The organism is Corallococcus sp. CA054B (assembly GCF_003611625.1).
GTDB classification, from domain to species: domain Bacteria; phylum Myxococcota; class Myxococcia; order Myxococcales; family Myxococcaceae; genus Corallococcus; species Corallococcus coralloides.
Window position 1 is genome coordinate 1 of record NZ_RAVY01000008.1, and the last position, 57,671, is coordinate 57,671.

The 57,671-nt window shown below is 71.2% G+C and carries 41 protein-coding genes (1 of these 41 running past the window's edge); 24 read left to right on the forward strand and 17 right to left on the reverse strand.

The features are described from left to right. Positions 1 to 846 (reverse strand): polysaccharide lyase (locus D7V80_RS03520; protein ID WP_233585113.1); only part of this gene is annotated, 846 nt, incomplete at its 3' end. Between the two features lie 513 nt (positions 847 to 1,359). Between D7V80_RS03520 and D7V80_RS03525 the strand changes: the two genes are divergently transcribed. Further along, positions 1,360 to 4,110: a CHAT domain-containing protein gene (locus D7V80_RS03525; protein ID WP_120586802.1), complete on the forward strand. Its 2,751-nt coding sequence runs from the start codon at positions 1,360 to 1,362 to the stop codon at positions 4,108 to 4,110. 13 nt (positions 4,111 to 4,123) lie between these two features. Here the strand turns inward: D7V80_RS03525 and D7V80_RS03530 are convergent, their stop codons facing one another. Further along, positions 4,124 to 5,131 carry a cupin-like domain-containing protein gene (locus tag D7V80_RS03530; RefSeq protein ID WP_120586803.1) on the reverse strand — a complete coding sequence of 336 codons (1,008 nt, stop codon included), beginning with the start codon at positions 5,129 to 5,131 and terminating at the stop codon, positions 4,124 to 4,126. Between the two features lie 427 nt (positions 5,132 to 5,558). Between D7V80_RS03530 and D7V80_RS03535 the strand changes: the two genes are divergently transcribed. The 3 genes from D7V80_RS03535 (at position 5,559) to D7V80_RS03545 (ending at position 8,699) form a co-directional block, all read left to right on the forward strand. Next, positions 5,559 to 6,116, forward strand: coding sequence for an RNA polymerase sigma factor (locus D7V80_RS03535; protein ID WP_120586804.1), 558 nt, complete (start codon positions 5,559 to 5,561; stop codon positions 6,114 to 6,116). Next, positions 6,113 to 6,943: a zf-HC2 domain-containing protein gene (locus D7V80_RS03540; protein WP_120586805.1), complete on the forward strand. Its 831-nt coding sequence runs from the start codon at positions 6,113 to 6,115 to the stop codon at positions 6,941 to 6,943. Before D7V80_RS03535 ends, D7V80_RS03540 begins: the two co-directional genes overlap by 4 nt. A 127-nt stretch (positions 6,944 to 7,070) precedes the next feature. Continuing rightward, entirely contained in the window at positions 7,071 to 8,699 is a 1,629-nt protein-coding gene (locus tag D7V80_RS03545) for an acyl-CoA synthetase (protein ID WP_120586806.1), read from the forward strand. Between the two features lie 21 nt (positions 8,700 to 8,720). Here the strand turns inward: D7V80_RS03545 and gndA are convergent, their stop codons facing one another. Genes gndA through zwf form a run of 3 tightly spaced genes read right to left on the reverse strand, consistent with a single transcriptional unit; the run spans position 8,721 to position 12,373 of the window. After that, the gene (gene gndA / locus D7V80_RS03550) at positions 8,721 to 10,148 is read right to left on the reverse strand and encodes an NADP-dependent phosphogluconate dehydrogenase (protein ID WP_120586807.1); all 1,428 of its coding nucleotides are present in this window, start codon (positions 10,146 to 10,148) and stop codon (positions 8,721 to 8,723) included. Between the two features lie 21 nt (positions 10,149 to 10,169). Then, complete coding sequence (pgl, locus tag D7V80_RS03555) at positions 10,170 to 10,835, reverse strand: 6-phosphogluconolactonase (protein ID WP_120586808.1); 666 nt, start codon at positions 10,833 to 10,835, stop codon at positions 10,170 to 10,172. Continuing rightward, positions 10,832 to 12,373 carry a glucose-6-phosphate dehydrogenase gene (gene zwf, locus D7V80_RS03560; protein WP_120586809.1) on the reverse strand — a complete coding sequence of 514 codons (1,542 nt, stop codon included), beginning with the start codon at positions 12,371 to 12,373 and terminating at the stop codon, positions 10,832 to 10,834. Before zwf ends, pgl begins: the two co-directional genes overlap by 4 nt. Before the next feature lie 251 nt (positions 12,374 to 12,624). On the opposite strand from zwf, the gene D7V80_RS03565 reads away from it, so the two are divergent. Then, entirely contained in the window at positions 12,625 to 13,347 is a 723-nt protein-coding gene (locus D7V80_RS03565; RefSeq protein ID WP_120586810.1) for a 1-acyl-sn-glycerol-3-phosphate acyltransferase, read from the forward strand. Positions 13,348 to 13,493: 146 nt separating this feature from the next. Then, complete coding sequence (locus D7V80_RS03570) at positions 13,494 to 14,519, forward strand: putative Ig domain-containing protein (RefSeq protein WP_370452449.1); 1,026 nt, start codon at positions 13,494 to 13,496, stop codon at positions 14,517 to 14,519. 24 nt (positions 14,520 to 14,543) lie between these two features. Here D7V80_RS03570 and D7V80_RS03575 read toward each other — a convergent pair whose 3' ends face one another. Then, positions 14,544 to 15,227 (reverse strand): hypothetical protein, encoded by a 684-nt coding sequence (locus tag D7V80_RS03575; RefSeq protein ID WP_120586812.1) that lies wholly within the window; start codon positions 15,225 to 15,227, stop codon positions 14,544 to 14,546. A gap of 452 nt (positions 15,228 to 15,679) precedes the next feature. Here D7V80_RS03575 and D7V80_RS03580 point away from each other — a divergent pair, with 452 nt between their 5' ends. After that, positions 15,680 to 16,924 (forward strand): exonuclease SbcCD subunit D, encoded by a 1,245-nt coding sequence (locus D7V80_RS03580; RefSeq protein ID WP_120586813.1) that lies wholly within the window; start codon positions 15,680 to 15,682, stop codon positions 16,922 to 16,924. Next, positions 16,921 to 20,775 carry an AAA family ATPase gene (locus D7V80_RS03585; RefSeq protein WP_120586814.1) on the forward strand — a complete coding sequence of 1,285 codons (3,855 nt, stop codon included), beginning with the start codon at positions 16,921 to 16,923 and terminating at the stop codon, positions 20,773 to 20,775. The genes D7V80_RS03580 and D7V80_RS03585 overlap by 4 nt, the downstream gene beginning before the upstream one ends. A 1-nt stretch (position 20,776) precedes the next feature. On the opposite strand, the gene D7V80_RS03590 is transcribed toward D7V80_RS03585, so the two are convergent. Both D7V80_RS03590 and D7V80_RS03595 read right to left on the reverse strand, forming a co-directional pair. After that, positions 20,777 to 21,724: a serine/threonine-protein kinase gene (locus D7V80_RS03590; protein WP_199738356.1), complete on the reverse strand. Its 948-nt coding sequence runs from the start codon at positions 21,722 to 21,724 to the stop codon at positions 20,777 to 20,779. Then, the gene (locus D7V80_RS03595) at positions 21,721 to 22,527 is read right to left on the reverse strand and encodes a TIGR02266 family protein (protein ID WP_233585114.1); all 807 of its coding nucleotides are present in this window, start codon (positions 22,525 to 22,527) and stop codon (positions 21,721 to 21,723) included. Before D7V80_RS03595 ends, D7V80_RS03590 begins: the two co-directional genes overlap by 4 nt. A gap of 260 nt (positions 22,528 to 22,787) precedes the next feature. Here D7V80_RS03595 and cglD point away from each other — a divergent pair, with 260 nt between their 5' ends. Further along, complete coding sequence (gene cglD, locus D7V80_RS03600) at positions 22,788 to 26,192, forward strand: adventurous gliding motility lipoprotein CglD (protein WP_120586816.1); 3,405 nt, start codon at positions 22,788 to 22,790, stop codon at positions 26,190 to 26,192. Positions 26,193 to 26,313: 121 nt separating this feature from the next. Here the strand turns inward: cglD and D7V80_RS03605 are convergent, their stop codons facing one another. Both D7V80_RS03605 and D7V80_RS03610 read right to left on the reverse strand, forming a co-directional pair. Further along, a complete protein-coding gene (locus D7V80_RS03605) occupies positions 26,314 to 28,080 on the reverse strand; it encodes a M14 family zinc carboxypeptidase (protein ID WP_120586817.1) in 1,767 nt (588 codons plus the stop codon). A 31-nt stretch (positions 28,081 to 28,111) separates the two neighbouring features. Beyond that, a complete protein-coding gene (locus D7V80_RS03610; protein WP_120586818.1) occupies positions 28,112 to 29,047 on the reverse strand; it encodes an MBL fold metallo-hydrolase in 936 nt (311 codons plus the stop codon). A gap of 172 nt (positions 29,048 to 29,219) precedes the next feature. Between D7V80_RS03610 and D7V80_RS03615 the strand changes: the two genes are divergently transcribed. Both D7V80_RS03615 and D7V80_RS03620 read left to right on the forward strand, forming a co-directional pair. After that, entirely contained in the window at positions 29,220 to 30,533 is a 1,314-nt protein-coding gene (locus tag D7V80_RS03615; RefSeq protein ID WP_120586819.1) for a sensor histidine kinase, read from the forward strand. Further along, positions 30,530 to 31,942, forward strand: coding sequence for a sigma-54 dependent transcriptional regulator (locus D7V80_RS03620; RefSeq protein WP_120586820.1), 1,413 nt, complete (start codon positions 30,530 to 30,532; stop codon positions 31,940 to 31,942). Before D7V80_RS03615 ends, D7V80_RS03620 begins: the two co-directional genes overlap by 4 nt. Before the next feature lie 6 nt (positions 31,943 to 31,948). Here the strand turns inward: D7V80_RS03620 and D7V80_RS03625 are convergent, their stop codons facing one another. Further along, positions 31,949 to 32,413, reverse strand: coding sequence for a tetratricopeptide repeat protein (locus tag D7V80_RS03625; protein ID WP_120586821.1), 465 nt, complete (start codon positions 32,411 to 32,413; stop codon positions 31,949 to 31,951). 120 nt (positions 32,414 to 32,533) lie between these two features. Here D7V80_RS03625 and D7V80_RS03630 point away from each other — a divergent pair, with 120 nt between their 5' ends. Next, entirely contained in the window at positions 32,534 to 33,112 is a 579-nt protein-coding gene (locus tag D7V80_RS03630; protein ID WP_120586822.1) for a hypothetical protein, read from the forward strand. Positions 33,113 to 33,127: 15 nt separating this feature from the next. Further along, positions 33,128 to 33,703, forward strand: a complete 576-nt coding sequence (locus tag D7V80_RS03635) for an RNA polymerase sigma factor (RefSeq protein ID WP_120586823.1) — start codon at positions 33,128 to 33,130, stop codon at positions 33,701 to 33,703. Between the two features lie 22 nt (positions 33,704 to 33,725). Here D7V80_RS03635 and D7V80_RS03640 read toward each other — a convergent pair whose 3' ends face one another. After that, positions 33,726 to 35,774: a hypothetical protein gene (locus D7V80_RS03640; protein WP_147446977.1), complete on the reverse strand. Its 2,049-nt coding sequence runs from the start codon at positions 35,772 to 35,774 to the stop codon at positions 33,726 to 33,728. A gap of 299 nt (positions 35,775 to 36,073) precedes the next feature. Here D7V80_RS03640 and D7V80_RS03645 point away from each other — a divergent pair, with 299 nt between their 5' ends. The 3 genes from D7V80_RS03645 to D7V80_RS03655 all read left to right on the forward strand — a co-directional run bounded on the left by D7V80_RS03645 (position 36,074) and on the right by D7V80_RS03655 (position 40,174). Beyond that, on the forward strand, positions 36,074 to 38,539 hold the full coding sequence (locus D7V80_RS03645) for a heavy metal translocating P-type ATPase (protein WP_120586825.1): 2,466 nt from the start codon (positions 36,074 to 36,076) through the stop codon (positions 38,537 to 38,539). An 88-nt stretch (positions 38,540 to 38,627) separates the two neighbouring features. Continuing rightward, positions 38,628 to 39,041: a four-helix bundle copper-binding protein gene (locus tag D7V80_RS03650; protein WP_120586867.1), complete on the forward strand. Its 414-nt coding sequence runs from the start codon at positions 38,628 to 38,630 to the stop codon at positions 39,039 to 39,041. A 41-nt stretch (positions 39,042 to 39,082) separates the two neighbouring features. Then, complete coding sequence (locus D7V80_RS03655; RefSeq protein WP_120586826.1) at positions 39,083 to 40,174, forward strand: aromatic ring-hydroxylating dioxygenase subunit alpha; 1,092 nt, start codon at positions 39,083 to 39,085, stop codon at positions 40,172 to 40,174. A 7-nt stretch (positions 40,175 to 40,181) separates the two neighbouring features. Here the strand turns inward: D7V80_RS03655 and D7V80_RS03660 are convergent, their stop codons facing one another. Further along, complete coding sequence (locus D7V80_RS03660) at positions 40,182 to 41,141, reverse strand: PLP-dependent cysteine synthase family protein (protein WP_120586827.1); 960 nt, start codon at positions 41,139 to 41,141, stop codon at positions 40,182 to 40,184. 174 nt (positions 41,142 to 41,315) lie between these two features. Here D7V80_RS03660 and D7V80_RS03665 point away from each other — a divergent pair, with 174 nt between their 5' ends. Both D7V80_RS03665 and D7V80_RS03670 read left to right on the forward strand, forming a co-directional pair. After that, positions 41,316 to 42,776, forward strand: a complete 1,461-nt coding sequence (locus D7V80_RS03665; RefSeq protein WP_120586828.1) for an ATP-binding protein — start codon at positions 41,316 to 41,318, stop codon at positions 42,774 to 42,776. A gap of 83 nt (positions 42,777 to 42,859) precedes the next feature. Beyond that, the gene (locus tag D7V80_RS03670) at positions 42,860 to 43,468 is read left to right on the forward strand and encodes a DUF2378 family protein (RefSeq protein WP_120586829.1); all 609 of its coding nucleotides are present in this window, start codon (positions 42,860 to 42,862) and stop codon (positions 43,466 to 43,468) included. On the opposite strand, the gene D7V80_RS03675 is transcribed toward D7V80_RS03670, so the two are convergent. Then, positions 43,459 to 44,394: a pirin family protein gene (locus tag D7V80_RS03675; RefSeq protein ID WP_120586830.1), complete on the reverse strand. Its 936-nt coding sequence runs from the start codon at positions 44,392 to 44,394 to the stop codon at positions 43,459 to 43,461. The genes D7V80_RS03670 and D7V80_RS03675 overlap by 10 nt on opposite strands. Positions 44,395 to 44,470: 76 nt before the next feature. Here D7V80_RS03675 and D7V80_RS03680 point away from each other — a divergent pair, with 76 nt between their 5' ends. After that, positions 44,471 to 45,415 carry a YncE family protein gene (locus D7V80_RS03680; protein ID WP_120586831.1) on the forward strand — a complete coding sequence of 315 codons (945 nt, stop codon included), beginning with the start codon at positions 44,471 to 44,473 and terminating at the stop codon, positions 45,413 to 45,415. Positions 45,416 to 45,426: 11 nt separating this feature from the next. On the opposite strand, the gene D7V80_RS03685 is transcribed toward D7V80_RS03680, so the two are convergent. Both D7V80_RS03685 and D7V80_RS03690 read right to left on the reverse strand, forming a co-directional pair. Further along, complete coding sequence (locus tag D7V80_RS03685) at positions 45,427 to 45,981, reverse strand: GNAT family N-acetyltransferase (RefSeq protein WP_120586832.1); 555 nt, start codon at positions 45,979 to 45,981, stop codon at positions 45,427 to 45,429. Between the two features lie 30 nt (positions 45,982 to 46,011). Next, a complete protein-coding gene (locus tag D7V80_RS03690; RefSeq protein ID WP_158616545.1) occupies positions 46,012 to 46,371 on the reverse strand; it encodes a DUF1778 domain-containing protein in 360 nt (119 codons plus the stop codon). Between the two features lie 356 nt (positions 46,372 to 46,727). On the opposite strand from D7V80_RS03690, the gene D7V80_RS03695 reads away from it, so the two are divergent. The 5 genes from D7V80_RS03695 to D7V80_RS03720 all read left to right on the forward strand — a co-directional run bounded on the left by D7V80_RS03695 (position 46,728) and on the right by D7V80_RS03720 (position 56,363). Continuing rightward, positions 46,728 to 51,071, forward strand: a complete 4,344-nt coding sequence (locus D7V80_RS03695; RefSeq protein WP_199738358.1) for a DEAD/DEAH box helicase — start codon at positions 46,728 to 46,730, stop codon at positions 51,069 to 51,071. Between the two features lie 65 nt (positions 51,072 to 51,136). Further along, a complete protein-coding gene (locus D7V80_RS03700; RefSeq protein WP_120586835.1) occupies positions 51,137 to 51,652 on the forward strand; it encodes a hypothetical protein in 516 nt (171 codons plus the stop codon). Positions 51,653 to 51,668: 16 nt separating this feature from the next. Continuing rightward, entirely contained in the window at positions 51,669 to 52,052 is a 384-nt protein-coding gene (locus D7V80_RS03705) for a hypothetical protein (RefSeq protein WP_120586836.1), read from the forward strand. Positions 52,053 to 52,447: 395 nt separating this feature from the next. Next, complete coding sequence (locus D7V80_RS03715; RefSeq protein ID WP_120586838.1) at positions 52,448 to 53,827, forward strand: ammonium transporter; 1,380 nt, start codon at positions 52,448 to 52,450, stop codon at positions 53,825 to 53,827. Positions 53,828 to 54,173: 346 nt separating this feature from the next. After that, positions 54,174 to 56,363, forward strand: coding sequence for a hypothetical protein (locus tag D7V80_RS03720; protein ID WP_120586839.1), 2,190 nt, complete (start codon positions 54,174 to 54,176; stop codon positions 56,361 to 56,363). 57 nt (positions 56,364 to 56,420) lie between these two features. On the opposite strand, the gene D7V80_RS03725 is transcribed toward D7V80_RS03720, so the two are convergent. After that, a protein-coding gene (locus D7V80_RS03725) for a glutamate synthase subunit beta (RefSeq protein ID WP_120586840.1) crosses the window boundary here: on the reverse strand, positions 56,421 to 57,671 show its 3' portion. 210 nt of this gene lie beyond the right edge of the window; the window shows 1,251 of its 1,461 coding nt (coding positions 211-1,461); the start codon falls outside the window, past its right edge; it ends in the stop codon at positions 56,421 to 56,423.

Here is a 57,671-nt window from a genome sequence, read left to right on the forward strand (position 1 = left end):
GCCCACGGTGGGCAGCGGGGTGGTGGGCAGCTGCGGCGTCTCCGCCACCGGGGCCTCCACCGTCGGGTCCTCCGCGGGGATGTTCGTGTCATCCGGCACGGGCGTGGGCGCGGGCGCGGGCTCCACCGGCGCGGGCGCGGGAGGCATCACGTCCTCGAGCGTCGTCCCCATGGTGAAGCCGTCGTGGTAGATGGCGCCTTCGGGCTTGATGGCGGCGTCGCGGTACAGACCCATCTTCAGGTAGTTCAGCTCCTTGCCGAACTGGTTGGCGCCGTAGGTCTTCGGCAGCACGTGCTCGCCGTTGTGCCACAGCTCCACGAAGCCGACCTTCTTGTCCGAGGACCACTTCACGTGCAGCACGAAGTCGTGCCAGTTGCCCTTGTTGATGGAGGTCTGCCACAGCACGGGCGTGGTGTTGCCGCCCACGCGCAGGTTGATCTTGTCCCCGCGCACGAAGAACTCCAGCGGCGGTGAGCCACAGCAGCTCTCCTGGTGCCACTGGGTGATGACCTGCCACGAGTCATGCACCGGGTAGTTCGAGGGGAAGAGCGTGCTCCACTTGTAGTAGTACTCCTTCCCCTGCGTCTCGTGGGTCAGGTAGAGCAGCTCGTTGCGGTTGCCACTGGCGTTGATGGGATTGTCGCCCTGCTTCACCGTGGCCTTGAGGGCGTACCTGCCGTCACGCACCACATCTGTCACGACCTGCAAGCGGCTGTTGGCAACGGCCTGTTGGCGCGTCCACTGGGACGTGTTGCCGGTCTCGAAGTCGCCCTTCCAGATGACGCCAGCGAAAGACAGGGCGGGCATCAGGGAGGCCGCGGCAACGAGCTGAAGGAGTCGCTTCAAACAGGGGTCCTTTCGGTCCGGGTTGGGCCAAGGGGACACGCGGCGGGAAAAAAGCCTTCCCGCCCCATCCCGCCTGCCAACCCCCTGCCAGACGCGCGCCCGGCGGGTCGCCTGGTGGGGCATGAGGGGGACAAGGCCCTGCCGCCCGTCACTTCCCCAGGCATGCCGAAGTGCGTGATTCCGGGCGGATGCGGGCGCTCAAACCATCCGTCGAGAGCAGCCGTGCAGCCGAGCCCCCGGGCGTCATCCCCTCAACAACCTGACGGCCCGGCGCCCTGTCTCCCTGTCGCATCGGACGTGGGAAGTGGGCCTTTTTTCAAGATCGGCGGAGCAGCCCGTCTATTGGTGCGTGTGTCACCCCAAACATCCGATGCGCCTGTTCTCCCACCGCCTTGCTGCCCACCGCGTCATGGAACGCCTGGAGGCAGGGGACGGAGCCAGGTCGGCGTTCGTCGGAGGTTGGTGTAGAACGGCCCGGAGGGGCGGCAGGGGGGAGACGCCCGAGGGGACCGCATGGTGAAGCCGGCGAAGATGAGTCTCTGGGCGCTGGCACTGGCCATCCCCCTCCTGGCTGCTGGCGTCGCGGCCCTGAAGCCCCGGGCGCAGCCGCAGGCCCTTCCTGACACCTTCTGGACGGATCGCCGGGCGGCGGCCCGTATCGAGGCCCGCCTCACGCACCCGGAAGCGGACCGCTACCGCTCACGCGCCCCCGCGGGCGGCTGCCCGGTGCCCGCCGAGCCCATGCCCCTGGGCCCGCTCGCCCGAATGGAGGCCCAGCAGGACTGGGGCGGCATCGCGGCGGCGTATGCCCTGGAGGGCGAGTGGAACCAGGCGGCCTCCTTCCTGGAGCGCACGCCGGGCTCGCCGGAGCGCGACAGCGACCTGGCGGCGGTGGCGCTCGCGAGGGGGGACCATGAGCGCGCGCTGCGCCTCCTGGACGGCGCGCTCGCCGCGAAGCCGAACCTCACGCAGGCGCAGTGGAACCGCGCGCTGGTGTTCCGGGAGATGGGGCTGACGCTGCGCGCGTCGGCGCTCTTCGAAGAGGTGGCGAAGCGCAATGAGCAGGGCTGGGGGCGCGAGGCCCACGCCCAGGCGCTGGCCCTGCGCGAGGCGACGCTGGAGCGCCAGCGCCAGTGGAAGGCCGCGCGCGACGCGACCCTGGCCCTGATGGAGGACCCCAAGGCGCCCCTGCCCATGGACGCGGCCCGGCAGATGCCCGGCACCGTGCGCGGCATCTTCTATGACGTGGTGCGCGCCGCGGAGTCGAAGGAGCGCGCGCAGGCGCTGCTGCCGCTGGCGAAGGAGCTGGACCGGCTGCATGGCGGCAGCGTGCTCACGGACTACGTGCAGCGCGTGGCGAAGCGCGACTTCTCCCGCCGGAGCACGCTGGCGCGGCAGTACGCGCAGTCCCTGCGGGCGGGCCACGGGGTCCCGGATGCGCTCCTGGACCGGGCGCGGCTGTCCGGCGACGACGACATCTACCTGGGCGCCCTGCTGCGCGGCCGCAGCAACGCCACGCGGGACCTCCAGGACACGCTCGCGCGCATCCAGAAGACGAACGACCCCTGGTTCGCGGACATCGCGGAGCGGGACCAGGCGCGCAAGGAGATACTGGAGGGCGCGTGGTGGAAGGCCGAGCAGCGCTACTTCGGCGCGCTCCAGCGCTGCCGTGAGACGACGGTGTCGGTGCGCTGCCTGGATCTGGAGCGGCGGCTGGCCATGTTCTACGGCGACATGCAGCGCGTCTCCGAGGCCGAGCAGCACGCGAAGCAGCTGTGGGCGGGCGCCCGGCAGCTGCGCGAGTGGGACCTGGAGCTCAACGCCCTGGAGATCCTCAGCCACGTGGCGCGCTCCCGCAACGACCTGGGCAGCGCCCGCGCGTACCTGGAGGAGTGGATGGCCCGCGGGGCCTCGGTCAGCTGCTACTGGCCCCACGTGCAGCTGGCGCACCTGCACTACCAGGACCTGCGGCCAGAGGCCGCCCGGCGCGAGCTGGACCTGGCCGCCGCCTGCTCCGACAACCCGATGGAGCCGATGTTCGGCGCGACGCTCGCGGAGCTGGCGCGCACGAACTCCGGCTCCGGGGACGCCGCGTGGATGCGGGCCATCTCCACGAAGATGCTGGCGGGCCCGGTCGTCACGAAGAGCGACCAGGTCTACGAACGCTACCTGGAGGGCCGCTTCCTCCTGGATCAGGACCGGAGCCGGGGCGAGGCGTTCCTGCGCGACACCATCACCCGGGCGGACGCGCTGCCGCGCGGGGACGCCCTGGCGCGCGAGTCGTGGGCGCTCGCCTATTCGTCGCTGGCGACGGACGCGGGCCGCGCCGGTGAGTTCCCCAAGGTGGTGACGCTGATGGCCGCCCAGCTGGGCACGCCCGTGCCCACCCGGTGCGCGCTGGCCGCCAGCGTCCACGCGGAGCGCACCGTGCTGGTCGCGCTGGGGCCCAAGGGCGAGGTGAAGGGCCACTACGATGCCTCGCGCAAGGTGGCGTTCGCCCACGCGGACTCGTCCCGGCTGGTGCCGGACGCCCTGCGCCAGACGCTCGCCAGCTGCGAGCGCGTGGACGTGCTCGCGTGGGCCCCCATCTTCGGGCGCACGGACCTGCTGCCGGCGGAGCTGGCGTGGAGCTTCCGCTTGGGCCGCGTCAGCGGTCCCCGCCCGGCCCCCGCGGCCACCCGCCGCCTGGTGGTGGCCGGCGTGGAGACGCCGTCGCTGCTGCAGCTGCCCCGGCTGCCCACGTGGACGCCGGACGCGGAGCCCGGCAGCGCTCCGCCGGACGTGCTGTCCGGTTCGGACGCCACGCCCTCGCGCGTGCTGGCGCGCATGGCGGACGCCACGGAGATTGAAATCCACGCCCACGGCATCACCGACCGCACGCTCTCCGGCGCGTCGCTGGTGGTGCTGTCCCCAGAGGTCAACGGCCGCTACGCGCTCACCGCGGACGTGGTGCGGGAGCACCGGCTCACCGGCGCGCCCACCGTCTTCCTGGCCGCGTGCAGCGCGGGCCGCACCACGGCCCTGCAGAGCACGGAGCCCTTCAGCCTGCCGGCGGCCTTCATTGATTCGGGCGCGAGAGCGGTGCTGGCCTCCACCGTGGACATCCCGGACGCGGCGGGCCGCTTCTTCGACGGTGTGCGCCGGCGCATCCACTCGGGCGTCCCCGCCGCCATCGCGCTGCGCGACGAGCGCCAGGCGTGGCTGTCCCGCGACGCCCGGGCCGGGTGGACGCGTGCCGTGCTGCTGGTCGAAAACGCCGAGTGACCCGGCGCGAAGGTCAGAGAGGGGGCTCCAGATGCGTGTTGCCGCCGGGAACACGGAAGTGGTGGAAGGTGACGCTGGCGCTCACGTCCAGCGCCTTCACCCAGTGCCACCAGCCCACGGGCAGGAACACCATGTCCCCCGGCTCCAGCACCGCCTCCAGCACGGTGGCCTCCGCGTAGAGCGGATGCAGGGTCAGGTCCGGCGCGTCCGCGTTCACGTGGCTGAAGGTGCCCCGGTGCGGGTACACCCGGTGGCGCTCGAAGGACGGCACCAGCCGCACGTGCTTGCGGCCCAGCACCTGGCCCAACAGGATGTTCATGTTGTCGTGGTGCAGCGGGGTGATGGTGCCCGCCGGCCCCAGCAGCAGCGTCAGCATGTCCTCGCGCAGGTCCGGTTCGATGATGCCCGCCGGGGCCCGCAGGTCCTCGCGCAGCGGCGACAGCCCGCCCTCGCGCCAGTTCTCGTTGCGCGGCACCATGTAGTAGTCGTTCGTCCGCGTCCCCGTCTCCAGCAGGGTGAGGAAGTCGGAGAACGGCATCCGCGAGCGGTGCCGGTCCTGGAAGGCCGCGTGCTCCGGATCCGCGTCGCGGCCCACCATCACCTCCACCTCCACGCTCCCCAGCCGCTCGCGGAAGTACGTGAGCGACCAGCGCTGGAGCGCCGGCCAGTCCGCCATCATCCCGCGCAGCACCACCGGCCGGTGACCGAAGTAGTAGCGCTGGAAGAACTCCTCGGGGCTCACCCCGTGGCGCACCTCCAGCTCGCGGCCCCCGTCCTGCGCCCGCAGCGCGCTGTAGACGTCCATCAGCGACTCCATCCAGCCGAAGTGCCGGGCCACCTGCCGGCAGGCCCGGAAGTACGGATGGGCGCCCACCGCCGCCACCTCCGCCCGGGCCACCGCGGGGTCCACACCGGACGACACCAGCACCTTCTGTACGTCTTCCTCCGTGACCCCCAGCGCCAGGTTCTCCGCCAGCCACTGTCGCCACTCGGGGCGCAGCTGGGACGTGTCTTCGTTCATTCGGAACTCCTTGAAATCCTTGGAGGCAGGGGCCGGGGGGCCCCTGCTGCCGGGAGGGCCGTCCATGTTATGGACGGCCCAAAGTCCCAATCCACCCAGCCTCGGTTTACGCAGGACTCCCCTCGTAGCAGGAGAAAAGATCCATGACCTCCGGAGACGTGTCGTCCGTTTCCCCCGGTGCCTTCGAACCGGACACCAGCGCCCCGCATGTGAAGAACTCGTACCCCACCTGCAGCGAGCGCGGCCCGCGCCGCCGCCGCCCGCTGCCGCCGCCGTCGGTGCCCCCCCTGATGGAGGGGGGGACGGGGCTCGCTGAGCCTCCTGCCGGGCAGGCCTGTCTGCCCTTCCGGGCATTTTTCTCTCAAGAAACGAACCGCTCGGCGTCTTTAGTCAGGAAAGCCCACCAGTCACTTCGGGGCCTTGGGTCATGGCCAATCTCTTCAACCGGGAAAAGCGCCACTTCGAGGCGTTCATCCAGCGACACCGACCCAGCCTGCTGGCGGTGGCGCGGCGGTTGTGCGCTCGCGGCGCCCTGGACCCGGAAGACCTGGTCCAGGAGGCCTTCGAGCGGGCGTTGCCGGAGTTTGGCCATCTGAAGGACCGGACGGAAGCGGCGTGCGCGGCGTGGCTGTGCACGACCATGACCAACCGGTTCCTGGACCACTGCCGCCGGCAGCGCACGGAGAGCCGGGGGCTGCCGCACCTGGCGCTGGTGCAGGACCTGCCGGTGACGGGGGATGGCGACCAGGAGAACTGGGAGCTGGTGGGCAACGAAGCGTTCCAGGCGGCCATCGAGCAGCTCAAGCCGCACCTGCGGGACGCGTACAGGCTTCACGCGGAAGGCCGCCGCTATCAGGCCATCGCTGAACATTTCAACGTTCCCGTGGGAACCGTGGGCAGCTGGCTGACGCTGGCGCGCCGGGACCTGAGGGAACTGCTCCTCCCGAGCGTGGCAGTGGCCCGGGAGCGGGGGGTCCAGTCATGAACGCGCATTGCACCCGGTTGCATCTCTTCATGGACGGCGAACTGTCCGAGTCCGACGCCGAAGGCTTCCGGAACCACCTGCCGCGCTGTGCCGCCTGCGAGGGCGGCCTCAGGGATCTGCTCCAGCTGGAGCTGCTGGCGGCGCGGGCCCTGGGTACGGGCGTGGCGGAAGCGCCGGCCGCGAAGCCGGAGGGCAACGTGGTGTCGCTGGGCGCGTGGGTGCGCAAGAACGCGCGCGTGGTGGCGCCGCTGGCCATGGCCGCCAGCCTCTGCGCCGTCTTCGTGCCGCGCATGATGCCCGCCACGGACGTGCCGGCGATCGTCTTCCTGGAGAACCAGACCACCCGCGAGCTGGAGGCCCGCCTGTCTGATCCGCGCGCGGACCAGTGGCGCCGCTACAGCCCCATGCGCGGTGGCGCGGACGGCGTGGAGGCCGGAAAGGGCACCCTGCCGCTGCGTCCGCTGGCGGAGATGGAGGAGCGCAAGGACTTCCGCGGCATCGTCGCGGCCTACGTGCTGCACGGCCAGTGGCAGCAGGCGCAGGCGGTGCTGGCGCGCGAGCCCGCGTCGCTGGCGCGCGACAGCGACCTGGCGGTGGTGGCGCTGCAGGACGGCCGCTACCAGGACGCGCTGGCGCTGTTGGACCCCGTGGTGCGCGCGGATCCGCGCAACCCTCAGGCGCTGTGGAACCGCGGCCTCGCGCTGCGCGCCCTGCACCAGGAAGCCCGCGCCGCGCGCGACTTCGACCAGGTGGCCGCGCTGGGCGAGCCGGGCTGGAGCGACGAAGCGCGCAAGCTGGCGGAAGAGCTGCGCGCCGCCGCTCGCTGAAGCACCCTGGATTCCCCCGCGCGTCACGAGCGTCCACCACCGGGCGCTTTCGCGCGGGGTGCGTGACTCGTTCCTCGGGATGACGTGACAGGCTGCTGGGGTTGTCGGAACACTCCAGGAGCCGTCCATGCCCGAGTCTTCATCCGCCGACTACGCGTCCACCTACCGTGACTTCCGGTGGGAGCGGCCGGCGCACTTCAACTTCGCCACGGACGTCATCGACCGGCACGCGGCCGAGCGGCCCCAGGCCCCCGCGCTCCAGTGGTCCGACGAGTCCGGGCGCTCCCAGCGCTTCACCTTCCAGGACCTGAAGGAGCGCTCGCTGCACGCGGCGCGCTTCCTCACCGGGCTGGGCCTGAAGCGCGGCGACCGGGTCTTCATCCTGATGCCGCGCGTGCCGGAGTGGTGGTTCCTGGTGCTGGGCTGCATCCGCGCGGGCATCGTCTTCATGCCCGGCACGCCCATGCTCACGGCCAAGGACATCCGCTACCGGCTGGAGGTCTCCGGCGCGAAGGCCGTCCTCACCGACGGCAGCTGCCTGGACCGCTTCGAGGGCGTGCAGGGCCAGGCCCCCGGCGTGACGACGTGGGTGTCCACCGGCGACGCGCCTTCTCCGTGGACGCGATACACATCGGAAGCGCTGTCAGAATCCCAGGCGACGGCGTTCCCGCCCACGAAGGCGGATGATCCGCTGCTCATCTACTTCACGTCCGGCACCACCGGCATGCCGAAGATGGTGCTGCACACCCAGTCCAGCTACGGCCAGGGACACCTCATCACCGGCCGCTACTGGTTGGACTTGAAGCCGGAGGACCGGCACCTCACGCTCAGCGACACCGGCTGGGCGAAGTGCGCGTGGGGCAAGCTCTTCGGTCCGTGGAGCGTGGGCGCGTGCAACGTCGTCTACGACTTCCGCGGCCGGTTCGACCCCGTGGGCTTCCTGAAGGTGCTGGAGCGGGAGAAGGTCACCACCTTCTGCGCGCCGCCCACCGCGTGGCGCGCGCTGGTGCTCCAGGACCTGAAGGCGGTGGACCTGTCCTCGCTGCGCCACTCGCTGAGCGCGGGTGAGCCGCTCAACCCGGAGGTCATCCAGACGTGGAAGGAGGCCACCGGGCTGCACATCCGCGAGGGCTACGGCCAGACGGAGACGGTGGTCATCGTGGGCATCTTCCCTGGGATGGAACCGCGCGTGGGCTCCATGGGCAGGCCGTCCCCGGGCTTCACCGTGGCCGTCATCGACGAGCACGGCAATGAAGTGGCGGACGGGCAGGAGGGCGACATCGCCGTGCGCGTGAAGCCGGAGCGGCCGGTGGGCCTGTTCGCGGGCTACCTCAACGACGACGCGGCCAACGCCGCCAGCAGCCGGGGGGACTGGTACGTCACCGGCGACCGCGCGGTGCGCGACGCGGACGGCTACCTGTGGTTCGTGGGGCGCTCGGACGACGTCATCAAGACGTCCGGCTACCGCGTGGGCCCCTTCGAGGTGGAGTCCGCGCTGATTGAGCACCCGGCGGTGGCCGAGTCCGCCGTCATCGGCGTGCCGGACGACAAGCTGGGCCACCGCATCAAGGCGTACGTGCTGCTCACGCCGGGCCACACGCCGTCACCCCAGCTCGCGCAGGAGCTGCAGGACTTCGTGAAGAAGACCACGGCGCCCTACAAGTACCCGCGCGAGATTGAGTTCGTCACGGAGCTGCCCAAGACGGTGAGCGGGAAGATCCGCCGCGCCGAGCTGCGCGCCACCCAGAAGAAGTAGGGCGGCGCGCAGGGCAGGGGACTACTTCAGCCAGTCCGTGTGCACGAAGCCGGCGTCGGGCTTGTCCCGGCGCTGGTAGGTGTGCGCGCCGAACGCGTCGCGCTGGGCCTGGGTGAGGTTCTGCGGCAGCTCCGGGCTGCGGTAGCTGTCCAGGTACGCGAGGCTGCTGCTGAACACCGGCACGGGGATGCCCGCCTTCGTCGCGACGCCCACGAACTTGCGCCACGCCGGGGCCAGCTTGTCCAGCACGGGCGAGAAGGCTTCGGACACCATCAGGTTGGGCAGCGTGGGCTGCTGCTGGAAGGACTCGCGCAGCGGGGTGAGCAGCTTCGCGCGGATGATGCAGCCGCCCCGCCAGATGCGCGCCATCTCCGCCAGCGACACGCCCCACTTGTACTCGTCCGACGCCGCCTGGATGAGCCGCATGCCCTGCGCGTACGTCACCACGCGCGCCGCGTAGAGCGCGTCATGCGCCCACTGCGCCAGCTCCTTCTTCTCCTCCGAGGACAGGGAGATGTCAGGGCCGTGGAGCTTCTTGCTCGCGGCCACGCGCTCGTCCTTGCGCGAGGACAGGTTGCGCGCGTCCAGCGCGGACGCGATGGAGGGCACCGGCACGCCCAAATCGAGCGCCACCTGCACCGTCCACTTGCCCGTGCCCTTCTGGCCGGCCTTGTCCAGCACCAGGTCCACCAGCGGCTTGCCCGTCTCCGGGTCGCGCTTGCGCAGCACCTTGATGGTGGTCTCCAGGAGGAACGACTCGGCGATGCCCTCGTTCCACTTGGAGAACAGGTCGGCCAGCGTCGCGGCGTCCAGGCCCAGGCCGCGGCGGAGCACGTCGTACGTCTCCGCGAGCAGCTGCATGTCCGCGTACTCGATGCCGTTGTGCACCATCTTCACGAAGTGGCCCGCGCCCTCCGGGCCCACGTGGGTGACGCACAGGCCTTCCTCGCTGCGCGCGGCGATGGCCTCCAGCACGGGCTGCACCAGCGCGTACGCGTCCTTGGGACCGCCGGGCATGATGGACGGGCCGTTGCGCGCGCCCTCCTCACCGCCGGACACGCCGATGCCCAGGAAGTGGAAGCCCTTCTCCTTGCACAGGGCCTCGCGGCGGCGCGTGTCCAGGTACCAGGAGTTGCCCGCGTCCATGATGACGTCACCGGGCGACAAGAGCGGGAACAGCCGGCCCATCATCTCGTCCACGGGGGCGCCCGCGGTGATCATCAGGAGGATGCGGCGCGGGCGCTCCAGGCCGGCGACGAACTTCTCCAGCTCCGCGAAGCCCTGCAGGGCCTGCTTCGGGTTCTCCTGCTGGACCTGCTGGAGCTTCTCCGGGTGGCGGTCCCACACGGCGACGCGGAAGCCGTGGTCCGCGATGTTGAGGGCCAGGCTCGCGCCCATCACGCCCATGCCCGCCACGCCGAACTGCGCCGGCTTCGTCTGTTCGCTCATCGTTCCCTCCAGAGGGCCGCCTCACCCGTGGGCGGCGGGATCCAACATCCACTGCGTGTTCGTCACGTGCGACGCGGGCAGGGACATATCGCCCGCGAGGATGCGCCGCATGGCGTCCCGCTTGCCCTCGCCGGCCACCAGCCCCAGCACCGCGCCCGCGCCCTGGAGCACGGGGAAGGTCAGCGTCATCCGCCACGGCGGCGGCTTCGCGCTCTGCTCCACCGCCAGCACCCGCCGCGTGCGCTCCTGCAGGGCGGGGTGGCCGGGCATGAGGCTCGCGGTGTGGCCGTCCTCGCCCACGCCGATGAGCACCACGTCCAGCTTCGCGGGCAGCGTCTTCTCGTAGTCGCGCGCGGCGGCGTCGCGGTCCGTGCGCTCGCCCTGCATGCGGAACACCTGCGTGTCCGGCAGCTTCAGCGGCTCAATCAGCGACTGCTTCACCAGCAGGTAGTTGCTGTCCTTGTGGTCCGGCGGCACGAAGCGCTCGTCCACGAAGTACACGTCCACGCGCTCCCAGGGGAGCTTGTGGTCCGCGAGCATCCGGTACGCGGGCTTGGGCGTGTTGCCGCCGGACAGGGCCAGGCTCACGCGCGGCTTCGTCGCGAGCGCCTTCTCCAGCTCGCGCGCCATCCAGTCCGCGGCCTCGCGGGTCAGCTGCTCGGAGGGAACGATGAGGGGCTGGCTCATAGCGTGGACCACCGCCGGCCGTTCTTCGCGGGCAGCGCGTCCGCGGCGTCAGGGCCCTTGCTGCCCTTGGCGTAGGTGTGGACCGTGCCGCCCGCGTCCGTCTCCAGCGCCTGGAGGATGGGCGTGATGTAGCCCCACGCCTGCTCCACGCTGTCCTGGCGCGCGAAGAGGGTGGCGTTGCCGCGCATGCAGTCCAGGAGCAGCCGCTCGTACGCCTCCGGCACGGGCTTCTTGAAGCTCTCCGCGTAGTCCATGTCCATGGTGACGCCGCCGATGTTGACGTCCTCGCCGGGAATCTTGGACTCGAAGGACAGCGCGATGCCTTCGTGCGGCTGGATGCGCAGCGTGAGCACGTTGGGCTGCAGCCGCTGGCACGTGGCGCCGCCGCCGCTGAACAGGCCGAGGGGCACCGTCTTGAAGTGGATGGACACCTCCGTCAGGCGCTTCTTCAAGTTCTTGCCCGCGCGCAGGTAGAAGGGCACGCCCTGCCAGCGCCACGAGTCGATGTTCATCTTCATCGCCACGTACGTGGGCGTGCGCGAGCCCTTCTTCACGCCCTTCTCGTCCTGGTAGCCCTCGTACTGGCCCACCACCACGTGCTGGGGCACGTCGCCGCCTTCAACGGGGCGCAGCGCGCGGAAGACCTTGTTCTTCTCGTCGCGGATGTCCTCCGCGGCGAAGGACACCGGGGGCTCCATGGCACACAGGGCCAGCACCTGGAGCAGGTGGTTCTGCACCATGTCCCGGATGACGCCCGTCTCGTCGTAGAAGCCGCCGCGGCCCTCCACGCCAATGGCCTCGGCCGCCGTGATTTCCACGTGGTCGATGTGCTGGCGGTTCCAGAGCGGCTCGAAGATGGCGTTGGCGAAGCGGAACACCAGGATGTTCTGCACCGTCTCCTTGCCCAGGTAGTGGTCGATGCGGAAGATCTGCTGCTCATCCAGCGCCGAGCCCAGCGTCCTGTTGAGGGCCTTCGCGCTCTCCAGGTCGTGGCCGAAGGGCTTCTCGATGATGAGCCGGTGCCAGGGCTTCTGGCCGGGCTGCTCCTCTCGCTTGATCAGGCCCGCGCCGGAGAGGCTCTGGATGATCTGCGGGAACGTGGAGGCCGGCGTGGCCATGTAATAGAGCTGGTTGCCGTCCGTCTTGCGGCGCTTCGCGAGGTCCTGGAGCTTCTGTCCCAGGCGCTTGAAGGCCTCCGGATCGTCGTAGCCGCCGGAGGCGGTCTCGATGCTCTCCGTGAAGCGCTTCACCGCGGCTTCATCCAGGGGCTGCGTGCGGGCGAACTTCTTCAGGCCCTCCTCCACGTGCTCGCGGAAGGGGCCGTCCTCCAGCTTGGAGCGGCTGTAGGCGACGATGGCGAAGTTCTCGGGGAGCAGGCCAGCGCGGGCGAGCTCGAAGAGGGCGGGGAATAGTTTGCGCTCGGCCAGGTCGCCCGTGGCACCGAAGAGGACCAGGGTGCAGGGGTCCGGGCGCCCCGCGCTGAACACCGGCTCGCCCTCACGGGGATGGGTTTCGATGTGCACTCCCTGCGCGTCCATGCGGTTCTCCCTCCGGGTTCGCCGGGCACCTTAAGGCGCTAATCTGGCGGCCCTGCAAGCGCATTGCAGGAGAATGACGCGGGCCTGACGTCTTGCCTGCCCCGGCGCTCGGGCGCTCCGTCGGCTTCCCTCGGGCTCTGTCGGAGGGCGCGCGGGCGGCCGGGCCGGCGTGAGCTGGCTGCCTGGAACGTGGTACTCCTGGCGGACCGGACGCCTCCGGCGTCGCGCTGAACGGAAGCTCCTTCTCTCGCATGCGCTACGTCGTCTCGCTGTGGTTCTTCGCGCTGTTCCTGGTCACCGCGCCCATCCTCTTCACGTTGGGCGCGGTGTTGTTCGTGGTGGCGTACCCGTTGGACCCGAACCGCCAGTGGCTGCACGTGCTGGTGTGCCGCTGGTGCTATGGGCTGTGGCTGCACGCGTCCCCCGGCTGGCGCGTGCGGGTGGAGGGACGGGAGCTGTTGCCCCAGGGGCCGTGCGTCTACGTCGTCAATCACCAGTCGTTCGCGGACATCCTGGCGGTGATGGGGCTGTTCACGCCGTACAAGTTCGTGGCGAAGGCGTCGCTGTTCCGCACGCCGCTGGTGGGCTGGATGATGACGCTGCTGGGCTACGTGCCCATCGTGCGCGGCAGCTCCACGTCCATGGAGCAGCTGCTGGGCCCGTGCCGCCGGTGGCTCCGCAAGGGCATCCCGGTGCTCATCTTCCCGGAGGGCACGTACTCGCCCGGGGAGCTGCTGCCCTTCAAGCGCGGCGCGTTCCAGCTGGCGCTGGAGGAGCACGTGCCGGTGGTGCCGGTGCTGGTGCGCGGCACGCGGGAGCTGGTGGATGGGGACGGGCCGTGGATGAGCCCTCGCGCCACCGTCACGGTGCAGGTGATGCCGGCCTTGCCGCCGGAGACGTTCGGGCCGGACTCGGCGGCGCTGGCCACGCGCGTGCGTGAGCAGTTCGTGGAGGCGCTCGCGCGGGTGGGCTGAAGGCTCACGGACGGGATAGCGTCAGGGGCATGCGCCACCTGCTCCTGTGCTGGCTCGGGGTCTGTCTGTCTTCCACTGCATGGGCAAGGACTCCGGCCCGTCCCATCCCCTTGCCGGAGGCGGGAATCCCCGACCCCTTGCGCCTGGTGCTGTCCGAGCCGTCGCCGCGAGTGGTGGAGGGGGGCACGGCGTCCGTCTACGTGTCGTTGTCCGGCCACCTGTGGCCTGGCGGCCCGGAGGATGTGCTCACCGTCACGGTGGGGCGGACGGACGGCGACGCGGATCTCACGGTGCGGGAAGGCGCGGTGCTCACGTTCGGTCCGGGCAACTGGGATCCCCAGGAGGTGGTGCTGGCGGCCGCGAAGGACGCGGACAACGAGGACGGCACGGCCACCTTCACGGTGTCCGCACCGGACCTGGAGCCGCTCACCTTCGTCGTGACGGAAGCGGATCAGGACCCCCTGGCTCCGGTCTTCACCACCGTGCCTGTCACCCGGGCCGTGGTGGGCGCTCCCTATCGGCTCGCCGTGCACGCGCGGGGACGGCCTGCTCCGACGTATTCCCTGCGCACCGCGCCTCCGGGGATGAGCGTGGATGCGCTGGGCAACCTCACGTGGACGCCTGCTCAACCGGGGGAGGTGGACGTGGCGGTGGTGGCGAGCAATGGGCAGCCACCCGATGCGGAGCTGTCCTTCCGGCTCGTCGTGGGGACGGATCAGCCCCCCACGGCGCGCATCCTCGCTCCGCTCCAGGACGAACGGCTGTCAGGGCCCCTTGCCGACTTCTCCTGCGAGTGCACCGACGACGTGGGGTGCGTGAGCGCGCTGTTCCGGGTGAATGGTGAGCCTCTGGTGGAGCAGAAGGGCCCGGGCCCCGTCTACTCCGTGAGCGACTGGGACCTCACGAGGCTCGCGCCTGGAGGCCATGTCCTCCAGGTCATCGTGACGGACTCGGCGGGACACCAGGTCGAGACGGAGGCCGTCACGGTGTACGTCGACGGTCCCGGTCCGGACGCGGGAACGGCGGTGGATGGTGGGCCCATCGAGATTGGAGACGAGGGCGACGACATCATCGACCCCTGGAGCTGCGGCTGCGGCACCAACGCGCTGGCTCCGGCGGTGTGGATGGGGCTGGGCCTGCTGGGGCTGCGCGCCCGGCGTCGCCGGGCCTGACGCCGTACCCGGTGCCGCGAAGGCTCAGGCGTGCTCGGAGCCGGGCAGCTCTTCGTCCATCCGTGCCGCCTCCGCATGCGGCGAAGCCTCCACGGCGTTCGTCGCGGGCAGCGCGGGCGCGGCCTCGGAGACGGCGCGGGCCAGGTCGTTAGGGGCGCGGATCAACGCCTCCAGCGCGGCGGCGCTCGCGGGGACACCGCGCTGCTCCACCTGGAGCCAGCCGCCCTTGATGCTCACGCGGCGGTGGCCCTTCAGGCCCAAGAGGCGCTGACGCACGCCCGGCTCCAGGATGATGGGGCGCGCTTCCGGGGCCAGCCCCTCCACCTGGAAGGCCGCGTCCAGCTCCGCGTCGCCAATCGTCTCCTCGCGCGGGGTGGCTGCGCCGGGGAGCTTGTCCTCGGGGCGCTCGTGCTCCAGCAGCAGGTCCGCGGGCAGCGCGCCCTCCAGGTCCAGCCGCAGCACCGTCACGGTGTGGCGCTTCTTGTTGCTCGCGCCGCGCTTGCCCGTGGCCAGCAGCAGCGGACGCCCTTGATAGCGCCCCTGCACCTCCATCCGCCGCTCCGCGATGGAGAGGCCGTGCGCCTTCGCGAACGCCTCCCACGCGGCGCGCTGGCGGCGCTTGAGCTGGAACAGCGTGGCGAGGACCAGGGCGCCCAGGACGAGCAGGGACGCGAGGATGCCGAGCGGGGAGAAGACACCGGAAAGCATGGCGGCGCATTGTGCACTGGCCTCGCGGCGCGTGAACCATCAATCCGATCGCGGATGCACCTCCGCGCGGCGGGCAGGCTTGCGGCATGGGTGCGTGGACCTGCGGAAGGAACGCCGCGCGAGCGCAAACGTGTGGAATCCCGTGTGCCTCGCGCGGACCGTGGCGCACGCGTGTGTGGAGTGCACGCATGGCGCAGGGCCCCCACGCCACGGGTGTGCCCTGGCGGGTGGGCCCCGGCCGCATGCGAAAGGCTCCGTGGCGCGTGGGGTGGGGAGGAGGGGACGCGTCGGGCAGGCCACGGACGCAAGCGCGCGGAATGACGCCCTTTTTCGACAATGTCAGAGGGGGCGGGTAAGGGAGCGAGGGCTCGCCGCTTGGAGTCGGGGATGGGACCGGGGGAGGCTGCCCGGCCCGCACCCGCCACCGGGCCACGAGGGAGGGTGAACGCCGGATGCGCCTGCTGCACACGTCGGACTGGCACCTGGGCCACACGCTGTATGACGTCTCACGCGAAGTGGAGCACGCCGCGTTCCTGACGTGGCTGTTGGACACGCTGGAGTCTCAGGAGGTGGATGCGCTCCTGGTGGCCGGGGACATCTTCGACACGGCCAACCCCAGCGCGGAGGCGCAGGCGGCCTGGTACCACTTCATCGCGCGTGCCCGGCGCACGCTGCCGAAGCTGGACGTGGTGGTGGTGGGCGGCAACCACGACTCCGCCGCGCGCCTGGACGCGCCGGATCCGCTGTTCCACGCCCTGGGCGTGCGCGTGGTGGGCGGCCTGCCGCGCCACCGGGGCGGGCTGGAGATGGAGCGGCTGGTGGTGCCGGTGCACGACGCGCGCGGGAAGGTGGGCGCGTGGGTGGCGGCGGTGCCGTACCTGCGGCCCTCGGACCTGCCGTCCGTGCCGGACAGTGAAGGGGACCGGCTGGTGGAGGGGGTGCGCTCCGTTTACGCGGAGGTGCTGGACGCGGCGCGCAGGCGGCGCCGGTCCGGGCAGGCGCTGGTGGCCATGGGCCATTGCTACATGACGGGCTCGGAGCTATCGGAGCTGAGCGAGCGGAAGATTCTTGGCGGCAACCAGCACGCGCTGCCGGTGGAGCTGTTCCCGGAGGACGTCGCGTACGCGGCGCTGGGGCACCTGCACAAGGCGCAGCGCGTGGGCGGTCGCGAGGGCGTGCGCTACAGCGGCTCTCCGCTGCCGCTGTCACTGTCGGAGGCGCACTACCGGCACCAGGTGCTGGTGCTGGACGTGGAGGACGGGGCGCTGACGCAGGTGCGCCCGCTGTCGGTGCCTCGCACCACGGACATGATGCGGGTGCCCGCGAGGGACGCGGCGCCGCTGTCGGAGGTGCTGGAGCTGCTGGCGGCGCTGCCCGCGTACGAGGCGGGGGCGCCGGAGTCGATGCGGCCGTACCTGGAGGTCTGTGTGTCGCTGCCCCGGCCAGAGCCGGCGCTGCGCCACAAGGTGGAGAAGGCGCTGGAGGGGCGGGCGGCGCGGCTGGTGAAGCTGACGCCCTTCTACACGGGCACGGGCGGGGCGCTGGCGGACGTGCGGCCGGGGCTGTCGCTGCGGGAGCGCACGCCGGAGGACGTGTTCCTCGCCCGGTATGCGCGGGACTTCAAGGAGGCGCCCTCGCCGGGGTTGCTGGAGTCGTTCCATGCACTGCTCACGCAGGTGCAGGAGGATGCGTCGTGAAGATTCTGGCGATTCGCGGCAGCAACCTCACGAGCTTCGCGGGGGACTTCGCGCTGGAGCTGGACCGGGCGCCGCTGGACCGGCTGGGGCTGTTCGCCATCTCCGGCGCGACGGGGGCGGGGAAGAGCACGCTGCTGGATGCGCTGTGCCTGGCGCTGTTCGACCGCACGCCCCGGCTGGGCGGGCCCAGCAAGGTGCTGGTGGGCCGGGCGGACGAGGACGAGGAGGCGCGGCTGTCCGCCTACGACGTGCGCGGCATGCTGCGGCGCGGGGCGGGCAAGGGCCACGCGGAGGTGGACTTCCTGGGCAAGGACGGGCGGCGCTACCGGGCGCGGTGGAACGTGTGGCGTGCTCGCGAGCGCGCGGAGGGGAGATTCCGGCCGCAGGAGCTGAGCCTGACGGACGTGGCCTCGGGGCAGCTGTTCGGCCGCACCAAGGGCGAGGTGCTCCACGCGATCCAGGAGCGGCTGGGGCTGTCGTTCGATCAGTTCCGGCGCTCGGCGCTGCTGGCGCAGGGGGAGTTCGCGGCGTTCCTGCGCGCGGACGCGAACGAGCGCGCGGAGCTGCTGGAGCGGATGACGGGCACGGAGGTGTACAGCCGGCTGTCCATCGCCGCGCACGAGAAGAACGCGAAGGAGCAGGAGGAGCTGAAGCGGCTGTCGCTGGGGCTCGCGGCCATCGCGCTGATGTCGGACGCGGATCGCGAGAGCGTGCGCGTCCAGCTGGGCGAGGAGGAGGCGGCGCGGGTCCGTGAGGAGACGCGGTCGCGCGAGGCGGAAGCGGCCCGGTCCTGGTACGCGCAGCGCGCGGAGTTCGTGGGGCAGGAGCAGCAGGCCGAAAGCGCGGTGGCCCGGGCGGAGTCGGAGCGGGAGGCGGCGGCGCCTCGTGAGGCGCTGCTGGAGTCGGTGCGCGCGGCGGAGGGCTTCCGCGCGGTGGTGTCGGCGGTGGAGGCCGCGGAGCAGGGCTGCGTGAGGGCGGAGGCCGAGCAGCTGGAGCGGGCCTCACAGGCGGAAGCGGCGCTCGCGGCGGCGGCGGCGCAGCGGCAGGTGCGGATGCAGGCGGAGGCCGCGCGGGCGGCGGCGCTGGAGGCGGAGGCGTCGGTGCGTCCGGCGCTGGAGGAGGCCGCGACCCTGGACACGCGCCGCGCGGAGGCGGAGCGCGAGGCCCGTGAGGCCGCGGAGCTGGCGAAGCAGGCGAGGGCCGCGGAAGCGTCGGCTCGCGATGCGCTGGGGCTGGTGCAGGCGGCGGAAGCGAAAGCCCAGGTGCTGGTGGACGCGGCCGAAGCGTGGCGCACGTCGCATGCGAGCTGGGAGTCCCTGGCCACGGAGTGGCCCCGCTGGCAGCGCGAGCTGGAGCGCTTCGCGGGGGCGCTGAAGGAGGAACAGGCGGCGGGCGCGGACGTGGACCGGTTGGGGACGGACGCGGACCGCCTGGGCAACGAGGCCCAGGCGCGCCGCGAGGAGCACCAGGGCGCGGTCGAGTCGGAAGCGCAGGCGCAGGCCCTGGCGACGCACGCGGAAGCCGCGCTTGGGGAGGATGGCGGCGCGGCACGGCGGGCGCTCCGGGAAGCGCTGCTGGCGCGACAGGAGGTCCTGGGGGCGCTGACGCTCGCGGGTGAAGGCGCTCGGGCGGAGGGCTCGGCGGAAGGTGACGCGGCGGCGGAGGTGAAGACGCACCGCGAGGTTTCCCAGCGCGCGGCGGCGGAGGCGAAGGACGCGGCGGCGGCGCGGGCGACGCAGGAGGCGATGCTCCACGAGGCGCGCCGTGCGCAGTCGCGCGCGGAGGCGACGCAGGGGCTGGCCTCGCACCGGGCCGCGCTGCACGAAGGAGAGCCGTGTCCGCTGTGCGGCGCGCTCGAACATCCGTATGCGCGGGAGGCCTCCGCGCTGGAAGGGCTGGTCGCGGAGGCCGCGGCCCGGGTGCTGGAGCTGGAGTCGGCGCGCGATGCCGCGGCGAAGCAGGAGAGCGCGGCGAGCGTGCGGCAGGCGACCGCGGACACCGCCGCGACCCAGGCCGAAGCCCGGCGTGACACGGCGGCCCGCAAGCGCACGGCGCACCGTGATGCCTGGCGCGCGGCGCGCGAACGGTGGACCCGCGCGGTGCTTCCAGGGGAGGACACGGCAACACTGGCGGCTGCTCGCGGGCAGATGGAGCACGCCGCGCAGGATGCCAGTGCCGCTGCATCGCCTCCGGAGGATGCGGAGGCCACCACCGCCCAGGCGTGGATCCGCGCCGCGCAGGAAGACGTGCGCTCGCGGCTCGCGACCCTCCGTGACGAAGAGGCCTCCGCGGAAGCCCGCGCCAGCGCCGCTCGCGAGGCCCGGGCCCTGTTGGAGACCCGGCGCACCCGGCGCGAAGGCGCGGCCGAGGCCCTTCGCAAGGCCGAGGACGCCTGGTCCCGCGCGTCCCAGTCCCACCGGGATGCACTGCTTCGCCGGGACACCGCCCGCGATGCCCGCGAGCGCGCCCTCACGGAAGTGTCCCCTCCGTTCGCCAGCGAAGAGGCCACCTGGAAGGACAAGCTCGCCGCGGACCCTGCTCGCTTCCAGAGCCGGTGCCTGGAGCGCGTGGCGAAGTGGCGCGAGAAGCTCGCGGAGCTGGAGACCTCTCGCAAGCGCCTGGAGGAGCAACAGGGCCTGCGTGCCCGTGAAGAGGTCCGCCTCCAGTCCCGGCACGAGGACGCGGAGACCGCCGCCCACCGCGCGAGCCTCAAGGACGCGGCCTTCCAGGATGCGTCCAGGGCCCGCGCCCGGCTGCTCCAGGGCCGCCCCACGCAGGAGGTGCGCGCGGAGATCCAGGCGCGCATCGACGCCGCCCAGGTCACCTACGAGCGCGCCCGCGAGGACTCCGAAGCCCTCCAGCAGGCGGAGAAGGTGGCCACCGCCCGCGCCGAGGACGCCGTGCGCCTGCGCACCGACGCGGCCCTCGCGCTCGATCGCGCCCAGGCCGTCCTCTCGGAACGCCTCGCCGGCCATGGCTCCACCCTGGAGCAACTCAAGGCCCTGCTGTCGCGCGGCGCCGCCTGGTGCGACGCGGAGGCCCGCGCGCTCAACGCCCTGCGCGAGTCCGTGGCCCAGGCCCGCGCCGTCCTCGTGGAGCGCCGCGAGCGCCGCGTCCGCCATGAGGCCTCCGGGCTTCCCTCGCTCGCGGAAGGGGACGTCGCGGAGCTCTGCGAACGCCTGCGCACCGACGTGGAGGTGCGCCGCCGCGCCGAGGCCCTGCTGCGCGCGAAGCTGGACACCGACGACGCCGCCCGCGCCCGCCATGGCGCGGAGGCCCGGGCCCTGGAGCAGCGCCGCGCGGACGCGGAGGTGTGGAAGACGCTGGGCGACCTCATCGGCTCGCACGACGGAAAGAAGTTCAAGGTCTTCGCCCAGAGCCTCACCCTGGACGCGCTGCTCTTGCACGCCAACGCGCACCTGCGCGAGCTGGCCCGCCGCTACCGTTTGGAGCGCGTGCCCGGCCACGACCTGGACCTCCAGGTGGTGGACGGCGACATGGGCGACGAGGTCCGCAGCGTGGCCAGCCTCTCCGGCGGCGAGAGCTTCCTCGTGTCGCTCGCGCTCGCGCTGGGCCTGGCCTCGCTGTCGTCGGAGACGACGCAGGTGGAGACCCTCTTCATCGACGAGGGCTTCGGCACGCTGGATCCGGAGACGCTGGAGGTCGCGCTCGCCACGCTCGACGCGCTCCAGGCCACCGGCCGTCAGGTGGGCATCATCTCCCACGTGAGCGGGCTCGCCGAGCGCATCGGCGTGCAGGTGCGCGTGGTGAAGCAGGGCGGCGGCCGCAGCAGGCTCGTCGTTGAAGGCGACGCGGGGATCGTCGTGCCCTCGGATCAACAGGTGGCGTGACTCAGCCCGTCACCGGCTCCGCGCCCATCAGGCCGCGCACCACCGCGGCCACGGCCAGCGGCGTCGCCACGCGGTCGTCGCTCAGCGCCGCCAGCGCCCGCGCGAACTGCTCCGCGGAGGAGAAGCGCTGCGACGGGTGCGGCGCGAGCGCCCGGTCCAACACCAGCGCCAGCGGATCCGACACCTCCGGCGCCACCATGCGCACGGGCGTCACCCGCAGGCCCCGGATGGAGGCCTCCACCTCCTCGGCCGTCCCCTCCGCATAGGGCGACTCCAGGGAGAGCAGCTCGTACAGCAGCACCGCCGCCGCCCACAGGTCCACCGCCACGGAGACCTCACCGGCCAGCAGCTCCGGCGAGCGGTAGTTCTGCTTGCCCACCCGCCGCAGGTCCACCTCCAGGCCCGCGCGCGAGCGGGCCACGCCGAAGTCCGCCAGCTTCACCTCTCCGCCGCGCGACAGGAGCACGTTGTGTGGAGACACATCGCAGTGCACCACCGCCAGCGGCAGGCCCTTGGAGTTGGTGGCCTTGTGCGCGTACGCCAGCGCCTCCAGCACGTGGCGCACCATCATCACGGAGATGTCGATGGGCAGCTCGATGCGCCGGCGCCGGCACTGCGCCAGCACGCGCCCCAGGTCCGTGCCGTCCACCAGCTCCAGCGCCAGGTAGGGCCCGTCCGCCAGCTCGCCGTACTCCCGGAAGCCCACGATGTGCGGATGGTCCAGGCACCGCGCCAGCTCCGCCTCATGCAGGAGCTGATCGCGCGCCTCCGCGTCCCGCAGGCGCTCCGGCCGCACGCGCTTGAGGGCCACTTCCTCCCCCGCATGCGGCCCCTGGAGGATCCGCGCGCGGAAGACCTCCGCGTTTCCTCCGCGCCCCAGCCGCGACAGCAGCTGGAAGCGGCCCAGGTCGCGCGGCCACTCGGGTGTCTTGCCTTCCTCCAACGTCACGCCTTCTCTCCGGCCAGGCTCGCCAGGTACCCGTCCAGCGTCGCCGAGAAGGTGGCGTCGTCGCTCAGGAAGGCCAGCCCCACGCCCCCGGTGTACTGATCATCCACCACGTGCACCACCAGCGCCTCGCCCTGCAGCCGCTGGCCGTTGGGCAGCTTCACGTCCACGGTGACCACGCTGTCCTGCGGCGGGCGGTGCGCCGTGCGCACGAAGAGTCCTCCGTTGCTGATGTTCAGCGCGTGCTCGCGCACGAAGTCCAGCTCCGTGCGGAACTCCATCTCCAGCTTCACCGCGAAACGCCGGGCGCGCCGCTGGGATTCATCACCAGGGGGTGCGGGAGAGGGCGTGGGGGAGGGCGTGAGCGGATCCGGCGGCGATGACTCTCCGGCCGCTCCGGTCCCCGGTGCGCCCCCGCTCTCGCTGGGAGCGGCCTGGGGCGCGGGCGGTGCCTCGGATGGCGGCGCACTCTTCGGCGCGGACGGGGCGGGCAGGGGACCTCGCGCGGCCAGGGCCTCCAGGTGCTGCCGCAGCTCCTGCGCGGCCTGCGTGCGCTCGTTGCCGCCGAAGGGCGTGCCGCCCGCCAGCGTGCGCGAGCGCAGCGCGTCCCGCTCCGCCTTGGGCAGCCGCCACAGCTCCACGAACGTGCCGCCGCTCTTGCGAACCTCCTCGCCCAGCCGCTCCACCGCCGCGCGCGGATAGCCGGGCACCTCCACCTTCACCTCCAGCGCGCCGGCCTCGTCGCGAAACGCCACCACGAGCTGGATCGACTGCGCGGACGGCAGAAGCGCGCCCAGGCCCTCCACGACGGCTGCCGCCTTCTCAGGCGAAGCCGCTTCCCCCCATACCGCCGCAAGACCGAACACAGGCACGGGGCGGACGATAACCGAGCCCTCCTGCCCTCCGTAAAGACAGTGCAGTCGGAAACAGGCGACAGAGGTGAACGTGGAGTTTACGAATCGTGATGCCGCCTCCGTCCCAGGGCGTACCTACATCGGCATCGGGCGCGCATCCCTCTATGCTGCCGGAATTCTCCGTTCCCCCCTTCCCGGAGTGCTGACCCGTTATGCGCAATTGGATCCGACTCTTCTCCGGCACGCTGCTTGCGGCCACGCTCATGGCGGGCTGCGGCGGCAGTGACCCGGACCCCGGCCCTGATGATCCCAACCCCACCAACGACGCCGGCACCGACGCCGGCTCCGACGCGGGCTTCGACGCCGGCTATGTCGAGGACGCGGGCGTCATCGTCGACCCGGACCCCGACCCCGGTGAGGTCCCCGTCAACCCGTATGATCAGGAAAATGCCACGAAGGACTCGGACTGCGACGGCCTGACGGACCAGGAGGAGTTCTCCACGGTCTACGCCGGCGGCCTGAAGACGCACCCCGGCCGGCGCGACACGGACGGCGACGGCATCCGTGACGGCGTGGAGGTGGGCCGCACGAGCAGCGTGGACCCCAATTGCTCGTTCTACCCGGACCAGGACCCCACCACGCGCACCTCGCCGGTGAAGGCGGACACGGACGACGACGGGCTGCCGGACGGCCTGGAGGACGCCAACCGCAACGGCAAGCGCGACCTCACGGAGACGGACCCGAACACGGCGGACTCCGACGGTGACGGCATCCCGGACGGCGTGGAGGACGCGAACAAGAACGGCTCGGTGAGCCCCGGCGAGACGGACCCCCGCCTGCGCGACACCGACGGCGACGGCCTGCCGGACGGCCTGGAGAAGCAGACGGGCACGGATCCGCTCAAGCCCGACACGGACGGCGACACCTGCTCGGACGGCGCCGAGGACGTGAACAAGAACGGCAAGGTGGATCCGGGCGAGACGGATCCGCGCAAGGCGGACTGCGCGGCGTCCATCCCCGACGCGGACTTCGACGGCATCCCGGACTCCGTCGAGGTCGCCACCGGCACCAACCCGAACAACGCCGACACGGACGGCGACGGCGTGGCGGACGGCGTGGAGGACTCGAACAAGAACGGCCGCGTGGACTCCGGTGAGACCGACCCGCGCCTGACGGACACCGACTGCGACGGGCTCCAGGACGGCCCCGGCCGCAACGGCTTCCTCGGTGAGGACCCCAACTCCAACGGCCAGGTGGACCCCGGCGAGACGGACCCCACCAACCCGGACACCGACGGTGACGGCCTGCTCGACGGCGTGGAGCGTGGCGTGACCACGGCCGCGGCCCCCCCGAGCGCCGGCTGCACCTACGTGGGCGACGCGGACCCCACGACGAAGACGGACCCCAACAAGGCGGACACCGACGGCGACGGCATCCCCGACGGCGCGGAGGACTCCAACCAGAACGGCCGCGTGGACGCGAACGAGCTCAACCCGCTGGACCCCAAGGACGGCGCGTCCAGCACGCCCGCGGGCAAGGCGTGCAGCGTGCAGAACCTGCGCACGGTGACCTTCAAGGAGGACAGCGGCGCGGACATCCGGCTCGCGCTGCCCAACACCTTCAAGACCGCCAACCTCCTCAACCTGAAGGCCAACGGCCAGACCGTGGGCGTGATGGGCTATGACGACACGAAGCAGGTGACGTTCATCGCCTACAAGCGCGGCCAGGTGGGCAACTCCACCACGCCCTCGACCGACGAGTCGGGCATCCGCACCGGCACGGCGCTCCTGTCGCCGGCGGACGTGGAGTTCACGCAGACGTTCACCACCTGGGACGGCTTCCCCGCGGCGGTCTCCCGCTACGGGCTCGCCGGCACGACGGAGCTGAAGGCGTTCACCAACTCGCTGGCGCGGCAGCTGGTGCCCAACAGCACGGAGACGCTGGGCGGCTCGTCGTCGGGCGTCAACGGTCCGTTCAAGATCCAGGCGCAGTACGTGCACCGCTCCAACCAGAGCGTCGTGGTGGTGCTCGCCATCACGCCGGCGGCCCGCTACAACGAGGCGGGCGGCCTGTTCACCATGGCGGACACGGCGGGCGGCTCCGCGCTGGCGCAGTTCGGAGACGCGGACGCGGTGCAGTGCGAGGTCTTCACCGGCAACACGGCCGTGGTGGACTTCCTCTTCGTGGTGGACGACTCCGGCTCCATGGCGTCGTCGCAGACGTCGCTGGCGAACGCGGGCACGGCGGTGGCCAACAAGCTGGGCAACGCGACGCTGGACTGGCGCGTGTCCATGGTGACCACCAGCTACACGGTGGGCAACAGCGCCAACCGCAACGTCATCCGCCCCTTCACCACCAACATCGACCAGTTCAAGGCGTGGCTGACCCAGAACGCGGTGTGCAACAACAACGTGTGCGCCGTGAAGGGCGGCACCACCCAGAACCCCACGTACACGCCGCTGCCCAACACCACCTGTACGGCCAACACCAACTGCTGGGTGGCCCTGGGCGGTGACGGCAGCGAGCGTCCGCTGGAGGCCGCGCGCAAGGCCATCAACGACATGGCCGCGTCCACGGGCGGCCCTGAGACGAAGATCCGTCCGGGCGCCAAGGTGGTGGTGGTCATCCTCACGGACGTGAAGGACCAGTCCACGGACACGGTGGCCAACTACTCCGCGTACTTCCTCAACAGCGGCACCACGGCTGGCACCACGAGCAACCCCACGGGCCAGCGCATCCAGGTGCACGGCATCATCTGCCCGCCGGACGGCGCCCCGTGCTACTCGGGTGAGGACAACACGAACCCGCGCCACCTGGATGTCATCCAGGCCACGGGCGGCGTGTCCGGCAGCATCCGGGACAACACCTCCATCACCAACACCATCAACGCCATCGTGGACAGCGTCATCGCGTCGGTGGGTTACCGCACGCTCAAGCCGCCGATTGGCGCGTCGCTGAAGGTCGCGGTGGATGCGGTGGTGGACGCGGTCGCCTGCCCGAGCATCGGGGACCTGCCGCGCAGCCGCACCAACGGCTTCGACGTGGACGGCATCAACCGCACCGTGTCCTTCTACGGCGCCTGCCGTCCGAAGGAGTCCGGCAAGACGCAGGCGGCGCTGTCGTACCGCTACTGGATCGACCGCACGGCCAAGGCGGACGGCAACCCGCCTCCGTGCTCGTCCGACACGACGTACTACGACGCGAACGACCCGGACTTCTGCAAGGGCAAGCTCGCCTGCAACCGCACCACGGACAAGTGCGAGTGCCCGGCGGACTGCGGTGGCACGGCGCCCGCGGGCCAGGTGTGCAACACCGACCGCGCGGTGTGTGACTTCACCTGCGCGCCGGACTGCGGCGGCACGTGCGGCACCTTCGAGACGTGCAACACGGGCACCTGCTCGTGCAGCTGCGTGCAGTCCGCGACCTGCGCGGCGGGCTACAAGTTCGACAACAACGCCTGCGGCTGCGTCTGCGACACGGGCGCGCTCAACTGCGGCACCGGCTTCGGTGCGGACCCCGGCCTGTGCGCCTGCGTCTGCCAGCCGGACTGCGGCGGCTGCGCGCCGGGCTTCTTCTGCAACGTCAGCTCCTGCGCCTGCGAGAAGCCCATCGGCTAGCATCAAATGAAAACGCGCTCCCGGTGCCTCATGGACCGGGAGCGCGGCGCTGAATCCGAAGCCCCCGCTCCGCGATGCCCCTGAAGGGGGCGCGGGCCGGGGGCTTCTTCCTTCCCCGGTGCTACTTCACCGGCGCCAGGTTCGAAGGCGCGCTGGCGGCGCGGTACACGGGGTAGAGGCCCAGGCGCTCGTCCCAGGTCGGGTGGCGCTCGGCGAAGAAGCGCAGGCGGGCGCGCGGGTCCTTGGCGAACGCGGGGTCCTTCAGGCGCTCCTGGAACGCGGCCTTCACGCCCGCGTCCTTCGCCAGCAGCTCCCGGGCCCAGGGCTCCAGCACGTAGTCCTCGATGTATTCCTTCTGCTCGAAGTGGGCGTTGAAGAAGCCCCACGTGAGCAGCGAGTCCGGCCCCGCGGGCTCGAAGAGGTGCGCCACCAACTGCACGTTCTTCTGCGCCACCGGCACGTAGAGCGTCCCCACGGGGAGGTCCTGCGTGTCCGGCTTCCACTCGCCCTTCGCGGTGAGGCCCTGGTGGCCTTCGTTGGTGCGCACCTGGAACTGGAAGTCCTTCGAGTGGAACGACTCCACCTTCGCCGCGGGCACCGCGCGGGTGAGGCGCTGGAACGCGATGCCGTGCGCGGCCAGCTTCGGCGCGACCCACGCTGCGTGCGCGGCGGACACCAGGTAGCCGCCCTCGGGCAGCTTCGCGGTGACGGAGGGCTCCACGTCCGGCAGGTACGGCACCTTCCACGTCTGGGGCTGCGTGTCGTCGTAGCGGATGTACGGCTGGCCGGAGACGTCCGACGGCAGGCGCTCGTAGGCGTAGCCCTTGAACGCGATCGCCTCGCGCTTGGACGTGTTCTTCCAGCCGAGCACCACCTCGCGCACCCCGCCGGCCACGGCCTTCTGGTCCTCCGCCTTCACGGCGGCCTGGAGCGCGGCGCCGTCGCGGGCCACGAGCTTCAAGAGGCCCTCCAGCACGTCGCGGGTGGCCTTCACGCGCTGGGCGTAGTTCTTCCAGGAGTGCGTCTCCACGAGCACGCCGAAGCGGTGGTGGACGGACCAGTAGGCGTGGCTGAAGCGCGGCGGGGGGACGCCGTAGGCGAAGCCGCTCGTGGGGTCGTCGTCCACGAGGAAGGACGGGTAGAAGCGCAGCGGCTGGTGTCCCTGGGCGGTGAGGTCGGTGAAGAGCTCGTCCACCAGCTTCGTGCCCAGCTCGCGCAGCGCGGGCGGGCCGGACTTCTGGGGCTCCACGCCCACGGACACGTCGGGTTCGAACTTCGCGCCGTCGGTGACGTGCAGGTCCACGTAGACGAGCGGGTCCCACGCGTTGAGGTACTTCAACAGCAGCACCATCTCCGGCGCGTCCGCCTTCACGTAGTCGCGGTTCAGGTTGAGGTTCTGGGCGGTGACGCGGAAGCCCATCTCCTCCGGGCCCACCTGGTTGGGGCGGTGGTTGGGGTTGAAGCGCTCATGGCCGTCCACGTTGAAGACGGGGACGAAGACGGCGGTGACGCCCTTGAGCAGGTCCGGCACGGACGCCCGGTTCTGGAGCGCGTCACGCAGGAGCCAGTAGCCGGCGTCCTTGCCGTCGATTTCACCCGCGTGGATGCCGCCCTGGAAGAAGACGACGGGCCGCCCCTTCTTGCGCGCGGCGTCCGCGGTGAGCGTGCCGTCCTGGCTGACGACGAGCGCCACCATGGGGCGGCCCTCCGGCGTCGTGCCCAGCGTGTCGCAGCGGGCCTTGCCGGGGAACGCCTTGGGGAAGGCGCGGCAGAGGCTCTCTGCTTCCGCGTAGCGGCCGGTGCGCTTCCAGCCGCTCTGCTCGGAGATGGTGGTGAGTGGGGGAGGGGCCTGCGTGAGGACCAGGGCGGTGAGGGTGGGCAGGAGCATGCCCGCTTGAGACCACAAGCCCCGCCAGCGCTCAACCGTGCCGCACGGTGTGTGTGCCGCCCACGGGCAGCACGTGCACGCGGTCGCGCGGCCAGCCCCGGCGCAGCCACTCCGCGTCCAGGCGGGCGGGCGGCTCGTCCAGCGGCTCGTCCGTGAGCTTGAACGTGCCCCAGTGCATGGCGAAGAAGGCCATCGCGCCCAGGTCCTCGAAGGCCTGCACCGCCTCCTCCGGGTTCATGTGCTGCAGCCGCATGAACCACGCGGGGTCGTAGGCGCCAATGGGCAGGAGCGCCGCGTCCAGCTTGGGGAAGCGCGCCCCAATCTCCTTGAAGCCCTGGAAGTAGGCGGTGTCGCCGGAGTGGTAGACGCGCGCGCTGGAGCCCTCCACCACGAAGCCGCCCCAGAGCATCTGGTTGGCGTCGTTGAGGCCGCGGCGGCTCCAGTGCTGGGAAGGCACGTAGTGCACGCGCACGGGCCCCACCTGCGTGGACTCCCACCAGTCCAGCTCGTGGAAGGGCAGGCCCTGGCCCTGGAACACCGGCGCGTGGCCCAGGCCGGTGACGATGCGGGCGCCCACCTGCTTGAGCGTGGGCAGGTCCAGGTGGTCGTAGTGGTTGTGGGTCACCAGGCTCGCGTCGATGCGCGGCAGCTTCTCCACCGGCACGCCGGGCGGCACGTTGCGGCGGATGATGACGTTGATGGCGTCGCGCAGCACCGGGTCGATGAGCAGCGACACGCCATCCAGCTGCACCAGCCAGCTCGCATGGCCCAGCCACGTCAGGCGGGCGCCCTCGCCCGGGGCGGGTGGGGTGGCGAGCACCGCCAGGTCCGGCTCCACGTGCGGCACGACCGCGCGCGCGGGCGCGCTGCGGCGCTTGCCCGCGAGCTTGTCCGTGACGGCCCACTTGAAGACGCGGGTGAAGGCCTGCGGTCCGCTGCCATCCAGGTTCTTGAAGCGCATCGCCATGAGTGGCTCCCGGCAACGGGTGTGTCCCCCAAGGATGGGCCCGCGCCGCTTCGGGCGAGTCATGCTCGGCTGGAGGGGAGGGGCGCAAGGGGAATGCGGTTTGGGATGGCCTGGGGAGGACATGCGCCGGGCGCGGGCGAAAAGGGGCGCGCGCCGTATAAGAGGGCTTCCCATGGGACCTGTCTCCGGCACCACGACCCGCAAGGTGTTGCTCGCGTTCGGCGCGCTGGTGGCGCTGTTCACGGCGGCGTCGGGCTATGCGCTCGGCCGGCTGGCGGACATCCATGAGGGCACGCGTGCGCTGCGCGAGGTGGGCGGCCGCGCGCGGGAGGCCCGGGAGCTGGCCACGGCGGTGAGGGACCAGTACGCGCACCTGGCGCACACCATCATCCTGGGCAACGACAGCCACCGGCGCTTCCACACCGAGGCCCGCGCCCGCGTGGAGGCGCTGACCCGGCGGCTTTCGGAGCACGCGCGCGACGCGGACGAGCGCGCGGCGGTGGCGGACATCCAGGCGTCCGGCGACGCGCTGGACACGCTCTACCGGGACACGCTCCTGCCCGCGGTGCTGGCGAAGGACGCGGCCGCGGTGGAGGCCGCGCATGGGCGCGCGCTGGAGTGGGTGTCGCGCATCCAGGCGCGGGTGGACGCGCTGACGGCGGACTCGGACGCGTCCATGGACGCCTTCGAGTCGCACGTGGGCGCGGTGGAGCGCGACAGCTTCCGCTGGGCGCTCTTGCTGTTGGGCGGGGCCACGCTGTTCGCGGCCGGGGTGGGCGTGTACATCGGCAACGCGGTGGCGCGGCTCGTCCAGCACGAGAAGCTGGCGGGCATTGGCCGGCTGGCGGCGGGCGTGGCGCATGAAATCAACAACCCGCTGGGCGTCATCCTCGGGTACGTGCGCCTGTTGCAGCGGCGGGCGGAGGGCACGCTCGCGGAGGACCTGCGCGTGGTGGAGGAGGAGGCGGTGCGCTGCCAGGACATCGTGGAGGGGCTCCTGGACCTGGCGCGTCCGGGTCGCGGGCCGCAAGAGCCGGTGGCGCTGCGCGACGCGTGCGAGGAGGTCGTCTCCCGCCTGCGTGAAGCCACGCGCCTGGGCACCGTGACGGTGGACGTGCACGGCGAGGGCACCGCGTGGGCGCAGGCGCCCCGGCTGCGGCAGGTGCTGCTCAACCTGGTGAAGAACGCGGCGGAGGCCGCGGGCGAGGGAGGACGGGTGGAGGTGCGCATCGCGGTGGACGCGGACGGGAGCGCTCGCGTGGCGGTATCGGACTCGGGGCCCGGGGTGACGCCGGAGGCGCGGGCGCGGCTGTTCGAGCCCTTCTTCACCACGAAGCCCTCCGGCACGGGGCTGGGGCTCGCGGTGAGCCAGGCCATCGCGGAGGCGCACGGCGGCCGCATCGACGTGGACACCGGGGCCCTGGGCGGCGCGCGCTTCACGCTGTCGCTGCCGTCTCCATCGCGCGTACAGGAGGCGGCGGCATGAGCGGCGCGAAGCCCTCGGTCCTCGTGGTGGACGACAAGGAGAACATGCTCAAGCTGTTCGCGCGCATCCTCGGGGACGCGTACGCGGTGACGACCGCGCCAGACGGGGTGCAGGCGCTGGCGCTGCTCTCCGCGCGCACGTTCGACGTGGTCGTCACGGACATCCAGATGCCGGGCGCGGACGGCTTCACGGTGCTGCGCGAGGTGAAGCGGCGCGCGCCGGACACGGAGGTCGTCCTCGTCACCGCCTACGCGAGCATCCCCAAGGCCGTGGAGGCCATCAAGGAAGGCGCGTACGACTACCTGTCCAAGCCTTTCGACCCGGACGAGGTGGCCCTGGTGGTCGCCCGCGCGCTGGAGCGCCAGCGCCAGCGTCGCGACGCACAGGGACTCGCCGCCCGCGTGGCGCGCATGCCGGACTTCCACGGCCTGCGCGGCACCAGCCCCGCGCTGCGGAAGACGCACGCGCTGCTCGCGCAGGTGGCGGCGCGCGACCTCACCGTGGTGCTCACTGGCGAGACGGGCACCGGCAAGGAGCTGGCCGCCCGCGCGCTGCACCGCGAGAGCCCGCGCCGCGACAAGCCCTTCGTCGCGGTGAACTGCGGCGCGCTGCCGGCGGAGCTGGTGGAGAGCGAGCTCTTCGGCCACGCGAAGGGCGCCTTCACCGGGGCGACGGGCGCGAAGGCCGGCCTCTTCGAGGAGGCCCACGGCGGCACGCTCTTCCTGGATGAAGTGGGCGACCTGCCGCTGCCCGTGCAGGTGAAGCTCAACCGCGCGCTCCAGGAGAAGGAGATCCGCCGCGTGGGCACCACCACGCCGGTGACGGTGGACGTGCGCGTGGTGGCGGCCACGCACCGGGACCTGGCGCACGAGGTGGCTGCGGGGCGCTTCCGCGAGGACCTCTACTACCGGTTGGAAGGCGTGACGGTGCGGATGCCCGCCCTGCGCGAGCGCCGCGAGGACATCCCGCTGCTCGCCATGCACTTCCTCGCTGGCGCGAACCGGCCGGAGCTGGAGGGCTTCACGCCCCAGGCGCTCCAGGCGCTCACCGCCGCGCCCTGGCCCGGCAACGTGCGGCAGCTGCAGAACGCGGTGGCGCGCGCGGCGGCGGTGGCGGCGGGCCCCCGCATCACCCCGGAGGACCTGCCGCCCGAGCTCACCACCCCCTCGGCCCGTGCCTCCGCGGCCCCGGGGCCGCTGCCCGCGGAGGCCCTGGCGAAGCAGCCCTACCGCGAGGCGGTGGACCGCGTGCGCGACGCCGTGTCGCGCGACTACCTCACCGCGCTGATGCAGGAGTTCTCCGGCAACGTCACCCACGCGGCCGAGCGCGCGGGCATGGAGCGCGAGAGCCTGCACCGCCTGCTCAAGCGCTACGGCGTCCGCACGGAGGACTTCAAGCGCGGAGACTGAAGGCCCCTAGCGGGACGCGTGCTCCGCGAGGACCTTTTCCAGCTCCTGCGCCTGCGCCCGGACATCTTCGTCCGGGGACTTCGCGGCCCGGGCCGCGTGCGCGCGCGCCTGCGAGGGCTCCGTCTTCGCCAGCGCCATGGCCATGGTCAGGTTCGCCTTGTCGTGGTCCGGCTGAGCGGCCAGGACGGGCTTGAGGATCTCCACTGCCCGTGCGTCCTGCTGCTGCTCCAGGTAGAGCATGGCCAGCGTGTAGGCCGGCTCCGCCGCCGTGGGCTCCCGGCGCAGGGCCTCTTCCAGGAGCGTCAGCGCGGCGACCCGCTGCTTGCGCTCGTCCAGCGCGTGCGCCAGCCTGGTGAGCTCCTCGATGGAGAGGTCCGCCTGCTTCCTCGCCCGGTCCACGAGGTTCAGGGCGCCCTGCGCGTCGTCGGCGCGCAACTGTTGGATTTCATCGAGGTACGCGTCGCTTCCCATGCAGTCCTCCAATGCGCCCCGCGGCGCTTTGAGCGCATTCTGCGTGACTTCGCGTGCGGATCCGCAACTTTGGATGGGCGGTTTCCGAAAAATCGAGAAGACTTCTCGCCCAGGCCCCCCATGCAAATCCGCAACAAGCCCGTTCTCACGCCCCAGACCCAGGCGAAGGAAGCCCCCGCCACGCGTCCGGCCGCCCCCGCAGCCCGCAACGTGGTGAAGGACTCCTTCTCCTCCGGCACCGCCGCCACCCAGCGCACCGCCGCCGTCTCCGGCGCGCCCGCGGGCGACCACGGCAAGCTGATGAACGAGTACCTCACCGGTGCTCGCCCGCCCCCGGCGGACTTCGAGAAGGTGATGGGCTACAAGCCGTACAGCATCCAGACGCCCCACGGCCAGCGCATGCAGGACCCGCTCGGCTACGCCTCCGTCCCCGGCCAGATTGGCCCGGTGAAGGAGTTCGACAAGGCGGCCAAGACGCACGACTACGGCTACGACCTGCTGCGCTACTTCGAGAAGAAGGGCACGCCGCTGAAGCCCGAGGCGCGCAAGGCCGCCGACGCGCTGTTCCGCAAGGACATGTTCGACTACGCGAACGACCAGAAGGGCGTGATGGACCGCTTCAAGTACCGCGCCTGGGCCCAGATCTACGCCACCGCGGTGGAGCTGAACTCGCTGCGCCAGGGCAACGGCCCTCCGTAGTCGTGAAGGAGTCGCATGGAGGCTGAAGGGCCAGATGCTGGGCTGCCCCCGGACCGCGAGGACGTGGTGGCGGCGCTCCTGGCCCATCAGCGCCGCTTCCTCGCCTTCGTGGAGCGGCGCGTGGGCAGCCGGGCCGTCGCGGAGGACCTCTTCCAGACGGCCTTCGCCCGCACCCTGGAGAAGGGCGGGGCGCTGAAGGACGGCGAGAGCGCGGTGGCGTGGTTCTACCGCCTGCTGCGCAACGCCCTCGTGGACCATCACCGCCGGCAGGCCGCGGAAGGACGCGCGCTGGAGGTGGAGGCGCGCGACGCGGACTCCGCCACCGTGGACCTGGAGCTGAAGGGCGCGGTGTGCGCGTGCCTCGCGGACCTGCTGCCCACGCTCAAGCCCGAGTACGCGCAGCTCGTGCGCCAGGTGGACCTGGAGGGGCGGGCGGTGCCGGAGGTGGCGCGCGAGGTGGGCATCACCCCCAACAACGCGGGCGTGCGGCTGCACCGTGCGCGGCTCGCGCTCAAGCGTTCGCTGGAGCGCGGCTGCGGCGCGTGCGCGGCGCACGGCTGCCTGGACTGCTCCTGCAAGCCGCGCCGCTGAGACGGCCCACGGCTCAGGATCCTCAGGGGCAGGCCGCCGCGTCGTCGTTCCTTTCGATGACCAACCCCCACGGCTGGCCCTGGAACACGCTCGCCGCGAGCGCGGTGGCCCGGCACGTGGGCAGCCTCGCGTTGTCGATGACGCCGAAGCTTTCCGGCACGCGCACCAGGTCCGTCAGGCCGAAGTCCGTGAGCGCCGCGTTGCCCTGGAGGTTGAGGTAGTCCACCTCGCGCAAGCGCGCCAGGTCGCCCAGGTTCGTCACCGCCGCGTTCCCCAGCACGTCCAGGGTGGTCAGCCGGGTCAGCCGCTGGAAGCCCTCCAGGGACGTCAGCGCCGTGTTGCCCACCAGGGCCACCGTCGCCACGCTGCGCAGGACAGGCAGGTGGTGCACGCGCTGGAGCTTCTCGTTGTACTTCACGGAGAAGCTGTCGGTGACCTGGAGCAGCAGGGGCATGTCCCCCACGCTCAAGAGCTCCTTGTTGCCCTGGATGTGGATGCGGCCCGCGGAGGAGAGCTGCTCCAGCCCCGTCGTGTCCGTCAGCCGCGGGTTGCCGGTGATGAACAGCGCTCCCACGGAGGTGAGCTGGGCCAGCGGGTCGAGCGTCTCCAGCACCGCGTTGTCGTGCAGCTCCAGGGAGCCCCCCACCTGCGTCAGGTGATTCAGGCCGAAGGGGCCGCCCAGGGCGGTGTTACCCGAAAGGCGCACGTCTCCATGGACCCGGGTCAGGTTGAAGAAGGGCGACCGGTCCAGCCGCAGGTGGTCCTCGATGACGAGCGACCCGTGGAGCTCGGTGACGTAGGGAAGCAGGCCCGGGTCCACCAGCGCATTGTTCGCGCGCAGGGTGATGCTGTCGCCGGGCTGCACCGCCGCCAGCCCCTCCAGCGTGGAGAGCATGGGGTTGTCCTCCACCCAGAGGCTGCGCTCGACCCGCAGCATGGTGTCCGGCGCCGTGCCCAGCGTGAGCGCGTCCAGCCGGGCATTGGAGAGCACCGCCGCGGTGCCGCCCACGAAGCGCAGGGCGGGCATGAACAGCCGGCGCAGGCTGGCGTTGCCCCGCACGGTGAGGCTCCCTTCGATGACCGCCAGCGAGGGGAGGGACGCGTCGGTGAGCGTGGGCGCGGAGATGATCAGCTCGCCGCGCAGGTGGGTGACGCCCTCGAGCGAGACCAGGTCCACGGCGCCCGTCACCGCGAAGTCCCCGTCGTGCACGCGGGTGGACTGACACACGTACACGGTCGCCGAGACGCCGTTGCGGTCCGGCTCGCCGTCGTGGTCCAGGTCCTGGAACGCGTCCACGCGCGTGCCACCGCGTGAGCAGCTCGGCCCCGCGGGCTCGGGCTGATGGCGGAGCTTCAGGTCGGTCAGCTCCATGCCACAGAAGTAGTGGGTGGCTTCGACCTCGGACATCGCGAGCGCCTTGTCACCGTTCAGGTCCGGGCCCGCCTCCAGGACCGTGCCGCCGCTGTCGTCGCCGTCGCACGGCGCGGTGAAGGCGGCCAGCGTGCGCAGGCGCAGCACGACGGGGGCCGGCTCGTTGCACGCGTACACCTCCTGGGCAATCTCCCCGTCCTCCAGCAGCCCGTTGCCGTTGGCGTCATGGCCGGCGTGCGACACCTGTCCGCCCAGGGGGCAGCGCGCGCCCGGGCTCACCGGCCGCACGCGCAGGAGCACGTTGGCCACCGAGGTGGCGCAGACGTACTCGGTGGTGGAGACCTCCGCGTCGTCCAGTTGCCCGTTGCCGTCCTGGTCCAGGCCGGACTGCACCGCCTGTCCCCCCAGCGTGCAGTTCGCGCCGTGGGGCTCGGTCCGCGCGCGGGTCAGGACCTGGGGCAGGGCGGCGTCGCAGACGTAGTCGGTGGCGGTGACCTCCGAGTCGTCCAGCTCCCCATCGCGGTCCCGGTCCAGGCCGGACTCCACCGCGTCTCCGCCGAACTCGCAGTGCTCGCCAGGAGGCTCCGGGCGCACCCGGGTCTTCGCGTCGCGCTGGGTGATCTCCGACAGGTCGATGGCATCACAGCCGCCGGCGAGGAGGGCCAGCATCGCCCCCCACGTCACCCACATGCGTCGCATTCGATGCTCTCTCTGGTCGAGCTCCGACCTTGCTTCCCTGGCCATACGGAGTGAGCGGATTTTCCTGGCCGTTTTGCCGCCGGTCCGCCGCGACCGGACGCGCAAGCCCCTGGAACTCCAGGCCGCCCAAGCCGCGTCCTACCGGAAAAGGCCTCGCGCGGACAAACCCCGGGGCCCGCCTGGCGCCCTGCCTCCCAGTGGGAGGAGCGCGGGCGGCACGGGCTTCGGGGGGGGAGCGGATTACGCATGTGTAAGAGCGCGCCGGGTGCCGCGTTGGCCCGGGGAAAGGAGGCTTCTCCATGACGCATCACCATCCGCATTCCCCCGTTTCGCCTTCACCCCGGCTGCCCCCCTCGAGTGGAGAAGGGCCCGCCATCGACCCCGTGTGCGGCATGGAGGTGGACCCTCGCGCGCCCCGGGGTGGGAGCTGGGAGCACGAAGGCCACACCTGGTTCTTCTGCAACCCGAAGTGCCGCCAGCGCTTCCAGGACGACCCCGCTCGGTTCCTCCAGCCCCAGACGCCGCCACCGCCCGCTGCGCCGGGCGCGGTGTACGTGTGCCCCATGGACCCGGAGGTGCGGCAGGACGCGCCAGGGGCGTGCCCGAAGTGCGGCATGGCGCTGGAGCCCGAAGCGCCGCCCGTCCTCCAGACGCGCGTCGAATACACCTGCCCGATGCACCCGGAGGTGGTGAGCGATGGGCCCGGCGCCTGCCCGAAGTGCGGCATGGCGCTGGAGCCGCGCACGGTGACGGTGGAGGAGCCGCCGGATCCGGAGCTGCGCTCGATGACGCGAAGGTTCTGGGTGGGCCTGGTGCTGAGCGCGCCGCTGATGCTGCTGGGCATGTCGGACATGCTGCCGGTGCCGCATGGGCTGTCGGCCTCGGCGCTCGTGTGGGCGCAGTTCGCGCTGGCGACGCCGGTGGTTCTGTGGGTGGGAGCGCCGTTCTTCCAGCGGGGCTGGGCGTCGGTGAAGAACCGGCACCTGAACATGTTCACGCTCATCGCGCTGGGCGCGGGCGCGGCGTACGCCTTCAGCGTGGGCGTCACGCTGTTCCCGCACCTGCTGCCGGAAGGCGCGCGCACGGGGCACGGCGGCTCCGTGCCCGTGTACTACGAGGCCGCGGCCATCATCCTCACGCTGGTGGCGCTGGGACAGGTGCTGGAGCTGCGCGCCCGCCACGCGACGTCCGGTGCGCTGAGGGCCTTGTTGTCGTTGGCCCCCGCCACGGCGAGGCGCATCTCGGATGACGGCCACGAGGAGGACGTGCCGCTGGCCCAGGTGCACGCCGGATGGCGCCTGCGCGTGCGCCCCGGTGAGAAGGTGCCGGTGGACGGCGAGGTGCTGGAGGGCGCGAGCGCGGTGGATGAATCGCTCGTCACCGGAGAGCCCGTGCCGGTGGAGAAGGGGCCGGGCGCGAAGGTGACGGGCGGCACGGTGAACGGCACGGGCACGCTCGTGATGCGGGCGGAGCGCGTGGGGCAGGACACGCTCCTGTCGCGCATCGTCCAGCGCGTGGCCGAGGCACAGCGCACGCGCGCGCCCATCCAGCGGCTGGCGGACCGGGTGGCTGGCATCTTCGTGCCCGCGGTCATCGCGGTGGCGGTGGTGACGGCGGTGGTCTGGGGCGTGTGGGGCCCGGAGCCGAGGCTCGCGCACGCGCTGGTGAATGCCGTCGCGGTGCTCATCATCGCCTGCCCGTGCGCGCTGGGCCTGGCCACGCCCATGTCCGTGATGGTGGGGACGGGGCAGGGCGCGCGCATGGGCGTGCTCATCCGCGACGCGGCGGCGCTGGAGCGGATGGCGGCGGTGGACACGCTGGTGGTGGACAAGACGGGCACGCTCACGGAGGGCAAGCCGCGGCTCGTGACGGTGGAGCCCGCGCCGGGGGTGGACGCATCCGCGCTGCTGCGCCAGGGCGCGAGTCTGGAGCGAGGCAGCGAACACCCGCTGGCCGCCGCCGTGGTCGCGGGCGCGAAGGAGCGCGGCGTGTCCCCTGGTGGCGTGGAGGACTTCCAGTCCGTGCCAGGGCAGGGCGTCCGGGGCCGCGTGGAAGGCCACGAGGTGGCGCTGGGCAACGCGGCGCTGATGCGGAGCCTGGGCGTGGAGGTGGAGGCGCTGACGGAGCGCGCGGAGGCGCTGCGCCAGGAGGGGCAGACGGTGGTCCTGGTGTCGGTGGATGGCCGGGCGGCGGGGCTCCTGGGCGTGGAGGATCCGCTGAAGCCGTCCACGCCGGAGGCGCTGGCGAGGCTGCGGGAGGAAGGCCTGCGCGTGGTGATGCTCACCGGCGACAGCCCGACGACGGCGCACGCGGTGGCGCGCAGGCTGGGCATCACGGAGGTGATCGCTGGCGTGCAGCCGGACGCGAAGGGCGACGCGGTGAAGACACTGCAAGCCCAGGGGCGCGTGGTGGCGATGGCGGGCGACGGCGTGAACGACGCACCAGCATTGGCGAGGGCGGACGTGGGCATCGCCATGGGGACGGGCACGGACATCGCGATGGAGAGCGCGGGCGTGACGCTGGTGAAGGGCGACCTGCGAGGCATCGCGCGGGCGCGCGGGTTGAGCCAGGCCGTGCTGCGCAACATCCGGCAGAACCTCTTCTTCGCCTTCGTCTACAACCTGCTGGGAGTGCCGCTGGCGGCGGGCGTGCTGTACCCCGTCCTCGGGTGGCTCCTGAGCCCGCTGTTCGCGAGCGCGGCGATGAGCCTCTCGTCGGTGTCCGTCATCGGCAACGCCCTGCGCCTGCGGCGGCTGAAGCTCTAGGCCGGGAGCAGCCGGACGGTCGGCCACGGGCGGCGGGATGATGACCTCCCCGCGCGTGACCACCGTGAGGCCCGAAAGGAACCCCACCATGGCGCACGCCGAAGTGAAGCGAAGCGACGAAGCGATGCGGGAGTGCATCGACCACTGCATGGCCTGTCACCGCGTCTGCCTGGAGACGCTGGCGGACTGTCTGGAGTGGGGAGGCAGGCCCGCCGAGCCCGGCCACCTCCGGCTGCTGATGGACTGCGCGGACATCTGCGAGACGAGCGCGCGCTTCATGCTGCGCGGCTCGGACCTGCACTCGCGCACCTGCTTCGCCTGCGCGGAGGTGTGCGCCGCCTGCGCGACCGCCTGCGAGGAGACGGGCAGCGAGGGGCCAATGAAGGCCTGCGCGGACGCGTGCCGCCGCTGTGAGGAGTCCTGCCGCGGGATGAGCGGCGGGGTGATGCCTCAGCCCCTCAACCCGGAGGCCGCCCAACGCTTCGCCGACCTGCCCGCCTGAAGGGGGCGTGCACGGCGGCCCGGGCCCATTAGACTGGGCGCATGAACGCCCGCGAGGAGGGGCGCACCCCAGGTGCGTCCCCCAGTCACATCTCCGTCGTCCGGCTTCCGCACTCCTGGTTCATCCTCTGCACGTCGCGCGAGCTGGGGGACAAGCCGCTCGCCCGCACGCTGCAGGGCACGCCCCTGGTGCTCTTCCGGGGGGAAGGCGGCAAGCCCGGCGCCCTGATGGACCGCTGCCCGCACCGCAACGTGCCCCTGTCGCTGGGGCGCGTGACGAACGGGCAGCTGGAGTGCGGCTACCACGGGTGGCGCTTCGACACCGGAGGCCAGTGCCGGCTCATCCCCGGCCTGGTGGGCGAGCCCGAGGCCCGCTCCCGCTGCGCCGCGTCCTACGCGACGCGCGAGCAGGACGGCTTCGTCTGGGTCTACTCCACGCCCGGCGTGGAGCCCACGTCGGAGCCCTTCCGCTTCCCGCTGCTGGACGCGGCGGACTACACCACCGTGCGCCGGGTGCTGCGCGCGCCCGGGTCGCTGCACGCGGTGCTGGAGAACACGCTGGACGTTCCGCACACGGCCTTCCTCCACGGCGGCCTGTTCCGCACCGCGGAGAAGAAGAACGAAATCGACGTGGTGGTGCGCAGGAGCGCGGACCGCGTGGAGGCGGAGTACCTGGGCGAGCCCGCGCCCAAGGGGCTCGTGGGGCGGCTGCTCGCGCCGGGCGGCGGGGTGGTGCAGCACTTCGACCGCTTCCTGATGCCGTCCATCGCGCAGGTGGAGTACCGCATCGGGGAGAAGAGCCACATCGTGGTCAACTCCGCCATGACGCCGGTGAGTGACTGGGACACGCTCGTGTACGCGGTGGTGACGGTGAAGCTGCCCGTGCCGCGCTGGCTGCTCAAGGCCGCGGTGCCCTTCGTGCTGCCGGTGGGCCTGCACATCTTCGGGCAGGACGTGCGCATCCTGGAGAAGCAGACGGACTCCATCCGCCGCTTCGGCACGGAGGCCTACGCCTCCACCGAAATCGACGTCCTGGGGCCCAGCATCCTGCGACTGATGCGCGCCCAGGAGCGCGAGCGCACCGCGCCGCCTCCGGACACGGTGCACGAGACGCGCGTGCGCATGCGCACCTGAAGCGTCTTCAGCCGGCCTTGGGCGCGGCCCGGGGCTGCACGAGCTCCGTGGAGAAGTAGCGCTCCATGCGGTCCGGGAACACCGTCACCACCTGGGCCTGCGGGCCCAGCCGCTTCGCCGCCTCCACCGCCGCCGCGTAGTTGAGGCCGGAGGACGGGCCCACCGGGAAGCCCCGGCGGATGAGCGCCCGCGCGGTGCCCATGGCCAGGTCGTCCGACACGTCCAGCTCCACGCGGCCCGGCATGTCCGCCTCGCGGTACAGCCGCGACAAGCCGTCCACCACGCCCGGCACGCGCGCGCTGAAGCTGCAACACTCGATGTCGCAGCCCAGCCCGGCGATGGGCCGCGCCACGAAGGGCGTCACCGGACAGCCGGCTTCCGCGAACGCCTGGAACAGGCCCACGATGGTGCCGCCCGTGCCCACGCCGCTCACCACGCCGTGCACCAGCCCGCCCGGCACCTGCGCCAGGATTTCCTGCCCCGTCCACACGCGGTGCGCCTCCGCGTTGTCCGGGTTCTCGAACTGGCGGGGCGCGTAGCCTCCGCGCTCCTTCGCCAGCGCCTCCGCCCGCGCGATGGCGCCCCGGATGCCTTCCGAGCGCGGCACCAGCTCCACCTCGCCGCCGTAGGCGCGGATGGCGATGAGCCGCTCCTCCGTCACGCCCTCCGGCATCACCGCCGTGAAGCGGCAGCCCATCTGCGCGCTCGCCAGCGCCATGGCGATGCTGGTGGAGCCGCTGGACGCCTCCACCACGTCTCCGCCCGGGCTCAGCTCACCCAGCCGCCACGCCTTCTCCAGCATGTACCGGGCAATGCGATCCTTGGTGGACCCACTGGGATTGAGGAACTCCAGTTTGCACCAGATGGTCGGACCTTCCGGGTCCAGCCGCACGGGCACGAGCGGCGTGGGCCCCACGGCCTGGAGGAAGCGGCCATCAGCGGGAAGCGGGCGGCAGGGAGGGCGCATGGGTCATCCCTATCGCGAAACGCGCTGGCAGGGGAGCCACCCTGTCGTCCAGCGAGCGACCGCGGACGCCTGCTCCCCTGGCTGTTCCGTCAGAGAAGACATTTTCCCACGTGCAACACTTGGCGCGCCCGGTGACAGCCATTACGAAGGTGGGGCACGGTTCCATCCGCCCGCATGCCTTCCGCACCCATCATCCTCAACGTCAACGACGACCTGGCCAGCCGTTACGTCACGTCGCGTGTGCTGTCCCTGTCGGGCTTCCAGGTGCTGGAGGCGGGCACGGGCAGTGAGACGCTGGCGCTCGCGGACGAGCACACGGACCTGGTCATCCTGGATGTCCGCCTGCCGGACATGAGCGGCCTGGAGGTGTGCCGGCGCCTGAAGGCCTCCCCGCGCACGCGCAACGCGCTGGTGCTGCACCTGTCCGCGCAGGCGGTGGGCGCCGCGGACCGGGCGCAGGGCCTGGAGCACGGCGCGGACGCGTACCTGGTGGCGCCGGTGGATCCGGAGGAGCTGGTGGCCCAGGTGCATGCGCTCCTGCGCCTGCGCCGTGCCGAGCGCGAGGTGCGCGTCCTCTCCGACCAGGTGCAGCAGCAGCGCCGCCTGCTGGAGCTGGCCATGTCCTCGGCGGCGGACCCCATCGCGCTCTATGACGGCGAAGGGACGCTCATCTACGCGAACCAGGCGGTGGCCGCGTCGCGTGGCTCGCATCACGTGCACGTGCCAGGCAGGAGCATGGACGCGATTCGCGTGATGGACCCGCAGCTGGAGCCCTACGCGAAGGCGCTGGACGCGGCGCGGCGCACGGGCCAGGTGCAGCGCGGCCGCGTCACCCTGTCCTCGGACCAGGGCGCTCGGCACTTCGAGTACACCATGTCACCGGCCACCGGACCCACGGGCGCGGTGGAGGCCGTCATCGCCACCGGGCAGGACGTCACGGAGCTGCGCAACGCGGAGGACTTCCGCGAGCAGTTCATCGGCATCCTGGGCCACGACCTGCGCAACCCGCTCAACGCGCTGTCCATGTCCGCGCAGCAACTCCAGCGCCAGGGTGAGCTGTCCGACCGCCAGCGCGTCTTCACCGAGCGCATCCTCACCAGCGCCGTGCGCATGGAGCGGATGATCCGCCAGCTGCTGGACTTCGCCAGGGCGCGGCTGGGCGCGGGGCTGCCGGTGGTGCGCTCGCGGTGCGACCTGTTCGACGTGGTGCGCGGCGCGGTGGAGGAAGTGCGCGCCAGCCACCCCCAGCGCGAGGTGCTGCTGGACGTGCAGGGGGACGGGCGCGGCGAGTGGGACGCGGACCGGCTGGAGCAGGTGGTGGGCAACCTGGTGTCCAACGCGCTCAAGTTCAGCCCGCCGGAGTCACCCGTGCGCGTGAGCGCGGAGGGGCTGAATGGGGAGGCCGTGCTGCGGGTGCACAACCTGGGCGCGCCCATTCCGGCGGAGCAGCTGCCGCACCTCTTCGCGGCGTGGCGCCGCGCCGGCCGCAGCGACCGGGAGCGCGGCGCGGCCGGAGGGCTGGGCCTGGGGCTCTACATCACCAGTCAGATCGTCCTCTCCCATGGCGGCACCGTGCAGGTGACCTCCACCGAGGCCCAGGGGACGACCTTCACGGTGCGTCTGCCGCGAGGCTGAAAAACCTACGGGTTTGACGACTCGTGGACGGATGCGTTGCGTCCACCCTTCCGCATGCGCGGGGGCGACTCCACCCTGGGGGCATGGCCCCATCCGAAAAGCAAATCTTCGCCCAGAGCGTGGAAGCCCTCTTCGTGCGAGCGCTGGGGCCATACCTGACGCGTGACGGACGCCAGAAGCTGAAGGCCGCGGGCCTGAACCTGTCCGAGCCGCTGCGCCCCCACTACTCGCTGGACCAGTGGCGCGCCTTCCTGGACGTGGCCGCGCGGGACGTCTTCCCCGGCCAGCCCCTGGAGACGGCCTACCTGGAGCTGGGCGCCCGCTACCTGAAGGGCTTCCAGCAGACGTCCGTGGGGCGGGCGAGCATGCAGCTCGTCACGCACCTGGGCCCGCGGAAGACGCTGGAGCGCGTGCCGTACAACCTGCGCGCGGGCAACAACTTCAATGAAGTGCGGGTGGAGGAGCTGTCCCAGCAGGACGCCACCTTGTGGGTGAAGGACGTGCTGGCGGACAACCCCTTCTTCGCCTGCGGCTTCCTGGCGGAGACGCTGCGCGCGTCGGGCGCGGGCTCCCCGGAGGTGAAGCCCATCGCCTTCGACGGGACGGCGGCGACGTACCGGCTGACGTGGTCGCAGGCGAAGTCGCAGCGGCCCGCGGGCACGCTGGCGCCGGTGCGCCGGCTCTACGGGTAGCGCACGGGCGCGGGCGGATCATCCGGAGGCAGGGGGATGAACTCCGTCTCCGTGGGCACGGCGGCGAAGCGGCCCTCCTTCCAGTCCGCCTTGGCGGCCTCCAGGCGCTCCTTGGAGGACGACACGAAGTTCCAGAAGAGGTAGCGCGGGCCGTCCATGGGCTCGCCACCCAGGAGCATCATCCGCGCGGAGGACTCCGCCTTGAGGATGATCTCGCTGCCCGGCTTGAACACGAGCAGCTCGCCGGGCTGGAAGCGCGTGCCCTCCACCTCCACGGTGCCTTCGACGAGGTAGAGGCCTCGCTCCTCGTATTCGGCGGAGAGCTTCAGGCGGGAGCCCGCCTCCATCTTCGCGTCCGCGTAGAAGAGGTCGGAGTGGGCGCGCACGGGGGACTTGCCGCCGTGCACCTGGCCCGCGATGACGGTCAGGTGGATGCCCTCGCCGTCGATGATGGGGAGCGTGTCCGCGGGGTGGTGGACGAAGGCGGGGGCGACCTCCTCGTGCTTCTTGGGGAGGGCGATCCAGGCCTGGATGCCGAAGAGGCGGCCACCGGCGGCGCGGGTCTCCGGGCCGGTGCGCTCCGAGTGGGCGATGCCCTGGCCGGCGGTCATCCAGTTCACGGCGCCGGGGCGGATGGGCTGCACGAAGCCCAGCGAGTCGCGGTGGAGGATTTCGCCCTGGAAGAGATAGGTGACGGTGGACAGGCCGATGTGCGGATGGGGGCGCACGTCCAGGCCGCGGCCGGGGTCGAAGTCCGCGGGGCCCATCTGGTCCAGGAAGATGAAGGGACCGACCATGCGGCGGCGCGCGGAGGGCAGGGCGCGGCGCACATGGAAGCCATCGCCCAGGTCGCGCACGCGCGGGACGATGAGCGTCTCCAGGGAGGGCGGGGGCTCACGGCCCTGCAGGTCTTCTTCCCAGCTCATGGTGTGGCTCCTTTTCAAGGCGCTCAGTGTGCCTCGGTTCCGGCGGGAGCGCGCGGCTCACTTTGGGAGTCGTGACATGCGACCGACCCTGAAGGACTGGCATGTGTTCCCCACCGTGCTGGGCACGCTGCCACTCGCCGTGTCCGCAAGCGCCGCGGAGCCCACGCCGAAGCGCGCGCTGCTGATCGTCTCGAAGACGCGCCACGCCCTGGCCATCGTGGAGCCGGTCAGCCTGAAGGTCCTGGGGCGCGTGCCGGTGGGAGAGGATCCGCACGAGGTGGTCACGTCCGCGGACGGGAAGACGGCCTACGTGTCGAACACGGGGTTCGGCCGCTTCCACGAATTGAACGTCATCGACCTGGTCGCGCAGAAGGCACTGCCGAACGTGGACACCTCTCCGCTGATGGGCATGGGCACCGGCCAGAACCGGACGCACATGCTGCACGTCACTGCGGACGAGAAGACGCTGTACACGACGAACGTGGACTCCGGGACGGTGAGCATCCTGGAGAACGTGTTGCTCCAGCCGACGGTGCCGCCCACGGGAGTCCTGCCGCCCACCGCGAAGCCGCAGATGGATTGGGTCCAGACGCTGGTGCCGGTGGCAGAGCACTCTGAAGGCTTCGACGTGTCACCCGACGGCAAGGAGCTGTGGTCAGCGAGTCCGACAGGAGCGCTGTCGGTCGTGGACCTGAAGGCGAAGAAGGGGGTGGCCACGGTCGACGCGAAACTGCCAGGCGCGCACCGGCTGGAGTTCACGCCGGATGGCAAGCGGGTGCTGGCGGTGAGCGTGCGCACGGGGGAGTTGGCAGTGTTCGACACCGGCACGCGGAAGGAAGTGAAGCGGCTGAAGATCGGCCGGGGCGCGGCCATGCTGATGGACGCGGAGGGCAATCGCGCCTTCGTGTCCTGCACTCCGGACAACGACGTCGCCGTCATCGACCTCAAGACGTTGGAGGTGACGGGCCACATCGATGTCGGAGGAAGGCCAGACGGTCTGGCCTTCGCGGTCCGGCGTTAAAAGGTCTGGCCTCACGTTCCTGCGTAGGTCGCTCTCAGGTCCTCCATCTTCACGAAGTAGCGCCGGGGCCACGTCGCGGCCTCGGGTCCGGTACGGATGAGGGCCGTGTAGTCATGCGCCTCGTAGAAAGCCGCGGCGCGCGCGTTCTTCGCGTCCACGACGACGACGAGCCCTCCAATGTCCGCGTTGACGCGCAAGGCCCTGCGGTGGGCGTCATCAAGCAGGTGCTCCCCGACGCCCATGCCCTTGCACCGCTCGTCGCGCGCAAGGCGACCGATGAGGATGGCGCGGACCGGATAGTCCGGTAGCCGCCGGATGATGGGCGCAGGCAGGCTGCTGCGCTCAAGTTGGATCCAGGTGAGTGTGTAGAAGCCCAGCACCCAGGGCAGGTCAGGCCGTCCGTCGGGACGGTGGAGCACCCAGGTCCGATTCTCCTCGCGGCGTCCCTGCTGCGTGGCCTGTTGTTGGAAGAAGAGGGTGAGCGCCTCCTCCTCACAGCGAAAACCACTGGCGGCGTCTTTGCTGGTGATGGCGGTGAACTCGGGAAACATCAGGGAGGCCGTCATGACGGCCCCCCTCTTCTTTTCTTTAGGACGTCAGCGGGCCTTCTTGCGCGCAAGCTTCCGAAGCCGGGGCAGCGGCTTCGCAGGCTTCTCCAACTCATCCACGAGCCGGTCGAAGTCACTGTCGGGCAGCACGACGCGGCCTTCCTCCCGGGCGTTCCACTCCAGCCGGGTGAGAGAGGGCGAGCTGTACTCAGCAAGCACTTGATGCTTCTCGTCCACGAAGGCGACGCGGCGGCCCAGGCTCGCTTCAAGCACGGCCTTGGCGAAGAAGCCCAATGCCTCCTTGATGACCTCGGTGTTGTCGATCTGGAGCTTGCTCCGAAGTTGTTCGAGCTGGGTTCCATAGGGCGCAGGAAGCGTTGCCTGCAGGCGGTAGGAGGAAGTCGTCATGGCGGGCACTCCGTTGCCAACGGCTTGAGGGGAGCAGGGCATCTTCCGCGCGGGCGCTGATGGGTGAGTTGGCGCCCACTGGAAACTCAGTAGAAATCTACTGTCGTTCCAGCTGCTTTCAATCTGCCACCAGGGCCATGCATGGAATCAGGCAGCACCGTGATGCGGTGCCCTGCGGCGAGGTGATAACTGCCCGCCTGAGTGCCCTGCGTCCTGCTGGGGAGACGAATCCGCCGGCGGTTCAGGGGTATACGCGGGCCCTCCGACATCCCCTGACCTGGGGGCTGGAGTCGGCACCCGGCGTCCGTTGACGACGCGCTGTACCTGTGTTCAGGCTGGCCCTCTGGGAGCCCGCCATGTCCCCTCAAATTGCCCTCGCCTTCTCGTCGGAGTCCGCGGCCCATCCGGCGCTCGCCGCCTTCCACCCGGTGGTGCGGCGCTGGTTCGCTTCACGCCTGGGCGAACCCACCCGGCCGCAGATTGAAGGCTGGCCGCTCATCCACGGCGGCTATGACGTGCTCATCGCCGCGCCCACGGGCAGCGGTAAGACGCTCACCGCGTTTCTCGCGGCGCTGGACTCGCTGTTCCGCCTGGCGCTCGACGGCACGCTGCCCGACCACACGCGCGTCCTCTACGTGTCGCCCCTGAAGGCCCTGGGCAACGACGTGCAGAAGAACCTCCTCCAGCCGCTGGAGGAGCTGATGACCCTGGCGCGTGAAGAGGGCTACGAACCCCAGCAGCTTCGCGTCCAGGTGCGCACCGGAGACACGCCCGCTGGCGAGCGCGCCCAGATGGTTCGCCGCCCGCCGCACATCCTCATCACCACGCCCGAGTCCCTCTACCTCTACCTCACCGCCGAGCGCGCCCGCGCCACCCTGCGCCACGTGCGCACGGTCATCGTGGACGAAATCCACGCGCTCGCCCGCGACAAGCGCGGCAGCCACTTCGCGCTGTCCATGGAGCGCCTCAAGGCCCTCACCGACGTGCGCCCTCAACTGTTGGGCCTGTCCGCCACGCAGAAGCCCCTGGACGCCATCGCGGGCTTCCTCACCGGCGCCTCCCTTACCGAGTGCAAGCGCGTGGAGGTGGGCCACCAGCGCCCGTGGGACCTCAAGGTGGAGATTCCGGACGCGGAGCTCTCCTCCATCGCGAGCCACGAGATGTGGGGGCAGGTCTATGACCGGCTGATCCAACTCTCCAGCGAGCACCGCACCACGCTCATCTTCGTCAACACGCGCAAGATGTCCGAGCGCGTGGCGCACGACCTGGGCGAACGCCTGGGCCAGCAGTGGGTGGCCGCGCACCACGGCAGCATGTCCCGCGAGATGCGCCTGTCCGCCGAGGAGCGCCTCAAGGCCGGCCAGCTCCGCGTGATGGTCGCCACCGCGTCGCTGGAGCTGGGCATCGACGTGGGCAACGTGGACCTCGTCGTGCAGCTGGGCACCACCAAGGCCATCTCCGTGCTGCTCCAGCGCGTGGGCCGCGCGGGCCACCACAAGGCGGGCATCTCCAAGGGCATCCTCTTCGCGATGACCCGCGACGAATTGGTGGAGTGCGTCGCGCTCCTCAACGCCGTGCGCGAGGGCGACCTGGACGCGGTCCGCATCCCCAAGAAGCCGCTGGACGTGCTGGCGCAACAGATCGTCGCCGCGTGCGCGTGCGAGGAATGGGACGAGCGCGCCCTCTTCAGCATCTTCCAGCGCGCGTACCCGTACCAGGACCTCACCTGGGAGGAGTACCAGCAGGTGCTGGAGATGCTGTCGGAAGGCGTCTCCGAACGCCGGGGCCGGGGCAGCATCCACCTGCACCGCGACCGGGTGAACCAGCGGCTCAAGGGACGCCGGGGCGTGCGCATCACCGCGCTCACCAATGGTGGCGCCATCCCGGACACGTTCAACTTCAGTGTCACCGCGCAGCCGGAAGGCAAGGTGGTGGGCACGCTGGATGAGGACTTCGCGGTGGAGTCCTCGCCGGGAGACATCTTCCTGCTGGGCAGCACCGCGTGGCGCATTCAGCGTGTCGTGGGCAGCACGGTGATGGTGGAGGACGCGAGGGGCGCGCCGCCCAACGTGCCCTTCTGGCGCGGCGAGGCGCCGGGCCGCACGGACGAGCTGAGCCTCCAGGTGGGCCGGCTGCGCGAGGAGCTGCTGCGCCACGACGACCCGGCGGGCTTCCTGGAGAAGCTCCTGCGCGTGCCGCCGCCCGCGGTGGACGCGCTCCTGGGCTACCTGCGGTTGGGCAAGAAGATGCTGGGCGACGTGGTGCCCAGCCACACGCAGATCGTCGCCGAGCGCTTCTTCGACGAGGCGGGCGGCATGCAGCTGATCATCCACGCGCCGTTTGGCAGCCGCATCAACCGCGCGTGGGGCATGGCGCTGCGCAAGCGCTTCTGCCGCTCGTTCGACTTCGAGCTGCAGGCGGCGGCCACGGAGGACGGCATCCTCCTGAGCCTGGGGGAACAGCACTCGTTCCCGCTGGCGGACATCTTCGACTTCCTGCACCCGGACAACGTGGAGGAGGTGCTGGTGCAGGCCATCCTCCAGGCGCCCATCTTCGGCACGCGCTTCCGGTGGGTGGCGTCGCGAGCGCTGACGCTGCACCGGATGATGGGAGGCAAGCGCGTGGCGCCGAACCTCCAGCGCGCGCGCAGCGAGGACCTGCTGGCGGCGGTGTTCCCCGCGCAGGTGGGCTGCCAGGACAACCACGGTGGCGGGGACGTGGAGCTGCCGGACCATCCGCTGGTGAAGCAGACGATGGATGACTGTCTGCGCGAGGCGATGGACATCGACGGGCTGCGCGAGGTGCTCCGGCGCATGAAGGACGGGCGCATCCAGCTGGTCGCGCGAGACGTCCCGGAGCCGAGCGTCTTCGCGCACGCGCTCATCAACAGCCAGCCCTACACCTTCCTGGACGACGCGCCGGCCGAGGAGCGCCGCGTGCGCAACGTGGCCCTGCGCCGCGCGATGCCCGCGGAGGACGCGGCGGCGTTCGGAGCGCTGGACGCGAACGCCATCCGGCAGGTGGTGGAGGACGCCGCGCAGCCGATGCGCGACGAGGACGAGCTGCACGATGCGCTGTTGCAGTTGGTGCTGGTGCGAGCGTCGGAGGTGCCGCGAGGCCTGGAGACAGGGCTCTTCAAGCAGGGGCGCGTGGCCTGGCTGGAGCGGCAGGGCGGGCGGTTCCTGGTGTCGGCGGAGCGGGGCAACGCGGTGCGCGCGCTCTTCCCGGACGCGCAGATGCAGCCGGTGTTGCCGGTGCTGGAGTACGACCGGCCGGTGGAGCGCGACGCGGCGGTGCTCCAGGTGGTGCGCGGGCGGATGGAGTTGGTGGGGCCCACCACGGTGACGGAGCTGGCGCGGCTGACGCTGTTGGATCCGGACGACATCAACCTGGCACTGCACAACCTGGAGAGCCAGGGCAGCGTGCTGCGAGGCCAGTTCCGAGCTCAGGACGACGTGCCGGTGCCTCGGGACGCGGACGGGAGCCCGGTGCTGGAGTGGTGCGACCGGCGTCTGCTCCAGCGCATCCACCGGCTGACGGTGGGGCGGCTGCGCCGTGAGATTGAACCGCTGAGCCCCCAGGACTTCATGCGCTTCCTCTTCCGGTGGCACCACCTGGAGGACGTGGACGCGCTGCGGGGCAGCACGGGGTTGCTCAAGGCGGTGCGGCTGCTGCAGGGGTACGAAGCGCCGGCCTCCGCGTGGGAGCGCTTCCTGTTGCCCGCGCGCATGCGGGGCTACACGCCGGACCTGATGGAGCGCGCGTGCTACGCGGGCGAGGTGGCGTGGGGGCGGGTGACGCTGAAGGATCCGCCGAAGCCCGCGGGGCCGCGCCGGGGCGCGCCGGTGGAGGCGCCGGAGCCGGTGGTGGCGAAGCGGTCTTCACCGACGCGCAACGCGCCGTTGACGTTCACGGTGCGCGAGGACCTGGAGTGGATGCTCGCGGCGGCGCGTCCTCACGCGGTGCTGGCGGACGGGGGCGTGTGGACGCCGCCGGACCTGAGCGCGGCGGCGAAGGACGTGGTGGGCGTGCTGGAGCGGCGGGGCGCGTGCTTCTTCCAGGACCTGGTGACGCGGGCGAGGCGGCTGCCGGCGGAGGTGGAGGACGCGCTGTGGGAGCTGGTGGCGAAGGGGCTGGTGACGGCGGACGCGGTGCAGAACCTGCGCATCCTGCAGAGCCCGGCGCACCGCAAGCGGCAGAAGCTGCTCAACCGGGGCGGTCCGGGCCGCTGGAGTCTGCTGGCGCCATCGGAGCCGAAGTCGCAGGAAGAGGTGACGGAGTCGCTGGCGAAGTTGTTCCTCCAGCGCTACGGCATCGTCTGGCGAGACCTGGTGATGCGCGAGTCGCTGGCACCCACGTGGCGCGAGCTGCTGTTCGTCTACCGGCGCATGGAAGCGCGAGGCGAGCTGCGAGGCGGGCGCTTCGTGTCGGGCTTCGTGGGTGAGCAGTTCGCGCTGCCAGAAGCGGTGGACATGGCGCGAGCGGTGCGGCGCGCGCCTCCGGCCGGCGTGCGCATCCAGCTGTCCGGAGTGGATCCGCTGAACCTCACGGGCGTGGTGACACCGGGCCCGCGCGTGGCCGCGCTGCCGAACAACGTCGTCACCTACGTGGATGGGATTCCGCAGGGCGTGGATGCCGTGGAGGACGCGCCGGAGAACGAGGACGCGGAAGTCGATGGAACGCTGGCGCAGGTGAACTGATCTGCGCAGGACAGAGGCCCGTCGCGGCTTGAGGATGGTTGGGGTTCGGGGGTGGAGTAACTCCCATGAGCACCAGCGTCCGGCATGGAAGCCCCGGTTCTCATGCCGGGGCCTTCTTCGTCCTCATGGTGATGATGGCCACCGCTTGTGGACACACCCAACGTCCCGAGCGGAAGACCTATGTCGTCTCCGAGGATGCGCGAGGCGTTGGCGCGGCGGAGGGGCCCGGTACTGGCGGCTCTGGCGCGGAGGCCTACTGCGGCGAGATGCAGAAGCAGTGTTTCCAGAAGTGCTGGAGGCGGAAGCCTCCTACTACCAGCATTCCGAAGCATTCAGCGATGCACCATGAGTACTGCACGAAGACATGCCGTGAGGAGTTCATGAAGTGCGTTGAGGAGCAGGAGGCTCTGGAGCGTCAGGCTGCCAGGCCGGAGCTGCGATTCTCCACCATGGCTGCGGCGTTGGATTGGCTCAGGGAGCACAAAGCAGAGGTGGCACTGGGAACCATTGTCGTCGTCGCGGGCGTGGCGTTCACGCTTGCGGTGGCGCCCGCGGGTCTCTTGGTGCTGAGCCCCATCTGATCGAAAGGGTAGGACCGTGAGCAAGACACCTGACGTCAACGTTGACGATGTGCTCGAGGTCCTCGGAGCCGAAAGCCAGAAGCATGCGCGAGGAACTCGTGAGTGGAACGCGTTGGAAACGGCCGCGTTCTGTCTGCTTTACGTTCAGCATCTCGGCAAGCTGAAGGACTTCGCGCAGTACTTTCAGGAGCGCCTCGACCCCAACTTCAAGATCAAGGTCGAACGGGACTTTGTGACCCGGGACGAAGCAGAGTCTTGGCTCAAAAGCGGTGATGCGGAGGATGGCATGCAGATCCGCATCGACGGCAAAGGCTTCCTCGTAGTCCGGCTCCCCGGGCGACTCACCCTGCTGAACAACCCGCTGCCTGAAGAACTCGGCACCGACGACTCCGAGGATTGACGCACGCGGTTTGATAGGCATCTGCGGTGATCTCCCAGGATCCCGACAAGCGCATGGCGCAGTGCCTCTCCAGGCGAAGCACCTACGACACCCATGTCCTCCAATCCGGAGCCGACCTGTTCTTCGTGTGGTTCTCCCCGAACCCAGCGCGCTGTGGCTTGAACGAACCCATCCTGGATGGGGGCGCCGTCTACGCGATCGACGGACAGGGACGCATCCTGGACAGGAGGTAGCGACCAGGCCCCCGTTCTGGTGGTTGCCGCTGAAACGTTGGGTGATGGGCTTCATTGTTGAAGATTTAGACTTAATTCATCAAAATCTACGCTCCGATGAATTGAAATTAGTCCATCCGAGGCCTAGGATGCATTGCGTCAGCTCTCTGGAGAGGTGCGGCGATGCAGAAGTGGATGGCGATGGTCCTGTTGGTGGCGGTGGGGGTGGCGGGACTCCTGGTGGTCCCGGCGGCGCAGGCGAAGCAGGGCGGTCCCATCAACCCGGCGGACACCGCGTGGCTGCTCACCGCCACGGCGCTGGTGCTGCTGATGACGCCCGGCCTGTCGTTCTTCTACGGCGGCATGGTGCGGCTGAAGAACGTGGTCTCCACCCTGATGCAGAGCTTCATCGCCATGGCCGTCATCAGCGTGCTGTGGGTCGTGGTGGGCTTCAGCCTCTGCTTCGGCGACAGCTTCCACGGCCTCATCGGTGACCCGCGCACCTTCTTCATGTTCAGCGGCGTGGGCGGTGAGACGCACCCGGACCTCGCGCCCACCGTGCCGCTGCTCCTCTTCGCGCTCTTCCAGCTCAAGTTCGCCATCATCACCCCCGCGCTCATCACCGGCGCGTTCGCGGAGCGCGTGCGCTTCAAGGCGTACCTGCTCTTCATGGTGCTCTTCAGCGTCTTCATCTACGCGCCGCTCGCCCACTGGACGTGGCACCCGGAGGGCTTCCTGCGCCAGTGGGGCGTGCTCGACTTCGCCGGTGGCACCGTGGTGCACATGTCCGCGGGGCTCGCCGCGCTCGCGGGTGCCATCGTGCTGGGCCGCCGCCAGGTGCACCTGACGCACGCCACGCATGCTCCCGCCAATGTTCCCTTCGTGATGCTCGGCACGGGCATGCTGTGGTTCGGCTGGTTCGGCTTCAACGCGGGCTCCGCGCTGTCCGCTTCGTCCCTGGCCACGCTCGCCTTCGCCACCACCAACACGGCCTCCGCCGCCGCGATGCTCGGGTGGATCGCCTTTGACTGGCTGCGCGGCCGCAAGCCCAGCGCCATGGGCGCCTGCGTGGGCGCGGTGGTGGGCCTGGTCGCCGTCACCCCCGCCGCCGGCTTCATCACCGTGGGGCAGAGCATCGTGGTGGGCCTGGTCGCCAGCTTCGTCAGCAACGCCGCCGTCCACTTCAAGAGCCGCACCGCGCTGGATGACACGCTCGACGTGTTCCCCTGCCACGGCCTGGGAGGCATCGTGGGCATGGTGCTCACCGGCGTGCTCGCCAAGGACGTGGGCCTGCTCTACGGCACGACGCGCACCTTCCTCATGCACCTGCTGGCGCTGGTCGTCGTCTCCGTCTTCTCCTTCGTGGGTTCCTACATCCTGTACAAGCTCGTCGACCGCATCGTCCCGCTGCGCGTCACCCGCGAGCAGGAGGAGGAGGGCCTCGACCTGAGCCAGCACGGTGAGACCGTGGGCGAGGTCCCCGCCGCGGCGCTCGCCAGCCCTACGCCGCCCGCGCCTGCCGTCCCGGAGCACGCCGCTTCGTCGGAGCCCGTGCCCGCGTAGCGTTCTTCCCCACCGATGCCGGTGCACACGGGGCCCCTCGCTTCACGCGGGTGGGCCCCGCGAGGCCGTGAGCTTGTCGGGCGGCGTCCTCGAGCCGCCCGCGGCCCGCGTCCACTGCCGGGCCCCGTGATGCGTTGGGCCTCCAAGCGTGTGGACCCCGCGAGGTCGTGAGCCTGTCGGGAAGGGAATGGGTGGAGCCCGTGCTGATCACTCGCGCGGGCAGCGCCCTGTCCGGGGCCTGACTTCGAACCTCACGGGTCGGGCGTCCGTGCGCGCACTTCACTCCGGCGGCGTTGAGTCAACGCCAGCCATCCAAGACGAAGGCTGGCTTTGCCTGGGGGAGTGCATGTTTCGGAAGTGCGAGGAATTGAGAATCGCCGTGGTGGGTGCCGTGCTGGTGGTCAGCGGCTGCGCGAAGGAGCCGGCTCCGGAGCCTTCAAGGCAGGACGCCGCGGAGCAGTCGCGGGGGAGCAGCACGAGCCTGGGGGAGCTGCCCCTCGTGCCGGGCCTGTCCGTCGCCGGAACCTTCGCCCAGAAGCTGGCGCGCCCCACCCCCCTGGGGGAGACGACGGCGGTGCACGTGAAGCTGCCGCCCCCGGCCAACCGGCGGCTCTCGGACAGCCTGGTGCGCGTGGTGGGTGACCCGGCGCGGCCCACGGTCCTGTTCCACTCCGACACCCTGACGCGGCTGGGCGCGATTCCCTCGAGCCCCGGTCCGGACTTCTTCACGCTCTTCGCGCAGCTCCCGGACTCGGAGCTGGAGCGGCGCCAGGAGAACGAGCGCCGCCTGGCCTCGGGGGAGCTGGGGGAGACCACCCGGGAGTCCATCCTGTTCAACGGCCGCCACCCGGTCGCCCGCTACCAGGGGCTCCCCGTGGACGCGGCGGCCTTCGGTTGGGGCGAGCAGGTGCCGGTCACCATCTGCCCCCTGCTGCCGGCCTCCACCCAGCCCCAGTGGGAGCGGACGCTGATGATCCGCGACCCGGCCGTGGTGCTCGACCCGGCGCGCACGTGGGACCCGTGCACCGGCGCGGGGACGAAGGGCGGCGTGTGGACCTTCGCGCACCTCATGCGGGAGATGGCCCAGGGCTCCGGCGCGCGGCCGGAGGCCTTCGTGCTGAACTGGCTGTCGCTCTGGCTCAATGACTTCCAGGCCAACGGCGACACGGTGCCCGCGCGCCGCAAGATGTATGACGAAGTGATTGCCCCCTGGGCCGCCGCCAGCGGCGCGACTTCAGCCCTCGAGTTCAACGCCTCCACGAACCGCTGGGAGGTGGTGCTGAGCAAGCCGCTGGACCTGGACATCGCGCCGTTCCGGCTGCTGGCCATCGTCAACCGCATCGACCTGGCCCGCAGTTGGGACTACGCCGACCGGCAGACCGACCCGGGCGAGCTGCGCTTCCTCTTCGGGCTGACGCGCCCCTCGCCCTGGGGAAGCGGCGGCACGGAGGCGACCTGCAACCTCAAGCCCTTCACCGTCATCTTCGAATACGGCGTGCCCGGCGAGGGATGCGCGCCGGTGGTCGCCTGGGCACGGCAGTGGGCGTTGCTGGGGACGTACACGTCCTTCAACGCGGCCTACAAGGCGCAGCTCACGCAGATGACCCAGAGCGTCGTCCTGCGGGGGCGGGGGCCGGGGAAGGGCAACGGCAACGCGCTCAACCAGATCCGCACCAACGAGGCCGCCCTGGCGTTTCCGTGGGAGCTGCGCGAGTTCCGGCTGGCGGACGAGCACCCCGTCACCGGCAAGGACACCCCCTCCAACGGGCCCCTGCGCGTCCATACGATGGCGCTGACTCCCGATGACGCGACCCACGACTCCCTGACGGATCCGGACATCGACTCCTTCGTCCGCACCCAGGTCAAGAACGGCGTCGAGCAGCCGGTGACCGTCCCCACCCGGTGCGCCGCGCAGTTCACGGTGCCTCGCAACATCAATGGCAGACCGTTCCTGGGCGCCAACTCGCTGGTGGCGCCGCCCACCCACTGGGAGGGCTTCAGCGTGGTGCCCACGGATGCTACGGAGGTCTGCGCGCGGAAGGAGTTCTCCGTCAACACGTGCAATGGCTGTCACTTCAAGGACACGGGCACGAACGACTTCACGGGCACGGACAACGTGGCCTTCACGCACGTCAGCCCCACGTCAGGCATCCCGGCGCGGCTGTCCAGGTTCCTGACGGGCGGGGGCCCGGGCTTCATGTTCGTCGTGCCGGACGCCCAGTTCGGGTCCGCCGTGGCGTCGTGGTCGTTCGCGGACCTGCTGCGCCGGCATCAGCGGCTCCAGGAGCTGGCCAACTGCACCACGTGCGGATGGGTCAGGGGCCTGGACACGAGCTACCTGGCGCGGATGGAGGCGCTCGCCGGAAGCGTGCCCCTGGACGTGCCGCCCGGCTCGCCCGAGCCGGCGCTCACGGTGGGGCCCATCCGCGACGTCGGCGTGGTGAAGCAACTGCTGGAGCTGCGCCAGGACTTCAGGGCGCAGCTGAGGGAGGTGCCGCTCGACTTCCTCCAGCCGCCCGCGGCTCGCGTCCACTGAAGCCGGCCGGGGCTCCTCCTCCCCTCAGGAGGAGGGGCCCCGGGCCGTTGCCTCTCTTCAGAACGCGCAGTCCTGGCCGCGCGTGGGCAGCACGGAGGCGGTGCCGGACAGCCAGGTGTCCAGCGCGCGCGCCGCCTCCCGGCCGTCCGCGAGCGCCCAGACGATGAGGCTCGCGCCCCGGCTGGCGTCGCCCGCGCAGTACACGCCCGCCGCGGTGGTGGCGAACTTCGCGTCCACCCGCACCGTGCCGCGCGGCGACAGCGCCACGCCCAGCTCCTCCGCCAGCCGGTCCGTGTTCGGGCCGGTGAAGCCCATGGCCAGCACCAGCAGGTCCACCTCGAACACCTGCTCGGAGCCCGGCACCTCCACCAGCTTCACGGCGCCGCCCGGCTCGCGCTGCACCTCCACGCGCACCGCGTGCAGGCGCTTGAGCTGGCCGTCCTCGCCCTCCAGCCGCTTCGTCATCATCGCGAAGGCGCGCTCGCCGCCCTCCTCCTGGCTGGTCGACGTGCGGAACACCAGCGGCCAGCGCGGCCACGGGTTCTCCTTCGCGCGCACCTGCGGAGGCGCGGGGAGCAGCTCCACCTGCATCACGCTCGCCGCGCCCTGGCGCAGCGCCGTGCCCAGGCAGTCCGAGCCCGTGTCGCCGCCGCCCAGGATGATGACCCGCTTGCCCTGTGCCTCCAGCTTCGCGTCCGGCGCGGCGCCCGCCGTCACCACGCGGTTCTGGTGCTCCAGGTAGTCCATGGCCTGCAACACGCCGGACAGCTCGCGGCCCGGCACGTCCAGCTCGCGGGCCTTGCGCGCGCCCAGGGCCAGCACCACGCCGTCGTACTGCTCGCGCAGCGCGCGCCAGCCCGGCGTGACGGCCACGTCCTCACCCGTGCGGAAGACGATGCCCTCCGCCTCCATCAGCGCGAGCCGGCGGTCCAGCACCGCCTTCTCCAGCTTGAAGTCCGGGATGCCGTAGCGCAGCAGGCCCCCGGCGCGGCTGTCCTTCTCGTACACCGTCACGCTGTGCCCGGCGGAGTTGAGCTGCGCCGCCGCCGCCAGGCCCGCGGGGCCGGAGCCCACCACGGCCACGCGCTTGCCCGTGCGCCGCGCCGGAGGCCGGGCCTTCACCCAGCCCTCCGCGAAGGCGCGCTCCGAGATCTCCTTCTCCATCTGCTCGATGGTGACCGCGTCCCGGTCGATGGCCAGCACGCACGCGGCCTCGCACGGCGCGGGGCACAGCCGTCCGGTGAACTCCGGGAAGGTGTTGGTGCGGCTGAGCACCTGGTACGCCTCCTTCCACTGGCCCCGGTACAC

Coding starts and splice junctions, on each gene's coding strand:
- D7V80_RS03525 (WP_120586802.1), top strand. CDS start 1,360: ATGGTGAAGCCGGCGAAGATGAGTCTCTGGGCGCTGGCACTGGCCATC.
- D7V80_RS03530 (WP_120586803.1), bottom strand. CDS start 5,131: ATGAACGAAGACACGTCCCAGCTGCGCCCCGAGTGGCGACAGTGGCTG.
- D7V80_RS03535 (WP_120586804.1), top strand. CDS start 5,559: ATGGCCAATCTCTTCAACCGGGAAAAGCGCCACTTCGAGGCGTTCATC.
- D7V80_RS03540 (WP_120586805.1), top strand. CDS start 6,113: ATGAACGCGCATTGCACCCGGTTGCATCTCTTCATGGACGGCGAACTG.
- D7V80_RS03545 (WP_120586806.1), top strand. CDS start 7,071: ATGCCCGAGTCTTCATCCGCCGACTACGCGTCCACCTACCGTGACTTC.
- gndA (WP_120586807.1), bottom strand. CDS start 10,148: ATGAGCGAACAGACGAAGCCGGCGCAGTTCGGCGTGGCGGGCATGGGC.
- pgl (WP_120586808.1), bottom strand. CDS start 10,835: ATGAGCCAGCCCCTCATCGTTCCCTCCGAGCAGCTGACCCGCGAGGCC.
- zwf (WP_120586809.1), bottom strand. CDS start 12,373: ATGGACGCGCAGGGAGTGCACATCGAAACCCATCCCCGTGAGGGCGAG.
- D7V80_RS03565 (WP_120586810.1), top strand. CDS start 12,625: ATGCGCTACGTCGTCTCGCTGTGGTTCTTCGCGCTGTTCCTGGTCACC.
- D7V80_RS03575 (WP_120586812.1), bottom strand. CDS start 15,227: ATGCTTTCCGGTGTCTTCTCCCCGCTCGGCATCCTCGCGTCCCTGCTC.
- D7V80_RS03580 (WP_120586813.1), top strand. CDS start 15,680: ATGCGCCTGCTGCACACGTCGGACTGGCACCTGGGCCACACGCTGTAT.
- cglD (WP_120586816.1), top strand. CDS start 22,788: ATGCGCAATTGGATCCGACTCTTCTCCGGCACGCTGCTTGCGGCCACG.
- D7V80_RS03605 (WP_120586817.1), bottom strand. CDS start 28,080: ATGCTCCTGCCCACCCTCACCGCCCTGGTCCTCACGCAGGCCCCTCCC.
- D7V80_RS03610 (WP_120586818.1), bottom strand. CDS start 29,047: ATGGCGATGCGCTTCAAGAACCTGGATGGCAGCGGACCGCAGGCCTTC.
- D7V80_RS03615 (WP_120586819.1), top strand. CDS start 29,220: ATGGGACCTGTCTCCGGCACCACGACCCGCAAGGTGTTGCTCGCGTTC.
- D7V80_RS03620 (WP_120586820.1), top strand. CDS start 30,530: ATGAGCGGCGCGAAGCCCTCGGTCCTCGTGGTGGACGACAAGGAGAAC.
- D7V80_RS03625 (WP_120586821.1), bottom strand. CDS start 32,413: ATGGGAAGCGACGCGTACCTCGATGAAATCCAACAGTTGCGCGCCGAC.
- D7V80_RS03630 (WP_120586822.1), top strand. CDS start 32,534: ATGCAAATCCGCAACAAGCCCGTTCTCACGCCCCAGACCCAGGCGAAG.
- D7V80_RS03635 (WP_120586823.1), top strand. CDS start 33,128: ATGGAGGCTGAAGGGCCAGATGCTGGGCTGCCCCCGGACCGCGAGGAC.
- D7V80_RS03640 (WP_147446977.1), bottom strand. CDS start 35,774: ATGCGACGCATGTGGGTGACGTGGGGGGCGATGCTGGCCCTCCTCGCC.
- D7V80_RS03645 (WP_120586825.1), top strand. CDS start 36,074: ATGACGCATCACCATCCGCATTCCCCCGTTTCGCCTTCACCCCGGCTG.
- D7V80_RS03650 (WP_120586867.1), top strand. CDS start 38,628: ATGGCGCACGCCGAAGTGAAGCGAAGCGACGAAGCGATGCGGGAGTGC.
- D7V80_RS03655 (WP_120586826.1), top strand. CDS start 39,083: ATGAACGCCCGCGAGGAGGGGCGCACCCCAGGTGCGTCCCCCAGTCAC.
- D7V80_RS03660 (WP_120586827.1), bottom strand. CDS start 41,141: ATGCGCCCTCCCTGCCGCCCGCTTCCCGCTGATGGCCGCTTCCTCCAG.
- D7V80_RS03665 (WP_120586828.1), top strand. CDS start 41,316: ATGCCTTCCGCACCCATCATCCTCAACGTCAACGACGACCTGGCCAGC.
- D7V80_RS03670 (WP_120586829.1), top strand. CDS start 42,860: ATGGCCCCATCCGAAAAGCAAATCTTCGCCCAGAGCGTGGAAGCCCTC.
- D7V80_RS03675 (WP_120586830.1), bottom strand. CDS start 44,394: ATGAGCTGGGAAGAAGACCTGCAGGGCCGTGAGCCCCCGCCCTCCCTG.
- D7V80_RS03680 (WP_120586831.1), top strand. CDS start 44,471: ATGCGACCGACCCTGAAGGACTGGCATGTGTTCCCCACCGTGCTGGGC.
- D7V80_RS03685 (WP_120586832.1), bottom strand. CDS start 45,981: ATGACGGCCTCCCTGATGTTTCCCGAGTTCACCGCCATCACCAGCAAA.
- D7V80_RS03690 (WP_158616545.1), bottom strand. CDS start 46,371: ATGACGACTTCCTCCTACCGCCTGCAGGCAACGCTTCCTGCGCCCTAT.
- D7V80_RS03695 (WP_199738358.1), top strand. CDS start 46,728: ATGTCCCCTCAAATTGCCCTCGCCTTCTCGTCGGAGTCCGCGGCCCAT.
- D7V80_RS03700 (WP_120586835.1), top strand. CDS start 51,137: ATGAGCACCAGCGTCCGGCATGGAAGCCCCGGTTCTCATGCCGGGGCC.
- D7V80_RS03715 (WP_120586838.1), top strand. CDS start 52,448: ATGCAGAAGTGGATGGCGATGGTCCTGTTGGTGGCGGTGGGGGTGGCG.
- D7V80_RS03720 (WP_120586839.1), top strand. CDS start 54,174: ATGTTTCGGAAGTGCGAGGAATTGAGAATCGCCGTGGTGGGTGCCGTG.